This window comes from Hydrogenophaga sp. NH-16 (assembly GCF_004006415.1).
GTDB classification, from domain to species: Bacteria; Pseudomonadota; Gammaproteobacteria; order Burkholderiales; family Burkholderiaceae_C; genus Hydrogenophaga; species Hydrogenophaga pseudoflava.
In genome coordinates this window covers 2,569,678-2,627,348 of the sequence record NZ_CP029344.1, presented here as the reverse complement: position 1 = coordinate 2,627,348, position 57,671 = coordinate 2,569,678, and the positions used below count along the sequence as shown (strand labels likewise).

Genomic DNA, 57,671 nt, shown 5'->3' with positions numbered 1-57,671 from the left:
AACAACCGCTGGATCCTGGATGGCCACCGTACCAAGGCAGGCCAGGCCCTGCTGCCCGGAACGGGTTATCTGGAGCTGGCGGCCCAAGCGCTCCGGGGCAACGGCGAGACCGGCCCGTTCACCATCAGAGACCTGTATTTCTTCCGCCCGCTGGAAGTCAACGACGACCAGACACGCGAGGTGCGCGTCAAGCTGGCGCGCAGCGACGAGGGCTATGCCCTGGAAGTGCGCAGCGATGTGCAGTACGAAGGGCGCAAGGGCTTCCAGCTCAATGCGCAGGCCACGCTGGTGCCGGGCGCGCTGCCGGCCGCGGCGCGGGTGGACACCGCAGCGCTGCAGGCCCGGTGCGCCCGCCAGCGGGACGAAGCCGCAGATGGCCTGAGGTCGCCCCAGGAAGAACACCTGAACTTCGGGCCGCGCTGGCGCGTGCTGCGCTCCGTGGCCTATGGTGACAACGAGGGCATCGCACTGCTGCAGTTGCCGCCCGCGTTTGAAGGCGATCTGAGCGCCGGCTACCTGCTGCACCCAGCCCTGCTCGACCTGGCCACCGGCTGGGCCATGCACCTGATCGACGGCTACCGGGCCGATCACCTGTGGGTGCCGGTGTCGTACCAGTCGGTCCAGGTGCACCGCCCCCTGCCCGGCACGGTCTGGAGCTGGGTGCGCAACGCCCAGGCCAACCACGCCGACGCGCCCTTCGCCGTGTTCGACGTGACGCTGTGCGACGCCCAGGGCGAGGTCTGTGTCGAGGTGCGCGGCTTCTCCATCAAGCGGCTGCAGGAAGGCGGCTTCTCGGCCTCGAACAGCCGGCTTGATGCGCGCGAGGTGTTGTTCGAGAAGAGCGCCGGTGACAGCGCGCATAGCCGGCTGTCACCGGCGGAAGAGCAACTCCAGCACGCGATGTCGCAAGGCATCCTGCCGCACGAAGGCGCCGACGCCTTTGGCCGTGCGCTGGCCATGGGGCTGCCGCAGGTCATCGTTTCTTCCATGAGCCTGGACGCGCTGGTGAGCAAGGCCAGCGAGGTGGCGCAAGCCGATGTGGCATCTGGCCAGAAATTCCAGCGTCCCGACCTCGACAGCGACTACGTGGCACCCACCAACGATGTGGAACGCACGCTGGTCGGTTTCTGGGAAGAGCTCCTGGGCGTCGATCAGGTGGGTGTGCAGGACAGCTTCTTCGACCTGGGCGGGCATTCGCTGATCGCAGTGCGCCTGTTCGCCATGATCAAGAAGGCCTACCGGGTCGAGTTTCCGATTTCCGTGCTGTTCGAGGCCCCCACCATTGCCCTGTGCGCCGCCCTGATCCGCGAACGCATTGGCGATAGCGGTGGCACGGCAGACGCCCCGGCCGGCGAAGCCAGCGTGGCCACACCCGCCCGGCGCCGCTTCGTCCACCTGGTGCCAATGCACGACGGTGAAGGTGGTGAACAGACACCGTTCTTCCTGGTGGCGGGCATGTTCGGCAACGTGCTGAACCTGCGGCATCTGGCGCGCCTGCTCGGCACTGAACGGCCGTTCTACGGCCTGCAGGCGCGGGGTCTCTATGGCGACCAGGCACCGCACGAAACCTTTGAAGCAGCGGCGGCCGACTACATCGCCGAGATGCGCCAGGTGCAGCCGCACGGCCCCTACCTTCTGGGCGGCTTCTCGGGCGGTGGCATTTCCGCCTACGAGATCGCTCGCCAGCTGGAAGCGGCAGGTGAGCAGGTCCGCCTGCTCGTGCTGCTGGACACACCGCTGCCGGTACGGCCCCAGATCAACCGGCTGGACAAGGCCATCATCAAGCTGGCGGAGCTGCGCAAGAAGGGTTTGGGCTACCTGTGGACCTGGGCACGCGGGCGCCTGGACTGGGAACTCAACCGCCTGCGCAACAGGAATGCCGCGCCGATCCAGCCCCGCACGAACCAGCTGAACAACGAGGCGATCCAGGCGGCGTTCCTGGGTGCCCTGCCGCGTTACCGCCTGCAGGTCTGGAACGGCAACGCCGTGCTCTTCCGCCCGCCACTCGACCTGCACTGGAAGGTGACGGGTGGGCGCTGGGTCTCTGCCGAACGCGAATATGTGTACGCCGACAACGACTGGACGCGCTACCTGCCGTCGCTGCGCGTGCTGGAGGTGCCCGGCGACCACGACTCCATGGTGCTGGAACCCAATGTGCGCGTGCTGGCGGGTCTGATGCGTGACTGCATCGAGGCCGTCCGACAACCGGAGGCCAGCCCATGAGCCAGCCCACGAAGGCCCGCGTGCTGACAATCGTGCTCAACTACCGCACGCCCGAGCTGACGCTGCGGTCGGTGGAGGCCGCGTTGCGCGAGATGGAAGGGCTGGAAGGTGGCATCACCGTGGTGGACAACGATTCGGGTGACGGGTCGTTCGAGAAACTCACGCAGGCGGTCCGGGAGCGCGGCTGGAACCGCGTGCGGGTGATGCAGTCCGGTCGCAATGGCGGCTACGGCGCAGGCAACAACTTTGGCGTCCGCCAAGGCCTGCCCGACGGCTCATCGCCCGACTACATCTACATCCTGAACTCCGACGCTTTTCCCGAACCCGGCGCGATCCGCGTGCTCGCCGAGTATCTGGACGCCCATCCCCGGGTGGGCTTTGCCGGCAGCCGCCTGCACGGCGAAGACGGCGCCTACCACCAGACAGCGTTCCGCTTTCCGACCGTGTTCAGCGAGTTCGAGACCGCCGCGGCCACAGGCCCCATCTCGCGCCTGCTGCGCCGCTACATCGTGGCCCTGCCGGAGACCGACGAGGTGCAGGAAGTGGACTGGCTGGCCGGGGCCAGCCTCATGGTGCGCCACCGCGTCTTGGAGGAGACCGGCGGGTTCGACGAGCGCTTCTTCCTGTACTTCGAAGAAACCGACCTGAGCCTGCGGGCACACCGGGCCGGGTGGCAGTCTGTCTACCTTCCGGAGAGCCGCGTGATGCACATCGGCTCGGTCTCCACAGGCATGAAGTCCTGGAAGCGCATTCCCCCGTTCTGGTTCGATTCGCGGCTGTGGTACTTCACCAAGAACCATGGCGTCCTCTACGCGGCCCTGGCCACGCTGGCCCATGTGGCGGGCGCCCTGATTTTCAGATCCCGCCGACTTGTTCAGAAGAAGCGCTCCGACCAGCCCGAGCGCTTCCTCGGCGACCTGGTGTCGCACGCACTGCGCTGCGCGTGGCACCGCCGGCTGGTCGGCCGCCCCGAAGCCGCCTCCATCTGAATTTTCCGAACTGACCAATCCCGGAGTCCCCCATGAGCAGTTTTTCCTGTGTGGTGATGGGCAATGAGTCCCTGCTGATCGAATGTGCCGAACAACTCCTGCGGGCGGGTGACCGCATCGGCGCGGTGGTCACCCTCAACCCCGACATCCGGTCGTGGGCGGCGAATCACAGGCTGCGTGTGGAGGCCCCTGGCGAGGGACTCGCCGAGCGCCTGGCCGACCTGCAATTCGACTGGTTCTTCAGCATTGCCAACCTGTCGGTCATTCCCCAGCCGGTGCTGGCCAAGGCCACGCGCGGCGCCATCAACTTCCACGATGGCCCCCTGCCCCGCCACGCCGGCCTGAACGCACCGGTCTGGGCGATCCTGGCGCGGGAAAAGCAGCACGGCGTGACCTGGCACATGATCGAAGGCGGGATCGACGAAGGTGACATCGTCAAGCAGCGCCTCTTCGACATGGCGCCCAACGAAACGGCGCTCACGCTGAACACCCGCTGCTACGAAGCAGCCATCGAAAGCTTCTCCGAGTTGCTGGCGGATCTGCACGGTGCAGGCCCCCAACGCCGCCCCCAGGACCTGAGCCAGCGCTCCTACCACGCGCGCCTGGACCGACCCGCCGCAGCGGCCCGCATCGACCTGTCCCGGCCCGCCGAGGAGGTGGTGGCCCTGGTGGCGGCGCTGGACCACGGCAGCTACTGGAACCCGATCAGCTGTCCCAAGCTGGTGGTCGGCAACCGGGTGCTGCTGGTGGCCACGGCAGCGGTCGAGGCCAGCGCTGCAGCAGCCCCGGGCGAGGTGCTCGAAGCCACCATGGGCGGACTGGTGGTGGGCACGGGTTCGGTCCCGGTGCGCCTGGCCGGCCTGCGCGACACCCAGGGCGCCGCCGTGTGCCCGACGACCGTGGCACAGGCGGGCGATCGCCTGCCGCTGCCCGACGCCGCCAGCGCGGCGGCCCTCACCGATGCCATGGCACGCGTTGTCACAGGTGAAGCCGCCTGGCGCAAGTGCCTGCAGACGCCCGAAGGGGTCGATCTGCCGCTGGTGTCCGCATCGACCGCACCCAGCCTCTGGCACTCGTTGCCGCTGAACGTACCCGCCAGCCTCGGCGGCGACCGCCTGCTGGCCGCCGCGGCGGCCTGGGTGGCACGCGTCAGCGGCAAGAACCGCTTTGACCTTGCCTTCCAGGCCGCCGACATCCCGCAGGCGCCGGGCTTCCTCTCGACCTGGGTGCCGCTGCGCCTCGACGCCGCCGGGGACACCCCGTTCTTGGCATTCTCGGCCCAGTGCGCCGACGCCTTGGCGGCAGCCCGCAAGGCACCCGCCTTCGCGCTCGACCTGGTGGCCCGCGACCCGGCGATCAAGGCGCTCACCGTGCCCCAGGTCGGTCTGGCCACGGGCAACGGCGCGGCCGGCATCGATGGCACCGCCATAACAATCCAGGCCATGTCCCAGGGTGCCCTCACCCTGTGGTTCGACGAGACACGCCTGAGCGCCGAGACCGCGAACACCCTGTGCCAGCGCCTGCAGCGCGTGCTGGACGCGCTGGGTGACGCCTCGGCCCAGGACACGCTGCTGGGCCGGCTCCCTGTCATGAGCGAAACCGAACGCGAGCAGGTGCTCTACGGCTGGAACAACACCCGTTGCGACTATGAACGCCAGACCTGCGTGCACCAGTTCTTCGAGCAGCAGGTGCAGCGCACCCCCGACGCCACGGCGGTGGTGTTCGAAGGCGAGTCGCTGAGCTACGCGCAGCTCAACCGCCGGGCCAACCAGGTTGCCCACCGCCTCATCGCCATGGGCGTGTTGCCCGGCACCCTGGTCGGGCTGTACACCCCCCGCTCGCTCGACCTGCTGGTCGGCGCCCTGGCCATCCAGAAAGCGGGTGGTGGTTATGTGCCCCTGGACCCGGCCTACCCGCCCGACCGCATTGCCCTCTACATCGAGGACAGCGGCGCGCCAGTGATCGTTGCCCAGTCCACGCTGGTGGACAGCCTGCCCGCCCACCAGGCCCAGGTGCTGGTGATCGACCAGGACCCCGCCATCGCCAGCCAGCCCGACACCGACCCGGCCAGCGGCGTGAGCGTGTCCGACATCGCCTACATGATCTACACATCGGGCTCGACCGGCCGCCCCAAGGGCGTGATGGTCGAGCACCGCAACGTGGCCAACTTCTTCCGCGGCATGGACGACCGCATCCGGCACGACCCGCCGGGCGTGTGGCTGGCCGTCACCAGCCTGTCCTTCGACATCTCGGTGCTCGAACTGTTCTACACGCTGGCGCGCGGGTTCAAGCTGGTGCTCAGCAGCGACGAGAACCGGGCGCTGGTATCGTCCGGGCGCATCGCCAGCGGCCAGAAGATGGACTTCTCCATCTACTACTGGGGCAACGACGATGGCGCCGGCCCCAAGAAGTACGAGCTGCTGCTGGAAGGCGCCAAGTTTGCCGACACGCATGGCTTCTGCGCGGTCTGGACGCCTGAGCGCCACTTTCACGCCTTCGGTGGCCCCTACCCCAACCCCTCGGTGACCGGCGCCGCGGTGGCGGCCGTCACCAAGAATATCGGCGTGCGCGCCGGCAGCTGCGTGGTGCCGCTGCACCACCCTGCGCGCGTCGCCGAAGAGTGGGCCGTGATCGACAACCTGACCAATGGCCGCGCCGCGCTCGCGGTGGCCTCGGGCTGGCACCCGGACGACTTCGTGCTGCGCCCCGAGAACACACCGCCCGCCAACCGGCAGGCCCTGTTCGATGCCACCGAACAGATCCGGCGCCTGTGGCGGGGCGAGGCGGTGGACTTCCCCACCAAGGACGGCACCTTCGCGGTCAAGACGCAACCGCGCCCCGTCTCGAAGGAGCTGCCGATCTGGGTGACCACGGCGGGCAACCCCGAAACCTGGCGCGACGCCGGCCGGGTCGGCGCCAACGTGCTGACCCACCTGCTGGGCCAGACCATCGAGGAAGTCGCCGAGAAGATTGGGCTCTACCACGACGCGCTGCGTGAGGCCGGCCACGACCCGGCCAAGTTCACGGTAACGCTGATGCTGCACACCTATGTGGCCCGAGACCGCGAGCAGGCCCGCGAGACCGCGCGTGGCCCGATGAAGGACTACCTGCGCAGCGCCGCCGGCCTGATCAAGCAGTACGCCTGGGCCTTCCCCGCCTTCAAAAAACCAAAAGGCGTCACCAACCCGGCCGAGATCGACATCCGCACCCTCGACGCCGAGGAGCTCGAAGGCATTCTGGAGTTCGCATTCCAGCGCTACTTCGAAGATTCCGGCCTGTTCGGCACGGTGGAGGACTGTCTGGACCGGGTGGAGCAGCTCAAGCGCATTGGCGTGCACGAAATCGCCTGTCTGATCGACTACGGCATTCCGTCCGAAAAGGTCATGGAAGGCCTCTACCCGCTGGCGGAGGTGCTGCGCAGGTCCAACGAGGGCGCCGGCCCGGCACCTGACGACTTCTCCATCGCGGCCCAGATCGTGAGGCACAGCGTCACCCATCTGCAGTGCACGCCCAGCATGGCGCGCATGATCGCCATGAACGACGAGGCCCGCCTTGCGCTGGGAAAGGTCCAACACCTGATGATCGGCGGCGAGGCCCTGCCCGGTTCGCTGGTGGCCGAACTGTCCCAGCTCGGTGCGGCCACCATCGAGAACATGTACGGCCCCACCGAGACCACCATCTGGTCGTCCACGGAAACCGCGGGGCCTGGCGAGAACATCGTCAACATCGGTCGCCCGATTGCCAACACGCAGATGTACGTGCTGGACGAGCACCAGGAACCCGTGCCGGTGGGTGTGCCGGGCGAGCTGTACATCGGCGGCGACGGGGTGACCCGCGGCTACTGGCAGCGCCCCGACCTCACCGCCGAGCGCTTCCCGGCCGATCCGTTCGTGCGTCCGGAGTGCGCCGCCCCTGGTGGAGCCCGCATGTACCGCACGGGCGACCTGGCGCGCTGGCGCGCGGACGGGCGCATCGATTTCCTCGGGCGCGCCGACTTCCAGGTCAAGATCCGCGGCTACCGCATCGAGCTCGGTGAAATCGAGGCGGTGCTCGAATCGTGCGACGGTGTGCAGCAGGCCGTGGTGGTGGCGCGCGAAGACCAGCCGGGCGACGTGCGCCTGGTGGCCTACCTGCGCGCCGACGCAGGCGTGTCGACCGAGCAGCTGCACGAGTGGGCCGCCACCCGGCTGCCCGAGCACATGGTGCCCGCGCACTTCGTCATGGTCGACGAGTTCCCGCTCACGCCCAACCGCAAGGTGGACCGCAAGGCCCTGCCCGCGCCCTCGCAGGACACGCAGCGCGAGCGCACCGAGGCTTTTGTCGCCCCTGAGAACGAGGTCGAGCAGAAGATCGCGGCCATCTGGTCCCGCATCCTGGGCGTGCCGCAGATCGGGTCCAAGGACAGCTTCTTCGCCCTGGGCGGTCATTCGCTGCTGGCGGTTCAGGCCCACCGCGAGATCAAGCAGGCACTCAACACCACCCGCCTGAGCATCACCGACATCTTCCGCTTCCCGACCCTCTCGGCGCTGGCGCAGCACCTGGACGACAGGCCGCGGGAGACCGCCGAGACCACAGCCGAATCCACGGAACGTGCGCAGATGCGGGCCGACGCGATGACGCGCCGGCGCGCCATGCGCTCGGGCAAGCTGCCGCAGGACTGATGGGCCTTTCCCGCGACGCGTGCCTTACGCGAACTGTTCAGGAGTCGCTGGCAGCCAGATTAGGTCCGGATATCGGCGTGGCTTGCACCACGCCCGATGGAGATCCAAACGACTTGTACCCGGAAGAGCGGGCGGCCATATCGCGAGCGGTCTCAAGTCGGCAGCGCGAATTCGCAGCAGGTAGAACCGCGACACGAAAAGCTATGGTCAACATTGGGCTGGCACCGCAGCCCATCGGCTGTGGCGTCGATCGTGCCCCGGTCTGGGCCGCAGGTCTCGTGGGTTCGATTTCTCACACCAGACGAATCTGTATTGCAGCGGTAGGACGTCAGCATGAGGTTGGGGGGATAGGAATCGATGTGGAAGAGAACCTCCCCATTCCGATGGATATATGGAGCTCCGTCTGTACGGCGGAGGAGCAGACTTACCTTGTCAGCCAACCAGCAGATCGCCGCGGAACTATTGCCACCCATCACTTCACCGCCAAGGAAGCGTTTTACAAATGGCAATACCCCTTAACGAAAGAATTGTTGGACTTCCGGGATATACAGATAACCTTTGATTGGGACAGGGGCCGATTCTTGGTGCATCCTCAACGGAAGCTTCAATATTCAAAATGTCCACGCCCGGTGACAGGCGGCATGCTCACCACAGAAGAATGGATCATTGCGTGGGTTTTTGGACCACATCCCAATCCGATCAATACCTCCATCGGCGCTGCACGCTGGTCGACCCAACTCAATGCCAGTTGCACCAAGAACACCCATCCGGAATCATAAATGAAGCTCCAACGATTGACCCCCCTGATCAACTCCGGATTGAAACTTCTGCGGAGATCAACCGCCTTGGATCTCAAAAAGGTACGCTGCGAGGTGGTGTGTCCTGAAGAGGTGGAAGTTTGCCAGCCACTGGTGTACTTAGAAGGGCAACTGGAAAAGGCTACAGCCCCCATTCAAGGGTTTGACACGCTGGCAAACGAACTGGCGATACTTAAGACCACCGAAGTTCGACACGCGCCAACGCTTCGCTACACCGTTTTCAACTGCATCGTGCATGAAGCTGGCTTCGATGTAGTGGGAGGCACCTGGCGTAAAAAAAGTATTGATCGGATGGATTTTCTGACCCAGCCAATAACCGAGCTGCAGACGCTGAGTTATTGCATGACCAGCGTCAGCCACCGGTATTTTGGCCACTGGCTGCAGGACGCCTATACAAGCGCCCTGTTGGCTCCCCCCGAGGACGCACTCTTGCTCGACGTGCGCGCCGAAAGTGCTCATGCCGCGGACTACGTAAACGCGGCGGGGCTTAAGCCATTGAACACCGGCGTCTATTTCGCCCGCCAATTGCACTTCTACCAGGACTATGGTCAAGGCCCTTCAAAGCGCGCTCGGATCGGTGAACTGAGGGCTAGACTTGCGTCGGCAATATCAGACGACGATCGCTTTGCGAAAGGCGCCTCAGTATATTTTCGACGAGGAACCAGCGGTGTTGCACGTGTGATCGAAAATGAAGATGAACTCATGCGAGCCCTCGAATCGATAGGATTCGAAATTTTCCATCTCGAGGGCGCCAGCGTAGCCGATATCCAGCAACGCTTTCGTCATGCTCGCAGAGTGATTAGCATAGAGGGCAGTCAGCAATGCCACCTGACATTCGCCATGCCGCGGGGGTCGACTCTTATTTCCTTGATACCGGCCGATCGCTTCTCAGGAGTGCTGATCGGCTATGCCAGAGCAATCGGACTTAAATGGGGGTGCGTCGTAATTGATCGTGCAAATAATGGCTATCGCGTAAATATCGACGATGTTCTCAAGACGCTGGACATCATTGAGAGATAGAAACCAGTGCAGCACATTTCAGATCAATACAGCGAAGTGCCTACCAAAGACGCCAAGATGAGAACGACCGGTGGCCGCCTGCTGTTGTACGCCCCCGTGCCGCTATATCGGGGGGAAGATGGCTACCTGCTGGAGGACCAGGCCTGCAATGGGCTGCGCCTCTGGGCCGAAAACTTCGAGCAGGTCACGGTGATGCACCCGCTCGAGCCCGGCACCCCTCCGCCTAGCTGGATCCCGGTGCGTTCGTCGGCGATCGACCTGGAGCGTGTGCACCTCGTCGCGCTGCCGTCGGCCTACCGCCCCGACCGCTTCTTCCGCTTCCTCCCTTCGGTGCGCCGCCAGATCGCCCAGCTGATCGACGAAGCGGACTACCTGTCGTTCTCGATTGGCGGGCTCTTCGGCGACTGGGGCTCGGTGGCCGCTCTGGAAGCCCACCGCAAGGGTCGGCGTTTTGCCGTCTGGACCGACCGGGTGGAGTCCGAAGTGGTGCGGCACGAAGCCCGTGCGGCCCGCACCCGCCGGGCGCGGCTGAAAGCATCGCTGTACCACCGGCCCATGGCCGCACTGGAGCGGGCCATCATCCGGCGCTCGGCCCTGGGGCTGTTCCATGGTGCCGAAACCTACGCCACCTACGCGCCCTACGCCTCACAGGCTGAAATCGTCCACGACATCCACCTCCGCGAGGAGGACCGCATCCCGCCAGATGCCCTCCGCAACAAGCTGCAGGGAGTCATGGAAGGCCCGCTGAACATCTGCTATCTCGGCCGTGCCGACGTGATGAAGGGTGCCGACGACTGGATCCGGGTGATGGCGTCGCTGAAGGACGCCGGTGTCGATTTCCGCGCGACCTGGTGGGGGGACGGCGAACGTCTGCCCGAGATGAAGGCGCAGGTGGAGCGCCTGGGACTGACCGGGCAGGTCGCGCTGCCCGGCTTCATCAGGGACCGCGCGGCCATCCTGAAGGTTCTGCGCGAGGCCCAGGTGTTCGTGTTCTGCCACAAGACGCCGGAGTCGCCGAGAAACCTGATCGAGGCGCTGGTTTCAGGCACACCACTGGTCGGCTACGACAGCCCGTTCCCGAAAGACCTGATCTCTGCCCACGGCGGCGGACTGCTGACCCCCAAGGATGACATCGGCGCTTTGGTGTCCAGTCTGGCCGGCCTGGCACGGGATCGCCAGCGGCTGGCGGATCTGATTGGCCGGGCGGCGCAGGATGGTCACCCCTTCAACGACGTCGCCGTCTTCAGGCACCGCAGCGAGGTGATTCGTGCCCACCTCTGATGTTCAGTACGCGCATCTGCGCGAACTGCTGTGCAAGCGTGTGACGGACTATGGCGAACACGCGGCCTACGTTTTCCTGGGGCACGGTCTGGAAGCCAGCCACACGCTGAGCTATACCGCGCTGGGCCAGTCGGCCGAAGCCATCGCGAAGCGTCTGCGCGCGCGCATCGGGTCAGGTGATCGGGTGTTGCTCGCATTCGACAACCACCTGGACGCTGTGCAGCTGTTCTGGGGCTGCATCCTGGCCGGCGCCATCCCCGTCCCGGCGCCTGCACCAGACAACAGGAACGCACGGAACAGCGAATCGCGCTTGCTGGGCATTGCCAACGATGCAGATGTGGCGCTGGCCATGACCGATGAGGAGCACATCGAAACCGGTCGCACCCAGATCCCCGGGCGCACTTGGTGCACGCTGGACACCCTTCTGAACGAACCGCTGCAGACCGACGCGGTGGCGCCGTCACCCGAAGGCCTGGACGAGAGCCCGGTGGCGTATCTGCAGTACACCTCCGGGTCCACGAGCGCCCCGCGGGGCGTCGAGATCACCCACGACAACGTGCTGGCCCAGTGCAGCTCGTTGGTGAGCAGTGTGGACACGTCCCGGATGAAGGCACTGGTCTGGCTGCCCTGGTTCCACGACTACGGCCTGGTGCACGGAGTGCTCCAGCCGCTGTACTCGGGTGGCACCTCGTTCCTGATGTCCACCGTGCAGTTTCTGCTGCACCCCTTGAAGTGGCTGGAGGCCATTGCCCGGCATGGCGTCACCCACAGCGGTGCACCCAACTTCGCCTACGCCGCCTGCGTGCAGGCACTGGCCCGCGCACCGCAATGGAACGCCCGTCTGGACAGCTGGCGATACGCCACCTCCGGCGCGGAACCGGTGCGTGCCACCACGCTGGACGCGTTCTCGCAGGCCTTCACGCCTTTCGGGTTCCACCGTGCGGCACTGGCGCCTTCCTACGGACTGGCGGAAGCGGTGCTCGCAGTCACCGTGAAGAATGCCGCCACACCGCTGCAACAGATCACGCTGGATGCGCAGGCCATCGAACGCCACGAAGTGCGCACAGCCGCGCCGCAGGCGACGGGCACCAGAACGCTGGTGGGTTGCGGCTCGGCGCTGCCGGGTTTCCAGCTGCGCATCGTCGATCCCGACACCAGGACGCCCTGCGCCCCCGACCGGATCGGCGAGATCTGGGTGGCCGGACCGAGCGTGGGCCAGGGCTACTGGGGACAGCCCGACGTCTCCGCCGAGCACTTTGGCGGAACCCTTGCCCCCGAAGTTGCCGACCCCACGCGCTACCTGCGCACCGGCGACCTGGGTTTCCTGCACGGCGGCGAGCTGTTCGTCGCCGGCCGGCGCAAGGACCTGATCATCGCGAACGGCCGCAACCTCTACCCCCAGGACCTGGAGCAAACCGCCGAGTCGGCGCACCCCGGCATCCGGGGCGGTGGCGTCATCGCCATTTCGGTGGACAAGGGAGACCGGGAAGCGGTCGTGATGCTGGTCGAGTGCAGCCGGCGCCCCTCGCCGGACGTGGTGCGGCAGCTGGTCGATGCCGTCCACAAGCGGGTGGCCGCGGAGCACCAGGTCGATCTGCACGACATCGTTCCCCTGCGCACCGGCACCCTGCCCCGGACCTCCAGCGGCAAGCCACAGCGCAACGCGGCCCGGCGCCTCTACTTGGAGGGGCGGCTGGAGCCCCTGCGCCTGTCGGTCCAATCCTCCACAAACACGGCGACGGACCACACCGCCAATGCCGCGCTGCTGGACTGCCTGACCCTGCTTTGGTCCGAGATCCTCGGGCACGAGGTGATCGACCACGACGCGAACTTCTTCGATCTGGGGGGCGATTCGTTGCTGGCCACACAGCTGGTCTCGCGTCTGCGCACGAGGCTTGGCCTCGACCTGCCCATCAGCGCGGTGTTCGAGACGCCCACGGTGCGCGGACTCGCCGAGCGGCTGATGCAGTTGTCGCCCACGCCGGACAGCGTTGTGGCGAGCCCATCGGTGCCGGCCGCGGCCACACCTTCAGCGGCGCGCGGCCCTGGCAGCCGGCTGGGCCTGTCGTTCTCCCAGGAGCGCATGTGGTTCATGCACGAACTGGCGCCACAGAGCAGCGCATACAACATCCCGCTGGCCATGCGGCTGAAGGGGCCGCTGGAGGTGGCGGCCCTGCAGAAGGCCATGGATCGCGTGGTCGAACGCCACGAAGTCCTCCGCACACGCTTTGTCAAGACCGCTGACGGCGTGTTTGCCGAGGTGGTGCCGCCACCGGCCGTGCCCCTTCAGCAGGTGCGGCTGGCCACCGAGGGACGCGGTGTGCCCGACGGGGTACTGCGCCGCCATCTGGCCGATGTCACCTGCCAGCCCTTTGTGCTGGACCAGTGCCCGCTGGTCCGCGCACAGCTCATCCACCTGGCCGAACAGGACGCGGTTCTGCTGATCGTGATGCACCACATCGTCAGCGACCAGTGGTCGTTCGCGGAGCTGGGGCGCGAGCTGGCGGCGCACTACAGCGCCCTGGTGTCCGGGTCCGAAGCCTGCCTGCCCGAGCTCCCGATCCAGTACGCGGACTACGCGGTCTGGCACCGGGACTGGTTTGAAACCGAGCGGCGAAGCAGCGAGCTGGCGTACTGGTCAAAACGCCTGGAGGGCCTGGAGCCACTGCCGCTGAACAACGACCTGCAACGCCCCCTGGAGCAGAGCTTCCGCGGTGCGGCGTTGCGCTTTCCACTGGAGCACGAGCACATCGCCGGCCTGCGCGCGCTCGGCGCGGCGCACGGGGCCAGCCTGTCCATGGTGCTGATCGCGGCACTCAATGTGTTGCTGCACCGGCACACGGGCAAGACCGACATCGGCATCGGCGTGCCCATTGCCAACCGGCACCATCTGGCCTCCGAGAACCTCATCGGCACCTTCGTCAACACCCTGGTGTTCCGGACCGATCTGGACGGCAACCCGGACTTCCTCACGGTGCTCTCGCGCGTGCGCACCGTCTCCCTGGAGGCCTTTTCGCACCAGGACATGCCCTTCGAGGTGCTGGTCCGCGAACTCGCGGCCCGGCCGGACAGCAGCCGCCAGCCGCTGTTCAACGTGCTCTTCAACATGGTGAACACGCAGGCCCGGGACTGCCACTTCGAAGGCCTGACCTGGTCGCGGCTGGACTTCGACCGTGCGTCGACCCAGTTCGACCTGAGTGTGGTGGTCGACGTGATGTACGACCAGGCCTTCACGATCGAGTACGCCACCGATCTGTTCGTGCCGGAGACGGTGCAGCGCATGGGCGAGCACCTGCTGCAGATCCTGCGCATCGCCATCCAGGCGCCGGACTCCCGCGTGGCCACACTCCCGCTGCTGGGCGAGGCCGAACGCGAGCACCTGAACCAGTGGTTGCATGGCCCCGTCGAGGCACCCGTCGCCGCATCGGCGCATGCCTGGGTGACCCGGGGGCTGCTGCAGTCGGCCCAGCGGCCCGCGCTGGTCCACGGCGCTGCGCGGCTGACCCACCACGAACTGGACGAGGCTTCGAACCGGCTGGCGAGGCTGCTGCGCCAGCGCGGCGTTGCGCGGGGTTGCCGTGTGGGCGTCTGCCTGCCCCGCAACCACGAACTGGTGATCGTGCTGCTGGCCATCCTCAAATCAGGCGCGGCCTACGTGCCCTTGGACCCCGACTACCCCCGGCAGAGGCTGAGCGACCAGATGCTGGACGCCGAGCTGGCGCTGCTGGTGAGCCACAGTTCGGTGGTGCTGGATGAGGACCAGCCCCCCCGCCTGCTGGTCGATAGGGACCGCGCGCAGATCGACGCGGCCGCACCGCACCGGCTGCCGGACGATGCCCTGCTCGATGCCCGCCCGGAAGACCCGGCCTACCTGATCTACACCTCCGGCTCCACCGGTCGGCCCAAGGGGGTCGCCGTGCCACACCGGGCCATGGTGAACCTGCTGGAGAGCATGGCGCGCGCGCCCGGCTGCACCGTGCACGACCGGTTGCTGGCGGTGACCACCCCCAGCTTCGACATCGCCGTCCTGGAGCTGTTTCTCCCCTTGGGCACGGGCGGCACCGTGGTGGTGGCCAGCCAGGCCGACGCCACCGATGGCCGGGCGCTGGCCGAGCTGTTGGCGCGAGAGGACATCACCGTGCTGCAGGCCACACCGTCGCGCTGGCACCTGCTGCTCGACGCAGGCTGGGCTGGCAACCCGCGGCTCAAGGCGCTGGTGGGCGGCGAGCCCCTGACGCCCGATCTTGCCAGCCAGCTGCTCGCCCGCTGCGGCGAGGTCTGGAACATGTACGGCCCTACCGAAACCACGGTGTGGTCCAGCTGCTGGCGGGTGTCTCCGGGCGCCGTCCAGGCCATCGACCTGGGCCGCCCGGTGCTCAACACCTCGATCCAGGTGCTCGACCCGCACCTGCAACCCTGCCCCATCGGCGTACCGGGTGAGATCTACATCGGCGGCACCGGCGTGGCCATCGGCTATCACCGGCAGGCGGCACTGACCGCCGAGCGCTTCATCGACCAGCCCGATGCACCGGACCCGCTCACCACCCGCATCTACCGCACGGGGGACCGCGGGCGCTGGCGCTGCGACGGGTCGCTGGAGCACGGAGGCCGGCTCGACGATCAGATCAAACTGCGCGGGTTCCGGGTGGAGCTTGGGGAAATCGAGTCCCGGCTGCTCTGCCACGAGGCCATCGCGCGTGCGGTGGTCATGCTGCGCGAGGACTCGCCAGGTCAGCCCCGGCTGGTCGCCTACGTGGTCCCCAGAGGGCCTCTGCCTTCTCGCGACGAGCTGCGCGAGCACCTGCGCCGCTGGCTGCCGGACCACATGGTGCCCGGCCTGTTTGTCGCACTGGACAGCATCCCGGTGCTGCCCAACGGCAAGACCAACCGCCGTGCGCTGCCAGCGCCCTCCGTCAATCCTTCGGGAGGGCGCACCTCGCTGACCCCGCCCCGCAACCCCACCGAAACGGTCATCCTGTCCATCTGGCAAGCCGCCCTGCAGACCGAAACGATCGGCATCCACGACAACTTCTTCGACCTCGGCGGGCACTCGATCCTGGCCGTGGGGGTGGTCAGCCGCATCGAGTCGGCGCTGCAACGACCCTGCGCGCTGGCCCTGCTGTTCAAGCATCCCACGGTGGCGGAGCTGGCCGAGGCGCTGTCGCAGACCTCGCCCGGGGACCACAAGGACATCCCGGTGGCGGTGCTGCAACCCCTTGGTCAGGGTCCTGGCCTCTTCCTGCTTGCAGGCGCGGAGATGTACAGGCGGCTGGCGCAGCTGCTTGATCCGGGCATGCCGGTGTACGGCGTGTTCTCACAGACCGAAATCGACCTGCTGGAACAGCCGATGGAGTTGGCGCCTCCCGCGGTGACCGTGGAGACGCTGGCCCGGGAATACAAGGATCTGATCCGAGGCATCCAGCCGCACGGCCCCTATTTCCTCGGTGGCTTTTCGATCGGCGGCTTGCTGGCGTTCGAGGTGGCACGACAGCTGCAGACAGAAGGCGAAACCATCGGCCTGATCGCCTTGCTCGACTCCAGATTGCCCGGACATGGCTTCAGGCACCTGGTGGCGGGGGTGGTCAGGCGCCTGCGCCTGCTCCGGCGCGGGGGGCTGGGGCACGTCCTGCACGTCTACCGTGTGTTCCGGCACCAGACCGAACACCGACACGAACCCGGCAGTCGGCGCATCCAGGTCTATGCCAAGGCCATGCGCGACCACGAGGCCACACCCTGTGACCTGCCCGCCGTCTTCCTGCAAGCCGGTGACGACCTGTCCACGGCGCCGGCCTATGGCTGGCGCTCGCTGCTGCCACGGTTGACCATCGAACGCGTGCCTGGAAAACACATGGACATCCTGGAGCCACCCCATGTGGAGGTGCTGGCCGCAGCGATGCGCCCGCACCTCGCCGACGCCAGACGCATGGGCACTTCCCCGGTCCAGACCGGTCATACTGCGTCGCCCTCTTCAACCCGTGCCTCCACCACATGATGCTGAAACACTCGTTGAAATACCTGCTGGCCTTCGCACTCACCGCCTGCGGATGGCACAAGTCGCTCGACCCGGTCGAACTCTCGGCCCTGTACACGCAGCCGTTGTCGCCGCCTGACAAGCCGCTGCGCGTCTTCCACATCGGCCACAGCCTGGTCAACAAGGACATCCCCATGATGCTGGAGCAGCTGGCCGGCGCAGGCCACGACCACCGCTCGCAGCTGGGATGGGGCGCCTCGCTGAGGTCGCACTGGGAACCTGACGTTCCGGTCAACGGCTTCGAGATCGAGAACGCGCACCCCCGCTACCAGGACGCGCACCAGGCCGTCAACAGCGGCCAGTTCGACGTACTGGTCCTGACGGAGTCGGTGGAGATCAAAGACGCGATCAAGCACCACGACAGCCCGCAGTACATCCGCCAGTGGGCACGGGCAGCGCGGGCAGCCAATCCCAAGATCCGGGTATACCTCTACGAGCTCTGGCACGAGCTGAACGACCCCAAAGGCTGGCTGGAACGGCTGGACGAGGACCTGAGCCTCTACTGGGAGGGTGTGCTCCTGGCAAGGGGCCTGGCGCACGGCGACACCGGCGGTCCGGTGTACGTCATTCCCGCCGGCCAGGTGATGGCCCGTCTGGTGCGGGAGGTGGAAGCCCGCGGTGGCGTCGACCGGCTGCGATCGCGCGAAGACCTGTTCTACATCAGCGACGAGGGCAAACGCGACATGATTCATCTCAGTGCGCTGGGCAACTACCTCGTCGCCCTCACCCACTACGCGGTCCTCTATCACCGCCCGCCTCCGGCAGAGTCGCAGACCATCCGGCTGGTCGACGGGACGCAGCTGCCCCCCATCTCGCCGGAACTGGCCCGACTGATGAGCGAGGTGATCTGGTCGGTGGTGACCAGCTACCCCAAGACCGGCGTGGCACAGCGCGGCAGCTGATGCGGGTCGCCCGCTCGTCGTAACCCGATACATTTGTTCCATGGCACTCTCGAAGAGACCCCATCGATCCATCCTCAAGCGCCGCGGAAGCATCTCCACGGCGGTGCAGGCCGTGGTGGACGTGGTGGCCGTGATGACCCTGTCCCTGCTGCTGATCCAGAAACACATCGGCACCGTCACCACGCCCTATTCCGTGCTGCTGCTCCTTCTGGCCATGGTGATGGTGTTCGCCTACAACCAGTTCGGCGTCTACCGCAGCAACAGCAGTTTCACGCGCAAGGCCCTGACCCTTTTCAAGGCCTGGTCGCTGACATTCGGCTTCCTGCTGGTGGTCGGTTTTGTGACCAAGCAGACCGATGTGTTTTCCCGCCTGCTGCTGGGGCAGCTGTTCATCGCGGGCTATCTGCTGCAGGTTTTTCTGCAGTACCTCAGCCGCGAGATCCAGATCCGGGTCATGGTCCACGCTCTGCCTGCCGAGAACGTGCTGATCGTCGGAACGGGCAAGCTCGCGAGCTATCTGCAGAACAAGATTTCGGGCAACCCGTGGCTGAACCAGAAGGTGGTGGGCTGTCTGGAGCTGCCCTCGGCCGCGCAGGGCAGCGAGGCCAGGGCGGGCGCCACCCTGTACGAAAGCTCGGACTTCGCATCGCTCAAGGAGCTCAACATCATCGGACCGCTCGACCAGATGCTGTCCATCATCGAGCGCCACGACGTGCGCACGGTGTATTTCGCCATCCCCCTGGGCGAGTCCGACCTGATCGAGAACCTGTATTTCCAGCTGCTGGACCGCCATGTGTCGGTGCACTGGGTGCCGGACATCTTCTCGCTGCTGCTGGTCAATCACAGCGTCCGGGAAATCGCGGGCCTGCCCGTGCTGACGCTGTCCGAAACGCCGCTGACGGGCACCAGGCTCCTGCTCAAGGCACTGGAAGACCGCATCCTGGGGCTGCTGATCCTGGTGATCATTTCGCCGGTCCTGCTGATCATCGCCGCGGCCATCAAGCTCGACAGCCAGGGCCCCGTGTTCTTCCGGCAGGCGCGCATGGGATGGAGCGGGCGGGTGTTCCACATCTGGAAGTTCCGCAGCATGTACGTGCACCAGCCCGAGGCCGGCGTGATTCGCCAGGCCACCCGCAACGACCCCCGGGTGACCCGCGTGGGGGCCTTCCTCCGCAAGACCAGTCTGGACGAGCTTCCGCAGGTCTTCAATGTCCTCATGGGCGAGATGTCGCTGGTGGGACCCAGACCACACGCCGTACAGCACGACGAGCTGTACTCCAAGGGCATCAACGCCTACTTTGCCCGCCACAACATCAAACCAGGCATCACGGGACTGGCCCAGGTGCGGGGCCTTCGAGGCGAGACCACCGACATCGAGCGCATGCAGGCGCGCATCGAGGCGGACATCGAGTACATCAACAACTGGTCCCTGTGGCTCGACTTTTCCATCCTGCTGCGCACCCTGGGTGCACTGACGGGCAAGAATGCGTACTGAACTCGCCAGGCCGGTGGAAGGGGCGCAGACCTTCTGGAACTACGAACCCAGCCAGCCGCGCCCGCGCATCGTCTTGGCCCGTTGGCGGGCCCGCCGGACGCGGCAGAAGCCCCCCGTCTGGAAGCCCCTGGTTCCTGTGAGTGGAACCGGCCGCTGGCTCATGTATTTCCTCTACGCGCCCCAGGGCCAGCTGTCGACCCAGCACCGGTTCACACTCAAACGCCTCGCAGCCGAGGATGCCTCGGTGATGATCGTTTGCGCCTGCCCGCCGAATCACCCGCTGCTTGATGAGCTGAAACGGCACTGCCACGCCCTGTACTGGAAAGGCACCGATGGCTTTGACTTCTCAGCCTACGCCATCTGCCTGAGCGAGCTGGCACAACGGGCTCCGGACTCCGACGTGCTGATGTTCAACGACTCCGTGCTCGGCCCCTTCTGCGCCCTCACCCCGTTTGTCGAGCAGTCCCCCTGGCGCGTCGCGGGCCTGAGCGCCAACGCGCTCGAAGAGAACCACCTGCAGTCCTTTGCCCTGATCGCCCGGCAGGTCGACTCGGAGTTGCTGAAAGTGATCGCGCCGGTGATCTCCAGCGAGTGGAGCTACAACTCCTCCGAGGCGGTCATCCTGCTGCAGGAAACCCTGCTGGCCCGGGTGGCCAGCCCTCACGTGAGCGTGGGCGCCTATTGGTACACCGATGGCTCTCGCCACCTGGACCTGTGCCTGAACTGCCCCGAGCAGATGATCGATGCCGGATTTCCCTTGCTCAAACGGTCCCTGTTCGGCAAGTTCGTGGGCCGCTTTCAGAGCGTTGCGTCCATGCAAGCCCTGCTGCACCGGCTCGATCACCCCGCCGTGATGGGGTTTTCTCCCAGAAAAGCCTGAGCGCTCACGCGGGCCTTCGCCAGCTCGGTCCGCTACGCAACCCCGCCGCCGCAGGGATCCTGGCTCACACGGTCCAGTCCCGGGTGCAAGCCGCTCATGCGCCAGGCCAGGCGGGCTTCGGAGAATCGCCCATGCCGGTCCTGTGCATGCTGGGCATTCATGTTGAACCTCTGCAGGCGGAAGGCATCCGCACCGGGTGCGTTGCTGCCCCAGCGGGTGGTGACCGCCGCCCGGTAGCCGGCCTCACGGGCCAGCGCCACACACCGCGAATCAAAAGACCCGTTGGGATAGCAGAAGGTGGTCACCGGCGTGCCGAGCACGGCTTCCAGCTTCTGGCGGGAGCCGGCGATCTCGGCGCGCAGTTCGTCGTCCGTGCACTGCGGCAGCAGCGCGTGGGAGTGGGAGTGGCTACCAATCTCGTGACCGCGGGCCACGAGGTCTCTCATCTGCTCGACACTCATGAACCCATCCCAGCCGGGCCGCTGGGCGGGGGGCAGCACGCCGCTGGCGCGCCGCATCCAGTCCTCACGCTGCGCGGGGCTCCAGCGCTTCGTGTGCTCCAGCGCGGCTTCAACGGTGAGGTGGCCCGCCACACCGCCCAGCCCCCCGCCAGGGTGCAGTTCGACGAACAACGCAAGCGCCGCGCCGCGGTCCGTGGATCCTGACCGAACGCCCTCTCCTGACAGTTGGTTCACCAGCCAGGCGACCGAGACCGCCATGGTGTCGTGCCACAGCGGCGTCGAATCCTCAAGAACCTGGCTGGGAACATAGAAGCTGGCGGTCACGCCATGCTTCTCCAGCACGGGCAGCGCGTTCTCGTAGTTGTCGAGCTGGCCATCGTCGAAGGTGATCGCCAGCAGCGGCCGACTGGCGCTGCGACCTTGTTCCCACAGCCCGAGGGTGGCATCAAGCGACTGGCACTGGAAATGGCGGGTGAGAAACCGGAGGTGGTCGTCCAGTTCGTCCGGGGTGACGGCGAGGCCCGGCAACGGGTAGAGCCGTCGCTGCGATTCCGTCAGCACGCGGTGGAAGGTGACGATGGAGAGCCGCTGCCCGAGCCGACGAGAAGGCGCGGTCGCTCGGACCACCGAAAGGGCCTGGCCGCAGGTGTCCCGGACCAGGGCCTTGAGGGTCGAGGCTGCGCTCATGACAACTCGCTGCGCGCGGTCATGCGCCGGCCCCGGCGAGTGGCGCGAAGATCTCACGCAGCTGTTGCGCCGACCGGTCGACATCGTGCCGCTCCAGCGCCCGCGCCCGCGCCCCTTCGCCCATGGCTTGGAGCTGCGGGGCCTCCGTTTCGAGGCAGCGGCGCATGGCCTGCGCCAGCTCCAGGGCGTTGCCGGGCGCCACAACCCAGCCGTCCTGACCATCGCGCACCAGCTCGGGAATGCCGGACACGCGTGTGGCGATCACCGGCCTCGCGCAGGCCATGGCCTCCATCAGCACGACCGGCAAGCCCTCGGCAAAACTGCTGAGCACCAGCGCGCGCGAGGTCTCGATCTCCTTGCGCACATCGGCACCCGAAATCCAGCCGGTGATGCGCACGAGGTCCGCGACGCCACGCAGCTGGCAGTGCTGTTCGATGGCGGACCGGAGCTCGCCGTCGCCCGCCAGCACCAGCTCGGCATCCACGCCCTGGCGGCGCAGCTCGCCCAGCGCGTCGATCAGCACGAACTGCCCTTTCTCCGAGCTCAGCCGCCCCACGCAGACAAAGCGCCGCACCGCGTTGAACGGCTGCGCGGGAGGCGCACGGTAGCCCTCGTCCAGTCCGCAGTGCACCACCGAGATCTTCTTCCAGTGAGAGGGCTCCACCCAGCGGCACAGCTGGCTGCGCCCGTACTCGCTGACCGCGACCACATGCGCCGCACGACGCACTTTCTCGGGAATGCCGATGAACTGCGCGGCGTCCGTCTCCACCGTGCCGTGCGCGGTGAAGCTGAAGCTGCCACCGTTGATCTGCGCCGCAAGCATGGCCACCGCGGCCGGGTTCGAACCGAAGTGCGCGTGCAAGTGCGGCACTTTCTCCTCGTGCATCCAGTTCCCGACGATGCAGGCCTCGACCAGATAGGCCACATGGTGCAGCAGACTGCGCTCCGCGCGGCGGGACAGTCGCCAGGCTGAGCGCGCTGCACCGAAGAAGGTGCGCGGACGTCGCACCATGGCACGCACCACGTGGGCAAGCGTGGAGACGGCGCCCGCTCCCAGCACATAGCGCGTGCGGCGCAGTTCCTCGGCGTCCGCCGAGTCGGGACTTCCGTCCGACGGACCCCGGATCGCAAACCGCAGCACCTCGACGCCCTGGCGCTCCAGCGCTGCGATTTCCCTCCGGATGAAACTGTGGCTGACCTTCGGATACTCGCTGATGAGGTAGGCCACCCTCATGGCGCGGCCTCCACGGACAGGCCGTGCCGCCGCGCCCACGCGGCCAGCGCGTACAGGCACCAGATCCGCGTCCAGTAAAGCCCCGGGGCGCCCGCCTGGTAGGCGCGCCAGAGATCGGCCACCACGGTCGGCGCCAGCCCCACACTGGCCATCAGGTCGCGGTCGGTGAGCACCGCGCCCACTTCCGATCCCAGCGCGCCGAGCAGCCAGTGGTCGTAGGGAAGCTCGAAGCCCGATTTGGGCCGGTCAAACAGGGCTGGGTCCAGCCCCTGAAGCCCCGCGCTGCGCAGCATGGCCTTGGAGCGCACGGGGTGGAAACGGACATCGTCCGGCAAGGCTGCCACCGCTTCGAGCAGCTGCTGATCGACCAAGGGCAGGCGGGTCTCGATGGAGGCGGCCATGCTCGTCGAGTCGGCGTCGCGCAGCAGGCGCTCGCCCAGGAACAGGCGCTGCTCCAGCGCAGCGATGGACGACAGATCGCTGCGGCCCTCCACCTCCGCGCGCAGCGCCGCCACCACGTCGGCGGACAAGCCCATATAGCCCGCGTCCAGCCCCTGCGCCGCCGTGCCCAGCAGGCTGCGGTGGGTGTCGGGCAGAAACAGTGCGTAGGCACATTGGTAGAGCGCCAGCAGGTCGTCCCCCGCCTCGACCATGGTCGGCAGCTTGGCCCAGCGGGTCTGGGGCCGGAAAGCCCCACCATCGGGCGCCTTCCAGCGCGCAAACGCCCGCGCCCCGGCGTTGCGCAGACCGTCCGGAACGAAACCGAGCCGGCGGGACCAGGCCGCCATCGCAGGAAGGTCGCGGAACGAGGTGTAGCCGCCGAACAGCTCATCGCCCCCGCTGCCCACCAGGGCCACCTTGAAACCGGCCTGTGCGACCGCCTGCGACATGAAAAACGAGTTCAGTCCGTCAAAACTCGGCTGGTCCAGGCTGCCCATGGCTTCGTCCAGCCGATCGACAAACCCCTCCTGCCGCAGGACGATCTCGTGGTGCTGCGTGCCGATCGCCTTGGAAACGGCGCGGGCGATCTCTCCTTCGTTGCGTTCCTGCTCGGAAAACGCCAGCGTGAACGAGTGGACCGGGTCGCGGGAAACGCGCTTGGCCACATTGGCAATGGCGGAGGAGTCCACCCCGCCCGAGAGAAAGACCCCAAGTGGTACGTCGGACGCGAGGTGGCGGCGCACGCTGTCTTCGAGCGCCATGGCCACGTCCTGGTCGGTCGATTCGCCATTGCGCGGCAGTGCGGCCTGCGTCCAGTAGCGCTTGCGCCGCAGCTCGCGCCCATCCTGGGCATACACCCTCATCTCGCCCGGCCACAGCGACTCGATGCCATCGACGATGGTTTCTGGCGCCACCGTGAACCCGTTCCAGACCATGCTGGCCACGGCAGACCGGCGCAGGCGGGGCTTGCGCAGCAGCCCGGAACGCAGCAGCGCGCGCACCTCGGACGCGAACGCGAAGGTCCAGTCGCCCGAGGCGTCAGGATTCCTCATGAAGTACAGCGGCTTGATGCCCAGCGCGTCGCGCGCCAGCAACAGCTCGCTGCGGCGCGGGTCCCACACGGCCAGCGCGAACATGCCGCGAAGCTCCTGCACCGCGTCGAACCCATGCATGCTGATGAGCCGCAGCATGGCCGCGGTGTCCCCACTGGACCAGAGGGTCTGGCCCTGGGCGCCGAGCGCCCTGCGGATGTCGATGTAGTTGTAGATCTCGCCGTTGAGCACGGTGACGTCGCCGCGCTCGGGGTCCGTCATGGGCTGCGAGGCTGCCGACGTGAGGTCGAGAATCGACAGCCGCCTGTGCCCGAGCATGGCGCCCCAGCCACGGGCGTCCGCCGGCCCCATCCAGATACCATCGCCATCCGGCCCCCGGTGCGCCATGGCATCCGTCATGCGTTGCAGCGCGAGGCGGTTCGCCTCACCGACGCGCCCAACGATTCCCGCCAGGCCACACATCAGGCACCCCCCGTCAGTTCGCGCACCGCGCGGGCCTTGCCGACCAGCAGCGACCGGTGCTGATAGGCACGCAGAAAGCGCCGGAACTCCGGGTTGTCGTAGCGCGGCTTGCGCTGCAGGGCCGCCTTCAGCCAGCCCCACAACATGGCGGCGCTGCCCAGCACGTAGGGTTTCTGGTTGACGCGCGACAACGCGCTCGCCGCCATGAACAGGAAGCCGGTCCCCATGAAGTACTGGCCGTAGCCGTGGCGCATGCGGCCGATGTAGATGCTGTCCTGGCTGGAGCCCATGGGTCGCAGGTGCACGAAGCGCAGTTCGGGGTCGTCCCAGCTGCAGGCGATCCAGCCCTTCATGCGGCACTGGTGGCAGTCGATGCCATCCCACATCACCTCGCGCACGAAGCCGCCGATCGCCTCGAAGCAGCTGACCCGGTAGAACTTGGTCATGCCCAGCGACGTTTCATCGCCATGGCGCTCTGGAATGAGCTGCCCGCCTTCCTCCACGTAGGCCTTGCCGCTGCAGGTCGCGATACGGGGCTCATCGGACATGCGCTGCATCAGGATCTCGAAGTACCTGGGTGGCAGACGCAGGTCCAGATCCAGCTTGCAGACAAACTCGTAGTCCTGCGGATGGATCGCTGCGTATCCGGAATAGAAGGCGTCCACGACGCCCGGGCCTACCGCGCGATGACCTCGGTCCTGGCGGGTGACGATCTGGATCCAGTCGTGGCGGGCAGCGTACTCGGCCAGGATCTGCGGGGTGGCATCGGTGGACCCGTCGTCCACGATGACCCACTTTGCGGGCCGCACCGACTGGCCGACCACGGTGTCCAGCGTCTCGCGCATGTACTTCGCCTCGTTGCGGCACGGCGAGATCAAAACATAACGCTGCGTCATAGGTCGCTTGCTTCTAGGGTGCGGGTTCCCGCGACTGAGTCGGGAGTATTCAGCTGGGCACTGGAACGGATGGTACACGCAACAATTTGTACCTGTTCCGGCGCAAGCGCTTGCCACGCGGCAACCAGGAATGAGACCCTGGTATTGGGGGCCAACCGCTCAACGGGCAAGATGCAGTGGCTACCGGGTGAAGAACGGCCCCACCCAGTCGGGCGGTAGCAGCTTGTATGAATTGCCGAACTGGTTGATGTTGGGCACGCCACCATCAGCCCGCGTATTGCCACGCGATGACATGCGGCGCCCCATCAGGATGAACTCGGTGTTCGTTTTCGGACCACGGTGGAACACGTTGTTCTCCAGCACGAGGTCTTCCAGACCCTGGCGGCTGTCAGGACCGTTGTTCTCAGGCGCCGCAGCACCGGTGAACGAGTTGTTGTCCGTGGGGTCGCCCAGACGATTGTTGGCAATGACGATCTGCCTCGATGCCCAGGTTGAACCCGAAATGCCATAGTTGTCGTTGTAGGCGCCCAGTCCTCCAGAGTGGACCTTCAACGCATGGCGGATGCCGTCGGATGAGCGTCCCCGCAGCGCGTTGTGCGCGATGAAGCCCTTGTTCATGCCGTAGATGCGCAGGGTGTGTTGTTGGGCCGTGCCCATGTCGTTGCCCATGATGACGAATTGGCTTCCAACACCAACCATGTTCATGTGTGGTAGTGAGGTGCTTCCCTTCAGCTGGTTCTCCACCACGAACAGCTCGCGTGGCTGGAAATACTGGTCCGGAGCCAACTTGTGGTGTTGAACGATGTAGTCCAGCGCACCAGCGAGGCTCACTTGGGCGACCATGAAATCACCCGTCGGCACATCAAAAGTATTCCGGTACAGCAACAGACGAGACATCGTCCCGAACTGTTCGAAGCTCAGAAGAATGTGGAGATCCATCACGGAGATGTCCTGAGGGAACGCCGCCGAAGGAGGTCTTATCGACCCAACCAGCACGCGACTCACCCGCGGCTTCGCACCGGTACCGAACGCCCCCAACTGCACGTTCTGGCTGCCATGTGCGATCTCGATGGAGCCAAACGTCTCACCTCGGCGAAGCAACACCCGGCGACCGTTGAGCGCAGCTAAGTTGGGCACCATCACCACGCGCGACGCTCCGTCCGGGCATTCAGAGAAGTTGCCTGCCATCGACACGCAGATCGTTTTCGTTCCCGCGTAGACCACATTGGGGTCGAGCACCTCCACGTTGACCGAGCGCTCCGAGTAGCCACCTGCCAGATCCGTTGCACGAACACGTACCTGGTAGGTGCCAGGCTGATCAAACACGTGCGCCGCCAGCGGGCCACCCGCCTGTACATTCTTTGGCAGACCCGATATCGGCCACGTCTGGCCCCGCTCGTCACCAAAATTGAACGAATAACGCACTTGGTGAAACGGGTGTTGCCCCGCCAGACTGGAGGTGGTGCCCGTAGCGTCAAACTGCACCGCCAGCGGCGCCGGACCGCTCAGCCGCGTGGCCTCCAGACTGGCCTCGACCGTGCGGGACGGCTGACCTGCTGCCGAGACCGGCGCTGCCGTCGCAAACATCTGGCAGGCATGGGGGCTCGAGGCACGCAAGGACATGCCCATGCAATTTGCGGGACTGCTGCCCGACGCGTCGCGCTTCCCTTCGGTGGAACGATAGACCACCTGCGTGAGCGACCCGACCCCTGTCGACAACGACCTCAACCTGCCGAGAGACTCTCGCGCCCTGGCCTCAGAAAACGCCAGATCAAGGCTTCCGGAAACATCTGCGGCTCGTTCGGGGAAGCCGCCCCCCGGCTGTGCTGGACCGCAGCCGGTGAGCACCTGCACACTGGCAAGCGTCGCCAGCAACGTGGAGAGACATGAACTGGCGTAGGTCTTCATTTGTTCCTTCTTCCTTCTGACGACGCATGATGGATCGGCTCGGTAAGTCGACACCACCAAAACCTGTTCACCCCGCCAAAAACCGGCTCTGGAACGCCCAAGCGCTTGAGCACATGTCCTCCAGCGACCTCGTGGCCCGCCAATTCAGTTCCTGTTCTGCAGAACGGGTATCGGCATATGAGCAGGCCACATCCCCTTGTCGCCGGCCAGTGATTTCGAAAGGAATGGAGCGGCCGGATTGCGCCTCGAAAGAACGAATCATTTCCAGGACACTGTATCCTCGACCCGTTCCCAGATTAAATGCGCGCCAGCCGCTGCGCGACGACAGGTAATTCAGAGCGGCCACATGACCTTCGGCCAGATCCATGACGTGGATATAGTCCCGGACCCCCGTTCCGTCAGGTGTCGGATAGTCGCCACCAAAAACCTTCAACCGCTCCAACTCTCCCGATGCCACCTGGACCACATAAGGCATCAGGTTGTTTGGAATCCCTCTCGGGCGGTCGCCAATCAATCCGCTCGAGTGGGCGCCTACAGGATTGAAATATCTAAGACATACGACCCCGAGGGATGGGCGAGATGCGCTGACATCCCGCAGCATGTCCTCGATGTGCAACTTGCTGCGCCCGTAAGCATTGACGACATGCTGGGGATGCGCTTCGTCTACCGGAAGATACTGCGGATCACCGTAGATGGTGGCGCTGCTACTGAACACCAGATGGGAAACTGATTCAGCCTCCATTGCCTGAAGCAAACCCAACGCCCCGCAGATATTGTTCTGATAGTATTTCAGCGGCACCTGAACCGATTCACCAACAGACTTAAATCCTGCAAGATGAATGACCGAGTCAACTTTGTTTTCTCGAATGATGTCTCGCACCAGCCCCACATCACCCACATCTCCGCAATAGAACGCTGGAGATGCCCCGGCAATTTCAGAAACCCTGTCCACCACACTCCGATGGCTATTGGTCAGATTATCGAGAATGGCCACACGATGGCCTGCGGACATCAACACCACAGCCACATGACTGCCAATGTACCCACACCCACCGGTTAATAACACATTCATGACGATTCACATCCATCCAATACACACAACAAAACAAGCCATGCAAGCGGCCAACCCGTAAACGAGATCTCCAGTCAACCTACCCCACCACCATGGGCATCATGTCAGGCGACGGGTTGCGGAGAAATGCGTCCAGCGTCTCAATAGGAAGGGCGGGCGCAAACAGGTGCCCCTGAAACTGATCGCACCCGAGGTAGGCGAGAAAATCCCGCGCCTCCTGCGTTTCCACCCCTTCGGCCACCACCTGCAGGCTCAGACTTTGTGCCAGCGCAATGATGGCGCGGGAGATCGCGGCGTCGTTGGGATCGGTGAGCACATCGGCCACAAAGCCCTTGTCGATTTTCAGCTGATCCAGCGGCAACCGCTTCAGACACGACAGCGAGGAGTAGCCCACCCCGAAGTCATCCAGCGACAGGGTGACCCCCAGTTCTTTGAGCATGCCCATCTTCTGGATGGTGATTTCCATGCGGTCGGCGAGCAGGCTTTCGGTCAGTTCCAGCTTCAGCCGGTGCGGGCGAATGCCTGTGCGCTGGATAGCGGCCATGACCATGTCCACAAAGTTTGGATGCCGAAACTGGTAGACGCTCACGTTCACGGCAATGCTGAGATGGGCGGTTTGCTCACGTGAGGCCCATGCGGCAAGTTGCTCACAGGCGGTTTCCAGCACCCACATACCCAGCGGCAGAATGAGCCCGGTGTCTTCGGCAACCGGAATGAAATCGGCGGGCTTGACCAGTCCTTTTTCGGGATGTTGCCAGCGCACCAGCGCCTCCACCCCCGTGATGGCACCCTGCCGATCAACCTGCGGCTGGTAGTGCACCACAAACTGCTTTTCACGCAGGCCCACGCGCAGCGCGGCTCCTACCGCCGCGTTGGCGCTTACCGAGGCCTGCATGTCCGGGTCGAAATAACACAAGGTGTTGCGTCCCAACCCCTTGGCCTGGTACATGGCGAGGTCGGCCTGCTTCAGCAGTTCGCTCACGTCGCTCTGGTCGCCATTGAACGACGTAGCCCCGATGCTGGGCGTCGCAAAGTGCTGGTGCCCGGCGATCTGGAATGGCTCCCGCAACACATTCAGCACTTTTTCCGCCAGGGTGCGCAGCTTGCTGGCGGCGGCGGCGGCGTCCGTGCTCAGGTCATCGACCATCACCACAAACTCATCGCCCCCCAGACGCGCCACGGTATCGGTCTTGCGCACGCTCTTGGTCAGGCGCTGGGCCACCTGCTGCAGCAACTGGTCCCCGACATGGTGACCCAGCGTGTCATTAAGGATCTTGAAGTTGTCGAGGTCGATGAACATGAGCGCACCGAACTGACCGGAGCGTGCGCTCTGCGACAGCGCCTTCTGCAGCCGGTCCAGCAGCAGCTGGCGATTGGGCAGGTCCGTCAGAGGGTCGTAAAACGCAAGGTGCCGGATCATGTCTTCGGCGTTCTTGCGCTGTGTGATGTCCCGCCCCACCGCCACCCAGTGCGTCACCTCCTCAGCGCTGGCCTGGACCGACACGACCTCCAGTTCAATCCAGAATGAAGCCCCATTCTTGCGGCGAATCATCAGCTCGGTGCGTGCCTGGCGGGTTTCCCTCAGCCCGCGCGCTTTTTCCAGCAGTTTGAACATCGCAGGATCGAGTTCGAGCAGGATGCGCGGGGTCTGTCCCAGGACCTCGTCTCGGCTGTAGCCCGTTTGTTTCTCGAAAGCGTCGTTGACAAACACGATCCGCGGCTCGCCTTCGGGGCCGGAGCCTGCCTCGGCGATCGCGACAATGTCGTTCAAACGGGCCACACTGGTCTCCAGCAGCATCAGCTGCTCCTGCGAACGCCTGCGCTCTGTGACGTCACGGAAGTAGACGGCCAGTCCTTCGGCAAACGGATACGCGCGCACCTCTAGCCATTTGCCCAGTGTTGGGAAAAAATCCTCCAGCTCGACGCGCCGGTTGGTCTTCAACGCTACGCCGAGCTGTGTTCGCAGCCGCTGCGCCAATCCGTCGCTGAAATCGTGCCAGACCTCCCTGCCCAGCAATTCGGCCGTGGTTTTCTGGAGAAGCCGCTCACTTTCCTGATTCAGATAGGTGAAGCAGCACTGGCGATCAAGTGTCACAAAGGCCTCGGTGATGCTCGCCAGCGTGGTGGTCAGCCGCATGGCCAGACGCAGTGTTTCCTGCTGCGCCTGCTTCTGAGCGGAGATGTCCTGCACAGCCCCCTGGATGCGAACGATGCGCCCTTGTGCGTCACGCACGGCATTGCCAACCGTGCGAACCCATTTCGGACTCGCACCAGGCACCTGCACCTGGATTTCTTCGTCGAATGCTTCACCCATCTGGGCGCAGCGCTCCAGCCGTTGGCGAATACCGGTGCGCCATTCGGGCGTGTAGCGCAGCACCATTGCGGCCAGGTCTTCGACCGTCTCCCCAGGCCCCAACCCCAGAATGCTGCCGTACTCGTCAGAGTGTTGAATGTGCCCGGTATTGATGTCCACCGACCAGCTGCCCACGCCCGCTGTGTGCTCGGTCAGGTTCAACCGGCTCTCGCTTTCGTGCAGCGCTTTGCCTAGCCGCTCTTCCCTGCCCTGGGTCAGGTGTGCCGACTGCTGCTGCTGATAGACCAGTTCCTGCAACTGCCCCACGTGAATTGCCAGGGCTTGCAAGGCCGGAAGCATGGCTTTCACCTGTTCGGCGTTTCGCGGCTCGCCGTCCAACAACGCCAGCCAAGTGTCGCTGTACGCCTCACTGGCCGGGAGCGGAAGCACCAGGCAGAAGCGGGTTCGCAGCGAAGCGACCAGTGGATGGTGTGCCCAGGCCGCAACCGCCGTCAGGTCGTGGCACGTCCCAGCCAGTTCGGGGTCGGCCATCACTTCGGCGCACAGTTCTGCGGCCATGGCCTGACCGTTTGAGGGCAACCCGCTGGCGGCCACCAAGAGCGGACCATCAGGATGAGACCTCACCAGCAGCGCTGTTGACACCTGGCCGATGTGGGTCGTCAGCTGGGTGATCTGGGTCCATTCCACACTGGACGCCACCGGGCTTGGGTGTGCTGTCAAGGGTGCTGCTTCATCGTGTGGGTCTGCACGGTGTCCTTGTTGCATGGGGCGCCAGCTTTCATCGGTTGGTGGATCAAGCATACCGCCTCGCACACGGTCGCCTCGGATCTGCAATCGGCCTGAAAGGCAGGCCAGCTGTGGACTAGTTGGCAAGCCCCCTGTTTTGGGGAAGGAAAGACGTAACAGGACGGTTGCAACTTGTAGCTTCCGTATTAACATTGACCCACGTCAGAAACCCCCACCGAATGATTCAGCATTGGGAACGGGCCCGACGACAGAAAGGGTAAAAGTGAGCGCACTGGCAGAACTCCGGCAACACCGTGATGTGAACAGCCTGAGGTCCGCATTGCATGAGCTGTGCGGCCAGTTTGGCCGCATCACGCGACTGGACATCCTTACAGCCATGCATGAAGGCACCAAGCAAGCCATTTGCTTCATGCGAATGGAGCGCCCTGAGCAGGAACAGACGCTCATGAAGACGCTGGGGGTCGGCCGCTTCGGTGGCGAGGTGGTGTTTGTACTGGACCTCAATGTCCCCGTGACAGCGGAAGAAGACGGCCCGTCGTCTCAGTGGGCAGAGTCGAATTTCTTCTAGACACAGCCGCCATTCTCCTCTTACTCGCATACTGCTCCGCACCCGCAGTCTTAGCGCTTAGGTTCTCTTTTCAGGAAAAAAAGCCGCCCCAAGGGTGCAGGCCACCCTTTCTCGGCAGTATTGGCTCCAGTTCCAGACCCTCAACGGGCTCGCGAAGCCTCCTTTGTGCTCGCTCGCAACCCTGCCCTTCCAGCAAGGGTTTTTACCTGTGCCCACCCCCGAGAACATGCAAGATACTGCATGTTAAGGCAATATCTTGCACCGAATGCGAACTTTGCTGGATCCACACGATTCATTCCTAGATATTTCATGCCTAAAGTACGGGTAACTCTGGATCGTCATCAGAAAAGCCCGCACCTACAGTGAGTTTGTTCGACATCACAGGAGACATTTCATGACCACCCGCCGCCTTGTTCTCACCCGTTCCGCCGCCGTGATCGGCGCCGCCTCGTCCGGTCTGCTGCTGCCCTCCATCGTGCGCGCCCAGTCCGACAAGGTTCGGGTGGGCTTCATGCTGCCCTACACCGGCACTTTCGCGCAGTTGGGTGTGGCGATCGAGAATGGTTTCCGCATGGCCATCAACGAGCAAGGTGGCAAGCTGGGTGGCCGCGAGATCGAGTTCTTCAAAGTAGACGACGAGTCCAACCCAGCCAAGGGCATCGAAAACGCACAGCGCCTGGTGCAGCGCGACAAGGTCGACGTGCTGGTCGGCACGGTGCACTCCGGTGTGCAGATGGGTATCCACAAGGTGGCTCGTGAATCGGGCGTGCTCAACCTGATCCCCAACGCCGGCGTGCACATCGCCACCCGCGCCCAGTGTGCTCCCAACGTGTTCCGCACCTCGTTCAGCAACTCCCAGCCCACGCTGGCGCTGGGCAAGGCCATGGTCGACCGCGGCCACAAGAAAGCGGTCTGGATCACCTGGAACTACGCCGCTGGCGATGAGGCCTTCGAGGGCTTTGAGCAGAGCTACACCGCCGCAGGCGGAACGATTGTGAAGAAGCTGGGACTGCCCTTCCCCAACGTCGAATTCCAGGCTCTGCTGACCGAAATCGCCTCGCTCAAGCCCGACGCAGTCGCCTGCTTCTTCGCGGGCGGTGGCGCGGCCAAGTTCCTCAAGGACTACGCCGCCGCCGGGCTGAACAAGAGCATCCAGCTCTATGGTTCGGGTTTCCTGACCGAAGGCGTGCTGGACGCCGCTGGTGACGCAGCCAACGGCGTACTGACAACCATGCACTACAGCGACTCGCTGGACACCCCGGCCAACAAGAAATTCCGCCTGGAGTACGCCAAGACCTTCAAGCTGCAGCCCGACGTGTATGCCGTGCAGGGCTACGACACCGGCCTGCTGATGGTCAAGGGCGCCAACGCGGTCAAGGGTGACCTGGCCAACAAGAAAGCGCTGTACGCCGCCATGGAAGGCGCAACCATCGACAGCCCGCGCGGCAAGTGGACCATGAGCAAGTCCCACAACCCGGTGCAGGACATGTACCTGCGCAAGGTCGAGAACAAGGAAAACAAGGTGATCGGCATCGCGCAGAAGGCTGTGGCCGATTCCGGCGCTGGCTGCAAACTGAGCTAACCCCCCGCGCTGCCTTCGGCATCACCCCCCAGGGGGCGATGCCAGCCGCCCGGCAAAGCCGGTTCGGCGGCATCCTTGACCTCTTGGGTCTGCCATGGACTTTGCCAATTTCCTGATCCAGTTGCTCAACAGCCTGCAGTACGGGCTGCTGCTGTTCATGCTGGCCGCCGGCCTGACGCTGATCTTCGGCATCATGGGCGTGGTCAATCTCGCGCACGGCAGCTTCTACATGCTGGGTGCCTACCTCGCGTGGGCGTTGACGGCCCAGTTCCAGAGCCTGACCCTGGCCATCATCGTGGGCAGCCTGCTTGCCGTGGCCTTCGGCTGGCTGCTCGAATGGCTGCTGTTTCGCCACTTCTACCACCGCGACCACCTGGACCAGGTGCTGCTGACCTTCGGCCTGATTTATATCTTTGAAGAGCTGCGTTCCATCCTCTGGGGTGACGACGTGCACTCGGTCGCCGTCCCCGAGGCGGTGAGCCAGTCGATCCAGCTGACCGAGAACCTGTCCTACCCGGTCTACCGGCTGGTGGTGTCCGCCGTCTGCGTCGCGCTGGCGCTGGGCCTGTACGGCCTGATCAGCAAGACGCGCCTGGGCATGAAGATCCGCGCCGGCGCCTTCAACCGCGAAATGGCCGAAGCCCTGGGCATCAACATCCGGCTGATCCACGGCGTGGTGTTCGCGCTCGGCGTGGCACTGGCCGCCATCGCCGGCATGGTGGCGGCCCCGATCTCCAGCGTCTACCCCGGCATGGGCAGCTCGGTGCTGATCATGTGCTTCGTGGTGGTGGTCATCGGCGGCATCGGCTCGGTGCGCGGCGCCATGGTCGCAGCCCTGCTGGTCGGCCTGGTCGACACCTTTGGCAAGGTGCTGCTGCCGCAGATCGCCGGCATGGCCGTCTACATGCTCATGGCCGCCGTTCTGCTCTACAAACCTGAAGGGCTGTTCAAACAATGAGCACGGCCAAAGCCCAACTCGAACGCCTGCCCAAGTCTGTGCAGGTGGTGCTGGTCGTCGGCGCGCTCGCGCTCGCGGCCTTCCCGCTGGTGCCGATGGAAAGCACCGATTTCTACCTGCAGATGCTCACGCAGATGATGATCCTGGCCATCTTCGCGATGAGCCTGGACCTGCTGCAGGGCGTGACCGGCCTGGTCTCGCTGGGCCACGCGGCCTACTTCGGACTGGCTGGCTACGCTCTGGCCTTCATCACGCCACAGGACGCGCCCATCGCGCTGTGGTGGAGCCTGCCGCTGGCCGCCGCCGGTGCCGGCCTGGCCGCGCTGGTGATCGGCTTCTTCGTGGTCCGCACCCACGGCATCTACTTCATCATGGTGACCATGGCCTTCGCGCAGATGGTCTTCTACCTGTTCTTCGACAACAAGGCGCTGGGCGGCTCCGACGGCATCTACGTCAACTTCCGGCCCGACGCCACGGCCGTCGGCCTTGATCTGGACAACAAGACCCACTTCTATTACTTCACCCTCGTGGTGCTGATCGCGGTCTACCTGTTCTTGCGCCGCGTGCTGTTCTCTCCGTTTGGCCGCGTGCTCGCCGGCATCCGCGTCAACGAACACCGCCTGCGCGCAGTGGGCTATAGCAGCTTCGGCTACAAGCTCGCGGCCTTCACGCTGGCCGGCACGCTGGCTGGCGTGGCGGGCTACCTTTGGGCTGCGCAGACCGGCTTCGTGAACCCCGAGCTCATGGGGTTTCACATGAGCGCACACGCGATCATGATGGTCATCCTCGGCGGCATGGGCAACTTCGCGGGCGCCATCGTCGGCGCCTTCACCTTCGAGTACGTGCTGCACCTGGCCAAGGATCTGACCAAACACTGGCAGCTGCTCATGGGCGGCTTCATCGTGCTGGTGGTCATCGTCGCGCCGCGCGGCCTGCTGGGCCTGGCCGACAAGTTCCTGAGCCGCAACAAGGAGGCCGACCAATGAGTGACGTCGCCCTGCTCGCGGCCGACAAGCTGACCAAACGCTTCGGCGGTCTGGCCGCCGTCAACGAGGTCTCGGTCAAGCTCTACCGCGACCACCTGCACGCGGTCATCGGCCCCAACGGCGCCGGCAAGTCCACGCTGACCAACCTGCTCTCGGGCGACCTGCAGCCCACCTCCGGCCAGATCCTGTTCGGTGGCAAGGAGACCGCGGGAAACACGCCCGAATCGATCTCGCGCCTGGGCCTGGGCCGCAGCTACCAGAAGACCAACATCTTCCTTCCCTTCACCGTGTGGGACAACGTGCGCCTGGCCGCGCAATCGCGCGAGCGGCACGCGCCCTGGAACCCGCTGCACTGGCTGCAGTCAGCCACCAAAATGACAGCGGTCAACCAGCGCTGCGAACGCGCCATCGAGCTCGCAGGCCTGACCCACCGCTCCCAGACCGTCGCCGCCACCATCAGCCACGGTGAGCAGCGGCAGCTGGAAATCGCGATGACCCTGGCCACCGAACCCACCGTGCTGCTGCTGGACGAGCCTTTGGCCGGCATGGGCCAGGCCGAGGCTGAGCGCATGGTCGAGCTGCTGCTCAAGCTCAAGAAGGACCACGCGATGATGCTGGTCGAACACGACATGGACGCCGTCTTCGCACTTGCCGACCAGCTCACCGTGATGGTCAACGGCCAGGTGATCGCCAGCGGCACGCCGGCTGAAGTTCGCGCCGACCCGCAGGTGCAGGCCGCCTACCTGGGGGACGAACACTGATGACCACCCCGCTCATTCAAACCACCGGCCTGAACACGCACTACGGCCAGAGCCACATCCTGCGCGGCATCGATTTCACCGTCGGCCAAGGCCAGACCATCGGCCTGATGGGCCGCAACGGCATGGGCAAGACCACCCTGCTCAAGTCCATCATGGGCATCGTCAAGCCCAGCGGTGGCGGCGTGCTCATCAAGGGCAAGCCCATGACCGGCGCCAGCCCCTACGAGGTGGCGCGCCAGGGCATCGCCTACGTGCCAGAAGGCCGCGGCATCTTCGGCAACCTGAGCGTGAAAGAGAACCTGGTGATGGCCGCGCGCCCGGGCACCCGGGGTCAGCGCGACTGGACCTACGAGCGCGTGCTGGAGACCTTTCCGCGCCTGGCCGAGCGGCTGGGCCATGGCGGGCAGCAACTCAGCGGCGGCGAGCAGCAGATGCTGACCATTGGCCGGGCGCTGATGACCAACCCCGACGTGCTGATCCTGGACGAGGCCACCGAAGGCCTGGCGCCGCTGATCGCGCGCGAGATCTGGCGCATCTGCGGCCTGATCCGAGAAAGCGGCATCAGCAGCATCATCGTGGACAAGGCTTGGAAGCAGGTCACGCAGATCACCGACCGCAACGTCATCCTCGTCAAGGGCGAGGTGGTGTTCGAAGGCTCGTCGGACGAGCTGCTCTCCAGGCCCGAACTGCTCGAACAGTACCTGGGCGTCTGAGCCCGCTCACAGCAACGGACGCAGTTCCCGGGCCGCGTCCAGCAGCAGCGGCAGCAGGTCCTGGCGCATCACCTCGGGCACCAGGCGCTCGGGCGAAGCCACCACGTTAAGCGCCGCCACGGTCTGGCCTTTCATGTTGCGCAGCGGCACGGCCAGCGCGTGCACGCCCAGCTCGTGCTCCTCGCTGGCCACGGCGTAGTCGTCGGCCCTGACCTGCGCCACGATGGCGCGCAGGGCCTTGTGATCGACCGTGGTCCTGGGCGTCAGGCGCGCCAGTTCGCGGCCCTTGAGCCAGGCGCTGAATTCGGTCTTGTTCATGGCCGCCAGCAGCACTCGCCCGGTGGACGTGGCGTGCACCGGCAGCCGCGCGCCCAGGTGCAGGCCGTAGGCCATCAGCCGCTGCCCGCCCACGGACGCGCTGCGCGCCACGATCACCACTTCCTCACCGTCCAGCACCACGGCCGAGAAGGATTCGCGCGTCTGCGCCGCCAGCCGGTTGAGCGTGGGCTGCAGCAGCCGCGGCAGCCGGGCCGACGCCAGGTAGCTGCCCGAGAAGCGCAGCACCTTGGCCGAGAGCCAATAGTGCGTGCCGTCGGTGTCCAGATAACCCAGATAAGCCAGCGTCAGCAGGTGGCGCCGGGCGGCTGCCCGCGTCAGGCCGGCGCGCTCGGCCGCCTGGGTGGCGTTCAGGCGCTGGCGCTCGGTGTCGAAGCTCTCCAGCACCGCCATGCCTTTGGCCATGCCTTCGATGAAATCCGCCTTGGCGATTTCCATGCGGGGTCTCCTGCGAAGTGTTGCGCGATCATCGCACACGATGGCCAATCAACGCGCAAACTCGTCTGACGGCTATAGCGATTCTGGAGTGGGCGACCTACAGTGCCTGTCACCCGTTCCACCCTTCCCAGGAGACAAACCATGCGCACCCAAGTCGCGATCATCGGCGGCGGCCCCTCCGGCCTCATGCTGTCCCAGCTGCTGCACCTCAAGGGCATCGACACCATCGTGCTCGAACGCCAGAGCCGCGAATACGTGCTCTCGCGCATCCGCGCCGGCGTGCTGGAGCACGGCTTTGCCAAGCTCATGCGCGAAGCCCAGTGCGGCGAACGCATGGACCGCGAAGGCGAGATTCACGACGGCTTCTACATCTCCGACAACGGCAACATGCGCCGCGTCGACCTGCACAAGCACAGCGGCGGCAGCTCGGTGGTGGTGTACGGCCAGACCGAACTGACGCGCGACCTGTACGAGGCCCGCGACAAGATGAACGGCGTGGTGATCCACAACGCCGAAGACGTGCAGCCGCACGACCTCAAGAGCGACCAACCCTACGTCACCTACCGCCAGGGCGACGAGGTGGTGCGCATCGACTGCGACTACGTGATCGGCGCCGACGGCTTCCACGGTGTGAGCCGCAAGTCCATCCCGCGCGATGTGCTCAAGGAGTACGAGAAAGTCTACCCCTTCGGCTGGCTGGGCGTGCTCTCGCGCACCAAGCCGGTGTCGCCCGAGCTGATCTACGCCAAGCACGAGCGTGGTTTTGCCCTGTGCTCGCTGCGCTCGCAGGTGCTATCGCGCTACTACATCCAAGTGCCGCTGACCGACACGGTGGAAGACTGGAGCGACGACAAGTTCTGGGAAGAGCTCAAGCGCCGCCTGCCGGCCGACGTGGCCGAGCGCCTGATCACCGGACCGTCGATCGAGAAGTCCATCGCCCCGCTGCGTTCGTTCGTGGCAGAGCCGATGCGCTACGGCAACCTGTTCCTGGCCGGCGACGCGGCGCACATCGTGCCGCCCACCGGTGCACGGGGCCTGAACAGCGCCGCGTCCGATATTTATTACCTGTACCACGCACTGGTCGCGCACTACAAGGAGGGGGACGACACCGGCCTGGACAACTACTCGGCCAAGGCCCTGGCCCGGGTCTGGAAGGCGCAGCGCTTCTCGTGGTGGATGACCACCATGCTGCACACCTTCCCGGACAGCCTGCCCTACGACCAGAAGCTGTCCCAGACCGAGCTGGAGTACCTGTTCTCGTCCGAGCGCGCACAGGGCTCGCTGGCGGAAAACTACGTCGGCCTGCCGTTCTGAACGGCCCCGGTCACAGCTGTCGCCCGGACGCTGGCCGGGCGTCAGCGTTCCGGGTTAAAAACGGGCCATGGCTGCCAAGACCCCCTCTTCACCCACCACGCCCAAACCTGCCGCCGCGCTCAAGCCCCTGCGCGGCGTGCGCGTGCTCAGCCTCGCGCTGAACCTGCCCGGCCCGGCCGCGCTCATGCGCCTCAAGGCCATGGGCGCCACCTGCCTCAAGGCCGAACCGCCCGGCCCCAAGGGTGCCAGCGGCGACCCGATGGGCCAGTACAACCCGACCGCCTACGCCACGATGCACGGTGGCATCAAGGTGCTCACCGTCGACCTCAAGGCCGACAAGGGGCAACAACAGCTGCACAAGGCACTGGCGCGCACCGACGTGCTGCTGACCTCGTTCCGCCCGTCGGCGCTGCTCAAGCTCGGCCTGGGCTGGAAGGCACTGCACAAGGCCTACCCGGCGCTGTCGGTCGTGGCCATCGTCGGCGCGCCCGGCGCACGCGCCGAAGAGCCGGGTCACGACCTCACCTATCTGGCCGACGCCGGCCTGGTGACCGGCCTGGACCTGCCCGCCACGCTGTTCGCCGACATGGGGGGCGCGCTCATGGCCAGCGAGGCGACGCTGAAGGCCGTGCTGGCTCAGAAAACCAGCGGCAAAGGCGTGTTCCAGGAAGTCGCGCTCAGCGATGCTGCGGCTTGGCTGGCCCTGCCCCGCAGCTGGGGCCTGACGCAACCCAAGGGCGCCGTCGGAGGCGCGCACGCGGGCTACCGGGTCTACCCCTGCAAGGACGGCCGGGTCGCCGTGGCGGCGCTGGAGCCGCATTTCGCAGCCTCACTGTGCGCGGCAGCCGGCGTGTCCATGGACGGCATGGCCACCCTGTTCAAGCCCGCCACACACCAGGCCATTGCCAGCTTCCTTGCCGGCCGGACGCGCAGGCAGCTGGATGCGCTGGCGGTTGCCCGCGACATCCCGCTGCACACGCTCGCCCGCTGAGGGGCCAACGCTTCAGTTCGCCAGCGAGAACTCCACCGCGGCCAACGCGTGCAAGGCCGTGGTGTCGAAGGTCGGGATCGGGCTGTCTGCGGGACGGATGATCAGTGGCAGCTCGGTGCAGCCCAGCACCACACCTTGAGCGCCGCGGGACTGCAGGTCGGCGATGCAGTCGGTGAACCACTGGCGCGAGACCTCGTGCAGCTCGCCGCAGCACAGCTCCTCGAAGATGATGCGGTGGATCTCCTGGCGCTGCACCTCGTCGGGCAGCACGCAGCGGATGCCGCGCTGCGCCAGCCGCTCGACGTAGAACGCCCGCTCCATGGTGAAGCGCGTGCCCATCAGGCCCACGGTATCCAGGCCCTGCGCAAGGATTGCGTCGGCCGTCACGTCGGCGATGTGGATCAGCGGCACCTCGGTCGCGGCCTGCACCTGCGGCGCCAGCTGGTGCATGGTGTTGGTGCCGATCAGCAGGCACTCGGCGCCGGTATCGGAAAGGCGCCGCGCCGCGTCGCACAGGATGCCGGCCATGCCGTCCCAGTCGCCCACGCGCTGGCGCTGGGCGATGTCCTGGAAATCCAGGCTGACCAGGTTCATGCGGGCGCTGCTCAGGCCGCCGCGCCGGCGCGCCACCTCGCGGTTGATGATCTGGTAGTACAGGGTGGTCGATTCCCAGCTCATGCCGCCGATCAGGCCAATGGTTTTCATGATTTCTCCTTGTAAAGCGATCTGGGAAGTGTCCCATCGCCCCTGGGAAAAACGCTTGCCTTTTGCACCTAGAAGAAGGCAATATTGAGCAAACATCTGCTCAAAAAATCCATGAAAAGAAAACTGGATGCCACAGACCGGCAGATCCTCGCCATCCTGCAACGCAACGCCGAAACCCCGCTGGCCGAGGTCGCCGCCGCCGTGCACCTCTCGTCCACGCCGTGCTGGCGGCGCATCCAGCGCCTGCGCGAACAGGGGTTCATCACGCGCCAGGTGGCACTGGTCGACGCCGCGAAGATCAACCTGGGCGTGACCGTCTTTGTCTCGGTGCGCACCAGCCAGCACAACCAGGCCTGGTTCGAACGCTTCCGCGACGTGGTGCGCGACATCCCCGAAGTGATGGAGCTCTACCGCATGAGCGGCGACGTGGACTATCTGATGAAGATCGTGGTGCCCGACATCGCCGCCTACGACCGGGTCTACCAGCGCCTGATCCGCTCGGTCGACCTGTCGGACGTGAGCAGCAGCTTTGCGATGGAGGAACTCAAGAACACCACCGCCCTGCCGCTGGACTACGCCGACTGAGGGCGCTCGGGCTTGTCGCCCAGCCCGCGAACCCACTCGCGCCAGATCGCCACCAGCAGCGCCATCAGCACCGGACCGACGAACAGGCCCACCATGCCCATGGTCGAGACCCCGCCCACCAGGCCGAAGAAGGTCGGCAGGAACGGCAGCTTCACCGGCCCGCCCACCAGGCGCGGGCGCAGCGTCTTGTCGACGATGAACAGCTCGACCGAGCCCCAGGCGAACAGTGCCAGCCCGGCCACCGCATCGCCCGAGCCGACGAGATAGAGCGACACCAGTGTGAACGAGAGCGGCGCGCCGCCCGGGATCATGGCCATGAACCCGGTGATCACCCCCAGCAGCACCGGCGACGGCACGCCTGCAATCCAGTACGCCACACCCAGCACCACCCCTTCGCCAATGGCGATCAGACCCATGCCCGTGACGGTGGCGCTCACCGTGGCCGGCACCACGCGCGAGAAGCGCTGCCAGCGCTCGGGCAGCAGGTGCTCGCCCACCCGGTCGAGCTGGTCTGTGATGTGAGCGCCGTCCTTGTAGACGAAGAACAGCGTGATCAGCATGAACAGCACTAGGAGCAGCAGACCCGCCAGGTTGCCTGCCGCCGCCAGCACGGTGCGCGAGATGTTGCCCACATGCTGCCCCGACAGCATCTGGATCCAGGCGCCCAGGGCATGCGGTTCGCCCAGGTGTTCGCGCCACAGCGCCGCCAGCTGGGCGCCGACCAGCGGCAGCGCCTCGATCCAGGCCGGCACGGCGGCGCCGTGGCGGTTGGCCTCGATGGCCCAGCGCACGAAATCGCTCGCTTCGCGGATGGCAAAGTGGATCGCCACCGACAGCGGCACCACCAGCACCACGAGCACCACGAGGATCGCCAGACTGGCGGCCAGCGTGGTCCTGCCGGAGCAGCGGGACACCAGCCGACGGTAGAGCGGCCAGGTGGCGAACCCGATGATCAGGGCCGCCAGCCCCGGAACAAGAAAACCGTGAAAGAAATAGATGCCGGCGGCAAGGATGAGCAGCAGCAGACCGCGGGTGATGAGGGAGGCGCTGAAGACGGGAGGCATCTGGCCATTCTGGCACGGGGGCACGAACTCACTGGCGCTGTCGGGCACCCGTTCTGCGGCCGGAACCTGCACGCCGCTGGATCGGACACAGACACCTTCGGGTAAGCCCAACTCCGCACCGTGAAGTCTCCTCGAATTCCTGAGCCAGTCAGAAGTAGAGGTTGGGGAACAGTTTGACACGGTACTCGACCGGTGGGATCAATGTTCGGCATCGCGGCGCAGCGCTCCATTTGCGGCATCAGCCAGTGCCGGTGCTTCGTATCTGAACAGTATTTGGGTTAGGGTGCGCCCCGCCGCCACAGCGCCATGCCGCCCGCCAGCACCAGCAGCGCCAGTCCGCTGGCGCGGTCGAGGTGGCGCAAGGCGCGCGGACTGCCGAAGCGCCGCGCTCCGCCCGCACCCGCCAGTGCAAAGGCCAGCAGCACCGCGCCATCGATGCCTGCGAACACGGCGGCCAGCAGGGCGTACTGCGGCAATTGCGGGGCGCCGGGGTCGATGAAGGACGGCAGCAGGGCTGAAAAGAACAGGTAGCCCTTGGGGTTGGTCACGGCGACGGTGAAGCTGCGGCGGAACACGGCGGCGGGGCGTTCGCGGTGCGCCGGTGGCGCCGCCGTGGCATGCGCCTGGCCCGAGGCCATGGGGGTGTCGGGCGACCGCAGCAGGCGCCAGCCCAGCCAGGCCAGGTAGGCCACGCCGGTCCAGCGCAGCAGCTCAAAGGCGGCGGCGGAGGTGGCGAGCAGGCTGCCCAGTCCGGCGGCCACGGCGGCGATGAGCACCGCGTCCGACAGCACCGCACCGCCCAAACCGGGCAGGGCCGCCCCCACCCCGTGGCGCGCGCCGTGGTTCAGCGCCAGCAGGGTGGTGGGGCCGGGTGTGGCCACCGTGACGAGGGCAAGAGTCGAAAACAGGAGCATGGAGTCGTTCATGGGCGTGGCTTCTCGGGGAGGGAAGGAGGCTGCAGGCGCAGCACCAAGGTGAACAGGCCGCCCACGAACAGCGCCAGGCTCAGGCCGCTGCGCCACAGGTTGGCCCGGTTCCAGGCGCCGCGCACTCCAGCCCAGTCGGCCGGCAGGGTGGCCGGGGTCCACGACTCGGTGAGGTGGTTCAGGGGCAGGTTGACCTGGCGGGTGAACAGCACGATGCCCAGCGCATAGGCGGCCACGGTCAGCGCCAGGCACCACCACCACCCGCGGCGCCGCTCGGCCCAGGCCAGGGCCAGCGCGAGCAGACCCAGCGGCACCGGACCGAAGAAGCAGGCCAAGAAGCCGGCGTGGCGCACGTTCCGGTTGAAGGCCGACTGCACCAGGGCGTAGGTCGGGCCGTCGAGCTCCAGCGTCGCGAGGTTGACGTTGGCGCTGTAGGTCGCGAAGAAGCCGGCCATCAGGCCCAGCAGCAGCACGGTCAGCAGCTGGGCGGTCAGCGAGAGTCGGTCGTTGAGGTGTGAGGGCATGGCGGGCTCCGGAGTCGGGGTGCCCTCACTGTGGCGGCGCCAGGCCGCCGGTGCCTTAACCCGGGTTCAGCCGTCGGCGGATGCGCGACAAGGCCACGTCGGTGACGCCAAGCCAGGACGCCAGGTGGCGCAAGGGAATGCGAGCCAGCCAGTCCGGGTGCTCGGCCAGCAGGGCCAGGTAGCGTCCGGTGGCGGTGAGCTGCAGAAAGGCGTGTTCGCGCGCCATCTTGTCCTGCAGCAGGGCGGCGAGCACGCGGTGCTCCAGGGCCTGCCAGGGTGCGAATCCCGCGAGGGCGGTGGACCAGGCAGACCAGGGCAGGGCCCAGACCCGACTGGGCTCCAGCGCTTCGACCCAGAAGTGCACCGGCTGGTCTCGCAGGCTGGGCGTGATCGGCCAGACCAGGGCGCCGTCGAGGTAGAAGTTCTTGTTGGCGGCCTGGCCGTCGCGGTCGAGGTAGTACAGCCGCATCGCGCCGCGCTCCAGCCACCAGAGGTGTTGCCAGCGCTCGCCTTCGTGCAGCAGGGCCTGGCCCTTGGACATGCTCAGGGGTTGGGCGCCTTGGCACAGCGCGGCGGCGGGCGGGGGCAGGGGGCCGAGCGTGCGCGTGAGGTGGTCCAGCAGGGCGTGGGTCATGGCTGCATCGCTTCCTGCAAGGTGTCCAGTTCGAGCAGCAGGCGGGTGCGCTCCTCGCGGGCCACCACCCGCCAGTCCTGGCTGGTCAGTGCGCCTTCCATCGCCCAGAGCAGGTTGAGACTGGCGTTCTGCCCGGCGGTCTTGACCTTCAGATACGCGCGCACCGAGCCGAGCCGTTCCAGGTCGGCTCGGCTGTGGATGCCGGCGGCGGCGAGCATGGCGAGGCTTTTGGGGCCAAGGCCGGGTAGTTCACGGGGTGTGGGCATGGCTGCGCGGAAAAAGGCTTGATGGGACAATACCGGGTTTCCGAGCGGCCGGGGCAGGCCGCCGCAGCGTGTTTCACGTGAAACATCGCCAGGAACCATCGGCCGGACTGGGCCGCTCCCTTACGCGCTCTATATATATGTTGTACCCCCAGGAATTCGATGTGATCGTCGTTGGCGGTGGCCATGCCGGCACCGAGGCCGCGCTCGCGGCCGCGCGCATGGGCTGCGCCACGCTGCTGCTCACCCACAACATCGAGACGCTGGGCCAGATGAGCTGCAACCCCAGCATCGGCGGCATCGGCAAGGGCCACCTGGTCAAGGAGGTGGACGCGCTGGGCGGGGCGATGGCGCTGGCCACGGACGAGGGCGGCATCCAGTTCCGCATCCTCAACAGCAGCAAGGGTCCGGCCGTGCGCGCCACCCGTGCCCAGGCCGACCGCATTCTTTACAAGGCGGCCATCCGCCGCATGCTGGAGAACCAGCCCAACCTCTGGCTGTTCCAGCAGGCGGTGGACGACCTGATGGTGGAGGGCGATCGTGTGGTCGGCGCTGTGACGCAGGTCGGCATCCGCTTCCGCAGCCGCACGGTGGTGCTGACCGCGGGCACCTTCCTGGACGGCAAGATCCACGTCGGCCTGAACAACTACGCGGCCGGCCGGGCGGGCGATCCGCCCGCCGTGTCGCTGAGCGCGCGGCTCAAGGAGCTGAACCTGCCGCAGGGCCGTCTGAAAACCGGCACACCGCCGCGCATCGACGGTCGGACCATCGACTGGTCCAAGTGCACCGAGCAGCCCGGCGACGGCGTGCCCGGCGGCATGAGTCCGGATCTGCCGGTGCCGGTGTTCAGCTTCATGGGTTCGACGGCCATGCACCCGCGCCAGATTCCCTGCTGGATCACGCACACCAACGCCCGCACGCACGAGATCATCCGCTCCGGTTTCGACCGCAGCCCCATGTTCACCGGCAAGATCGAGGGCGTGGGCCCACGCTATTGCCCCAGCGTGGAAGACAAGATCAACCGCTTCGCCGACAAGGACAGCCACCAGATCTTCCTGGAGCCCGAGGGCCTGACCACGCACGAGGTCTACCCCAACGGCATCAGCACCAGCCTGCCGTTCGACATCCAGTACGCGCTGGTGCGCAGCATGCCGGGGCTGGAAAACGCCCACATCCTGCGCCCGGGCTACGCCATCGAGTACGACTACTTCGATCCGCGCTCGCTCAAGAACAGCTTCGAGACCAAGCAGATCCAGGGCCTGTTCTTCGCCGGCCAGATCAACGGCACCACCGGCTACGAAGAGGCCGCGGCCCAGGGCCTGTTCGCCGGGCTGAACGCCGCGCTGCAGTGCCAGGGCAAGGACGCCTGGCTGCCGCGCCGCGACGAGGCCTACCTCGGCGTGCTGGTGGACGACCTGGTGACCCAGGGCGTGACCGAGCCCTACCGCATGTTCACCAGCCGGGCCGAGTTCCGCCTGCAGCTGCGCGAGGACAACGCCGACATGCGCCTGACCGAACAGGGCAGGGCCATGGGTCTGGTGGATGACGCCCGCTGGGATGCCTTCAGCCGCAAGCGCGACGCTGTTTCACGTGAAACCGAGCGCCTGAAATCCACCTGGGTGAACCCGCGCATCCTCGAGGCCGCCGAGTCCGAGCGGGTGCTGGGCAAGGCCATCGAGCGCGAATACAACCTGTTCGATCTGTTGCGCCGGCCGGGTGTGTCGTACCCGGTCCTGATGGGCATGGGCGAAGGGCGTTGGGCGCCGGTGGCCAAGCCGGACGATCAGGATGCGCGGCCTGTGGCTTCACGTGAAACACTGGGCGAGCTGCACGACGCGGTGGTGGAGCAGGTGGAGATCGCGGCCAAGTACTCGGGCTACATCGACCGGCAGAAGGACGAGGTCGAGCGTGCTGCCCACTACGAGCACCTGAAGCTGCCACCGGATCTGGACTACGCACAGGTCACGGCGCTGTCGTTCGAGGCGCGGCAGAAGCTGGCCAAGCACCGGCCGGAGACGCTGGGCCAGGCCTCGCGCATCTCGGGCATCACGCCGGCCAGCATTTCGCTGCTGATGATTCACCTGAAGAAGGGTGGGTTCAAGGGTTTTGCCCGCACCACGGAAGAGCAGGGCGCATGAGTGCGGCCGCCTTGAAACCGGCGCTGGAAGCCGGGTTGCGCGAGCTTGGCCTGACCCTGTCCGACGCGCAGGTGGACCAGCTGCTGGCCTACCAGGACCTGATCGCCAAGTGGAACAAGGTCTACAACCTGACAGCGGTGCGCGACCCGCAGGAGATGCTGACGCACCACCTGCTGGACAGTCTGGCCGCCGTCGCGCCGCTGCTGCGGCAGACGGGCGGTGAGTCTGTGAAGTTGCTGGATGTGGGGTCGGGTGGTGGGCTGCCGGGCGTGGTGATCGCCATCACCTGCCCGCAGATCCAGGTGCACTGTGTGGACACGGTGCTCAAGAAGGCAACCTTCATCCAGCAGGTGGCGGCGTCGCTCAAGCTGCCGAACCTGCGTGGCATTCATGCGCGGGTGGAGTCGCTGAAGGCGGAGGAGGGTGGTGGCTACGACGTGGTCTGCTCGCGTGCGTTTGCCTCGCTGGTGGATTTCACGACCTGGTCGCGTTCGGCGCTGAAGCCGGGGGCGGTGTGGATGGCGATGAAGGGCAGGCACCCGGCGGACGAGTTGTCAGCCTTGCCTGCGGATGTGTCGGTGTTTCACGTGGAACAGTTGAAGGTGCCAGGTCTGGATGCGGAGCGGTGCATCGTTTGGCTTCGGCCTGCTGCTTTGGCTTGAGTGCTGTTCCTCGTGGAGACCTCGCGCCAGGCCATTGGCGACATGCGCGTTCTCCGGCCCACCTCGCGGGCGAACATCCGGGTCCGCTGAACCCCTCTCGTCAACCCTGGGCCTGTTCGCCGCCGCGTGGGCAACCGCGAATGGGGCCTGCGCCCGCGCACATCGCCAACGGTCTGTGAGAGGTGATGTGGGCGCACCACCGATGGCTCGCCCTGTTTCGCTGGAGGGGCTGTGGCGTGTGGATGGGCGGCGGGACGATTCGCGGTTGCCAATGAGGAGGCGAACCAGCACGGCGTTGACGAGGCTACGCAAGCGTTCAGACCCGCCAGACCGCGAGCTGGACCAGAGCTCGGCCACGCGACGCAGCCCCCTCAGAACAACGGTTGAGCGAAACAAGCGGCACTCAAACCACAAAGCCAGCCGAAAGAAAACACCCCTCACGTAAACTCGACCGCTCCACCCCAGAGAAAGCCCCCCATGTTCGGCATCGCTGACTACGGCGCCTTCGTCGCCGCCATCGTCCTGTTCCTCGCCATCCCCGGCCCGGGCAACCTCGCCCTTATCACCTCCACCGGCAAAGGCGGCATCCGGGGCGGCATGGCGGCCACCTTCGGCGTCATCGCCGGCGACCAGGTCCTGATGTGGCTGGCCGTGGCCGGCGTGGCCGCGCTGCTCGCCGCCTACCCCACGGCCTTCAGCTTCGTGCAATGGGCCGGCGCCGCCTACCTCGCCTGGCTGGGCTGGAAAATGCTCACTGCCAAACCCGGCGACGCGCCCGTGCTCAACATCCGCCCCAGCCAGTTCTTCCAGCAGGCCGTCACCATCACCCTGCTCAACCCCAAGGCCATCGTCTTCTACATGGCCTTCTTCCCGCTCTTCGTCGACCCAGCGCGCCACCAGGGCCTGATCACCTTCGGCGCCATGGCCGCGACTATCGCCGTCCTGACCTTCCTCTACGGCCTGACGGTTGTGCTGCTGACCCACTTCCTGGCCGAGCGCATGCGCGCCAACCCGCGCATCACCCAGACGCTGAACAAGCTCGCCGGCGTCTTCCTCATCGGCTTCGGCGTCAAGCTGGCCATCTCCAAGTGATGTCGACGATGGCAGATCCGCCACGGCGTTTGCTGGCGCTATGCGGCAGCCTGCGTCAACAGTCCCGCAGCCTCACCTTGCTGGAGGCGTTCGGGCACCGGGTGCCCGCATGGGCCACCTTCCAGATCCACCGTGGACTCGGCGACTTGCCGCTGTTCAACCCCGACGACGAAGCCTCCCCGGCCGCGGAAGTCCGGCGGCTGTGGGCGGCGGTCGATCAGGCCGATGCCCTGATCATTGCCAGCCCCGAATACGCGCACGGCGTGACCGGGACCATCAAGAACACCCTGGACTGGTTGGTCGGTCATCCCCCGTTTGCGGGCAAACCCGTCGCCGTGCTCAACCCGTCTCACCGGGCCGAACATGCCGATCTGGCCCTGAAGGAAACCCTGCGCACCATGGCGGCCCGGCTGGTCGACGGCGGCTGTCTTCGCATCCCCGCGACCGCATCGGAACTCGGTGCGGCGCCTCTGGCGCACACCCTCCCGTTTTCCACCCTGATCGATGACGTCTGGGGCGCGTTGAGGACGGCGCTGGTTGACACGTCCCCACGCGACGAACAGGCGCCGGCATCGCCCGGCCAACCCCACCCGCAGCCACAGGCCGTGGCGGAGAACTGCTGATGGCAAAAATTTTCTGTGTCGCCAACCAGAAGGGCGGTGTCGGCAAGACCACCACCACCGTCAACCTCGCGGCTGGTCTGGCCAAGGTGGGGCAGCGCGTGCTGATGGTCGACCTCGATCCGCAGGGCAACGCCACCATGGGTTCGGGCGTGGACAAGCGCAGCATGGCGCTGTCGGTCTATGACGTGCTGCTGGAGTCGGCCTCGGTGGCGGAGGCGGCCATCCATTCCGAAAAATGCGGCTACCACGTGCTGGGCGCCAACCGCGAACTGGCCGGTGCCGAGGTCGAACTGGTCGAACTGGAGCGCCGCGACCAGCGCCTGAAGGCCGCGCTGGCCGCGGTGGATGCCGACTACGACTTCGTGCTCATCGACTGCCCGCCGTCGCTGTCCATGCTCACGCTCAACGGCCTGTGCTCGGCGCACGGCGTCATCGTGCCCATGCAGTGCGAGTACTTCGCGCTCGAAGGCCTGACCGATCTGGTCAACACCATCAAGCAGGTCCACGCCAACCTCAACCCCGACCTGCAGATCATCGGCCTGCTGCGCGTCATGTACGACCCGCGCATCACGCTGCAGCAGCAGGTGAGCGACCAGCTCAAGGCCCACTTCGGCGACAAGGTGTTCGACACCGTGATCCCGCGCAACGTGCGCCTGGCCGAGGCGCCCAGCTACGGCCTGCCCGGCGTGGTGTTCGACCCGTCGGCCCGCGGCAGCCAGGCCTTCATCACCTTTGCCAACGAGATGGTCGAGCGCATCCGCAAGATGTGATGTGAGCGCCGGCTTTCGCTGAACCCCATATGAAACAAGAGAATGTCCTGATCCTGCCCGGTTGGCAGAACAGCGGCCCCGAACACTGGCAGAGCCGCTGGGAGGCCCTGCACGGCTACCGCCGCGTGGACCAGCACGACTGGATGACGCCCAGACGCGGCGACTGGATCGCCCGGCTGGAAGACGTGATCCTGGGCTGTGATGGCCCGGTGGTGCTGGTGGCGCACAGCCTGGGCTGCATCCTCACGGCCGCCTGGGCGGAAGTTTCGCGCAGCACCGACCGCGTGCAAGGTGCGCTGCTGGTCGCGCCCGGCGACCCGGAGCGCGACGAGCTGCGTCCCCTGCTGCCCAGCTGGGCGCCCATCGTGCGCCAGCGCCTGCCGTTCCCCAGCATCCTGGTCGGCAGCCGCGACGACCCCTATTGCAGCTTCAACAAGGCGCAGTCCCTGGCCGGGAGCTGGGGCTCGCGTTTCATCGACTACGGCGAGTGCGGCCACATCAACGCGGAGTCCGGGTTGGGAGACTGGCCGGAGGGGCGTGAGCTGCTGAGCGAACTGACAGAAAAGAAAGACAACTGAGATGGTCACCAAAAAACCCAAGGGCCTCGGCCGCGGACTCGAAGCCCTGCTCGGACCCAAGGTCGCCGACGCGCCCGCTGCGGCCCCCGCCGCTGAAGGCACGCCCAGCCGCCTGGCGCTGGACCAGCTGGTCGCCGGCGTCTACCAGCCGCGCACGCGCATGGACGAGGGCGCGCTCTACGAGCTGGCCGAGTCGATCAAGGCGCAGGGCATCATGCAGCCCATCCTGGTGCGCCGGCTGGCCGACGGTCCGAACGCCGGCAAGTACGAAATCATCGCGGGCGAGCGGCGCTTCCGCGCCTCGAAGCTGGCGGGTCTGGCCGAGGTGCCGGTGCTGGTGCGCGACGTGCCCAACGAGTCCGCCGCGGCGATGGCGCTGATCGAGAACATCCAGCGCGAGGACCTGAACCCGCTGGAAGAGGCGCAGGGCCTGCAGCGGCTGGTGAAGGAATTCGGCCTGACGCACGAACAGGCCGCGCAGGCTGTGGGGCGCTCGCGCTCGGCCGCGTCCAACCTGTTGCGCCTGTTGCAGCTGGCCGAGCCGGTGCAGACCATGCTGATGGCCGGCGACATCGACATGGGCCATGCGCGCGCGCTGCTGTCGCTGGAGAAGGCGGCGCAGATCACGGCGGGCAACCAGATCGCGGCGAAGAAGCTGTCGGTGCGCGAGGCCGAGAACCTGGTCAAGAAGATCGGCGCCGAGTTCAACCTGGTGCCGCAGCAGCCCAAGAAGGAAAAGTCGCGCGACATCCGCCGGGTCGAGGAAGAGCTGTCCGACCTGCTGACCGCCGAGGTCGAGGTGCGCATCAAGAAGCGCGTCAAGCGCCACGGCCGCGTCGAGGAGATGGGCGAACTGGCGATCCAGTTCGGCTCGCTGGACGAGCTCAACGGTCTGATCGACAGGCTGCGCAACGAGCGCTGACTCCGGCAGGTTTCGTTTTTGTGGCGTCCTTACCACCCATGGAACATGAGGCTCCTGGGGCTGGAAAACGCCGCATTCAGGGCATGTGGCTACACTCGTGACCCTCGATTCAGAGGCATGCCGCGAGACCACACGCCTTGTGGCCCGCCGCTGGCGAGGACGACCTCGTCGGCGTTTCTCTCCCACGGGACGACCCGCAGTCTGGTACGCCTGTACCAGGGAGCCGCTCCATGACTTGGTTCTTTCTGGTTGTTGCCGGCCTTTTTGAAATTGGCTGGGCAATTGGATTGAAGTACACCGAAGGATTCACGCGATTCTGGCCAACGGCAGGAACGATCGGCGCGATGGTTGTCAGCGTCGCATTGCTCGGCCTTGCGATGCGCACCCTGCCTGTCGGCACCGCCTATGCGGTGTGGACGGGCATCGGGGCCGTGGGCACGGTCGTTTTGGGAATGCTCCTCTTCAACGAACCAGCCACCTTCGGCAGGCTGGCATGCGTGGGCCTCATCCTCGCGGGCATCGTGGGGCTGAAGCTGACGACGTAGAGCGTCGTGCACCGAGAGGCCACGGCTGCGACGGGCCTTCCCCCCTGGAAAAAGAAACGCCCCAGTCGTTGACTGGGGCGGACCTGTCGGCTCTCACCGGAGAGCCTCTATCTGGTTGCGTCGCGCGGAGGAGGGGAGATCAGTTCCCCACCTTCAGCTGGCCGCCCTTGCCCAGACCGCCCTTGACTTCCTGTGCCTTGTAGTTGCGCAGGGCGATGACCATCTGGTTGTAGGAGTCGGTGAACGCGGCCACCGTGGCCTTGCCGGCCGGCGAGCGCGAGAAGCCGCCGAGCGAACCGGCCGCGCTGGGGCCGAACGCGCTCAGGGCCGCGCCGTAGTTGGTGGCGGTGGCGTTGCCTTCGGAGATCGCGATCTGCACGCCCGAGCGGATGTCGAACATGGTCAGCGTCACGACCGAGGCCTTGCTTTCCAGACCACCGGCGATGGCGGCCAGGTTGCGGTTGCGGCCACCCAGCAGGCCACCCAGCGCGCCGACCACCTGGCCGGTCGACTCGTTGTCGATGATGATCGCGGGTTCGAGGTAGTAGTCGGCCGCGACGCGCTGGCCCTTCTGCTGCTGCGAACCGGCGCGGAACTCACCCGAGTTGCGCTGCTTGTCGGTGATGGCGGAGATCTTGCTCTCGGTCTTGTTGTTGCCGATCGAGGTGATCACGAAGCAGTTGGACTGGGCCACAGCCAGGCGGATCAGCGGCTCGATGGTGGTGACCTGGGTGGCGGCACCGAAGCTGCCCCACCATTCTTTGCCGCGGCCGTCGTCGACCGCCAGGGTGCCCAGCGGCGAAGCGCAGCGCTCCAGCGATTCGTTGGCGCCGACGCTGGTGCCGCCGGCGGCGGCGCCGGTGGCGGCGGTCGGGCTGGAGCCGGTGGTCACGCGGCCGCCGCCCGCGCCGCCGCAGGCGGTGAGCGTCAGGCCCAGGGCCAGGGCGATCGCAACGCGGGAGGGGGTGGTGTTCAGTTTCATGGATACCTTCCTGGTGTCAGTCAAAAAACATGGCTGGCCGCTTTGGATGAGCCGGCCCGCCGGGGGGGTCAATAGTAGTGCCAGCGGCCGTCGCGCCAGTAGGTGCGGTAGGCGTAGCCGCTGTACCAGCCCGCCACCCAGCCGTTCTTGCGCACGGTTTCACGCCATTCGTAGTCTGTCTGCGCCTGCTCCTTGGCCTTGCGCGCCTGGGTGAGCAGCTTCTTGGCTTCCTTGTCGCCCTTGTCGGCGGCCATCATCAGCCAGCGCTCGGCTTCAACGGGATCGGAGCCCATTTCTTCCAGGCCGAACAGGTAGAAGCGACCCAGGGCCTGGGCGGCCTTGAAGTCGCCGCGCTCGCCGGCATCTCGCATCCACTTGATGGCCAGGTAGCTGTCCTTCTTCACGCCATCGCCGCGGAAGAAGCGCAGACCCAGGTCGTAGGCCGCGCGGGGGTCCTTGGCGGCCATGGCCTCCAGCGCCAGCAGCTTGGGGTTCTGGGCCGGGTCGGGCTGGGCGGCCAGCTCGGCTTCGAAGGTCGCGGTGTTGCGCGGCCGGTCGGAGCAGCCGCTGGCGTCGCAGATGCGGATGGTGTCCTGGGCGAAGGCCGCCGAAGACACCAGCAGCAGGGAAAGGCAGAGTTGTTTCATGGGACCGCATGCAGGGGTGTGACAGAAGAAAAAAGTGTACAGCGCCATTTTCTTGCTGCACAGCGGTCCGACCCTCGGGCTCCGGACCGCTGGCTCCCCTGCGTGGAGGAGGTGCCGGGCTCAGAGCGCGAAGATCTTGCCCGGGTTGAGGATGTTGTCCGGGTCCAGCGCGCGCTTGAGCGTGCGCATCATGGTGATGGCGCCGTCGCCGGCCTCGCGGCGCAGGAAGTCCATCTTGTGCAGGCCCACGCCGTGTTCGCCGGTGCAGGTGCCTTCCAGGTCGAGCGCGCGCGCCACCAGCTTGTGGTTCAGCGCTTCGGCGGTGTGGTGCTCCTCGGGCTTGGCCGGGTCGATCAGGTAGCCGAAGTGGAAGTTGCCGTCGCCCACGTGGCCGACCAGGAAGTAGGGGATGCCGCTGGCGTCGGCCTCGGCCACCGAGTCGAGCAGGCAGTCGGCCAGGCGGCTGATCGGCACGCAGGTGTCGGTGCTGATGGCGCGGCAGCCGGGCCTGCTCTGGATGGCGGCGAAGTAGGCGTTGTGCCGCGCGGTCCACAGGCGGGTGCGCTCCTCGGGCGTGGTCGCCCATTCGAAGGCGTTGCCGCCGAACTCGCCGGCGATCTCCTGCACCGTCTCGGCCTGCTCCTTCACGCTCGCGGGCGAGCCGTGGAATTCCATCAGCAGCATGTGTTCTTCGCGCAGGCCCAGCTTGCTGTGCGCGTTCACCATGCGCACGGTGTTGGCGTCGATCAGCTCGCAGCGCGCGATCGGCACGCCCAGCTGGATCACCTGGATCACGGTGCGCACCGCCGCTTCAATGGTGGGAAACGAGCAGGTTGCGGCCGAGATCGCCTCGGGCAGCGGGTAGAGCTTGAGGGTGACCTCGGTGATGACGCCCAGCGTGCCTTCGCTGCCCACCATCAGGCGCGTGAGGTCGTAGCCGGCGCTGCTCTTCTTGGCGCGCGTGCCGGTGCGGATCACCTCGCCCTGCGCGGTGACGACTTCGAGCGCCAGCACGTTCTCGCGCATGGTGCCGTAGCGCACGGCGTTCGTGCCGCTGGCACGGGTGGCGGTCATGCCGCCGATCGAGGCGTCCGCGCCCGGGTCGATGGGGAAGAACAGGCCTTCGCTTTTCACCGCGTTGTTCACGCCCATGCGGGTGATGCCCGGCTGCACGGTGACGGTGAGGTCTTCGGCGTTGATGGACAGCACCTGGTCCATGCGGCTGACGTCGATGCTGATGCCGCCCTGCACGGCCAGCAGGTGGCCTTCGAGCGAGGAACCGACGCCAAAGGGAATGACCGGCACCTTGTATTGCGCGGCCAGTTTCACCGCGTCGGCCACGTCCTGCGTGGACTCGGCGAACACCACGGCCGAGGGCGGCGGCACTTCGAAGATCGACTCGTCGCGGCCGTGCTGCTCGCGCACCGCCTGGGCGGTGGAGCAGCGGGCGCCAAAGCGCGACTGCAGGGCCTGGATGAGTGCGTGGGGCACCTCGCGCAGCGAAAGCTCGGGCGCGAGGTGGGAGGCGGTGGTGGGGGCGTTCATGGCGGTCTCCTGGTCGGTGCGGGCCTGTCGCGCCCGTGATCAGCCGGCAGTGTAGACCGGGCGTCCCGCCGCGAACAGCGCGCACGGGACTGCCCCCACCCGGGACATCACATCTTCATGGCCCGGCTGAACTCGGTGGCGTTGATCGTGCCGTCCTTGTCGGTGTCGGCGCTGTCGAACTTGGCGGCCAGCGCCGGCAGGGTGGTGGCTTCGTCTTTGCTGAGCTTGCCGTCGGCGTTCTTGTCGGCCTTGGTGAAGGCGGCCGTGATCTCGGTGTCGGTGGCGGCGGGCTTGGCCGGGGCGGCGGTGCTCTGCGCGTAGGCGCTGCCGGCCACCCCCAGGGTGACGCCGGCGATCAGCAGCAGGCTGCGGGCTTCGAACGAGGTGAGACGGACAAATCGTCGGGACATGGGTCGCTCCTTGAATGTTGAAGGGACGCCCATTGCACCGTCGATGACCCCACGGGGCCAGTGTTTTTGCCGCCTGTTTCCGCACGCATGCTCTGCTTGCCTCAGACACATTTGTGAGCCTTCGCTTACAGCACCATGCCCCCGTCGCCGGCTTTCACGGACAATGGTCCGGTGCGGCGCGCAACAGGTGCGCCGCGGCAGCAGGAGACCTCCATGGGCAACCGCCTATCCCAAATTGCAACCCGCACCGGCGACGCCGGCACCACCGGTCTGGGCGACAACGCCCGCGTGTCCAAGAACAGCCTGCGCGTGCACGCGATGGGCGACGTGGACGAACTCAACTCCCACATCGGCCTGCTGCTGTGCGAAGACATGCCGGCCGACGTGCGCACGCTGCTGGTCGAGATCCAGCACCAGCTGTTCAACCTCGGCGGCGAGCTGTCCATTCCCGGCTACGAGCTGCTCAAGCCCGAGGCCGTGCTGGCGCTGGACGAGGCCCTGGCCACTTATAACGAACAGCTGCCGCGCCTGCAGGAGTTCATCCTGCCCGCCGGCAACCGCGCCGCCAGCCAGGCGCATGTCTGCCGCACCGTGGCGCGCCGCGCCGAGCGGCACCTGGTGGCGCTGGGCAACGAAGAGGCCATCAAGGAGGCGCCGCGCCAGTACCTCAACCGCCTGTCCGACCTGATGTTCGTGCTCGCGCGCGTGCTCAACCGCATGAACGGCGGCGACGACGTGTACTGGAAAAGCGAGCGGCTGCAGCAGGGCGGCCAGGAGTGAAACCGCTGCTGCTCATGGCACTGGCGCTGGTGCTCGCGGCGCCCGGGGTGGTTGCGGCCGCCGCCAGCCGCGTCGGCCTGGTCTGCGAGGCGGTCTACGCGCCGGCGCGGGAGATCTGGGTGCGCCGGGTCGAGATCAGCTACGACGACCAGCGTGTGAGTGCGGTCGGCATCGACGGCGTGCCGGTGCACAGCTTTGCGGTCAATGGCACGGTCATCCTCACCGCGCTGGACAACGAGCGCATCCAGATCGACGTGGCGCGGCTGTCCTGGCAGAGCGACTTCCGCGGCCTGGCCCAGTCGCAAGGCCGCTGCGAACGGGCGGTGTGAACCGCCGCCGGCCGGCGGTCAGGTATCGATGTGCAGCCCGACCGTGTCGGGCCGCTGGCCGCTGTTCAGCCGGATGCGCAGCGAGAGGTCGGTGCGCGAGTCGGCGTGCTCCACCGCCTGCTCGGCCGTGAGTTCGCCCTGGGTGTACAGGTCGTAGAGCGACTGGTCGAAGGTGCGCATGCCCAGCTCGTTGCTCTTGGCCATCACATCCTTGATGTCGTCCACCTGCCCCTTCTGGATCAGGTCGGAGACATAGGGCGACAGCAGCATCACTTCCACCGCGGGCACCAGCTTGCCCTGCACGCCGCGGATCAGGCGCTGGCCCACCACGCCCTTGAGGTTGAGTGACAGGTCCATCAGCACCTGCCGGTGGGCCGCCTCGGGGAAGAAGTTGAGGATGCGCTGGATCGCCTGGTTGGCGTTGTTGGCGTGCAGCGTGGACAGGCACAGGTGGCCGGTCTCGGCGTAGGCCAGCGCGTGCTGCATGGTGTTGAGGTCGCGGATCTCGCCGATCATGATCACGTCCGGCGCCTCGCGCATGGCGTGCCGCAGGGCCTCGTCGAAGGACTTGGTGTCCAGACCGACTTCGCGCTGGTCGACGATGGACTTGCCATGGCTGTGCTCGAACTCCATCGGGTCTTCGACGGTCAGGATGTGGCCGGCCGCATTCTGGTTGCGGTGGTCGATCAGCGATGCCAGCGTGGTCGACTTGCCCGATCCTGCGGC

General features: G+C 66.2%; 48 protein-coding genes (2 of these 48 only partly in view). 29 read left to right on the top strand and 19 right to left on the bottom strand.

Annotation, left to right across the window (positions count from 1 at the left end; genetic code table 11):
• The 10 genes in view from DD542_RS12740 to DD542_RS12695 are tightly spaced (at most 57 nt apart) and all read left to right on the top strand, a layout consistent with a single transcriptional unit that may run on beyond the window.
• Window positions 1–2,223, top strand: partial view of a type I polyketide synthase gene (locus DD542_RS12740; RefSeq protein ID WP_206610670.1) — the 3' end only. It extends 4,227 nt beyond the left edge of the window; the window shows 2,223 of its 6,450 coding nt (coding positions 4,228–6,450); its start codon lies beyond the left edge, outside the window; it ends in the stop codon at window positions 2,221–2,223.
• Entirely contained in the window at window positions 2,220–3,212 is a 993-nt protein-coding gene (locus DD542_RS12735) for a glycosyltransferase family 2 protein (protein WP_127805929.1), read from the top strand. The genes DD542_RS12740 and DD542_RS12735 overlap by 4 nt, the downstream gene beginning before the upstream one ends.
• Window positions 3,213–3,244: 32 nt before the next feature.
• On the top strand, window positions 3,245–7,873 hold the full coding sequence (locus DD542_RS12730; protein WP_127805928.1) for a MupA/Atu3671 family FMN-dependent luciferase-like monooxygenase: 4,629 nt from the start codon (window positions 3,245–3,247) through the stop codon (window positions 7,871–7,873).
• On the top strand, window positions 7,873–8,652 hold the full coding sequence (locus DD542_RS23995; RefSeq protein ID WP_127805927.1) for a 4'-phosphopantetheinyl transferase superfamily protein: 780 nt from the start codon (window positions 7,873–7,875) through the stop codon (window positions 8,650–8,652). Before DD542_RS12730 ends, DD542_RS23995 begins: the two co-directional genes overlap by 1 nt.
• Window positions 8,653–9,711: a glycosyltransferase family 61 protein gene (locus DD542_RS12720; protein WP_127805926.1), complete on the top strand. Its 1,059-nt coding sequence runs from the start codon at window positions 8,653–8,655 to the stop codon at window positions 9,709–9,711.
• A gap of 57 nt (window positions 9,712–9,768) precedes the next feature.
• Entirely contained in the window at window positions 9,769–10,992 is a 1,224-nt protein-coding gene (locus tag DD542_RS12715) for a glycosyltransferase (protein WP_127805925.1), read from the top strand.
• The gene (locus tag DD542_RS12710; protein ID WP_127805924.1) at window positions 10,979–16,984 is read left to right on the top strand and encodes a non-ribosomal peptide synthetase; all 6,006 of its coding nucleotides are present in this window, start codon (window positions 10,979–10,981) and stop codon (window positions 16,982–16,984) included. Before DD542_RS12715 ends, DD542_RS12710 begins: the two co-directional genes overlap by 14 nt.
• On the top strand, window positions 16,981–17,925 hold the full coding sequence (locus tag DD542_RS12705; RefSeq protein WP_127805923.1) for a hypothetical protein: 945 nt from the start codon (window positions 16,981–16,983) through the stop codon (window positions 17,923–17,925). Before DD542_RS12710 ends, DD542_RS12705 begins: the two co-directional genes overlap by 4 nt.
• Window positions 17,926–17,965: 40 nt before the next feature.
• A complete protein-coding gene (locus tag DD542_RS12700; protein WP_079365098.1) occupies window positions 17,966–19,420 on the top strand; it encodes an undecaprenyl-phosphate glucose phosphotransferase in 1,455 nt (484 codons plus the stop codon).
• A complete protein-coding gene (locus tag DD542_RS12695) occupies window positions 19,410–20,300 on the top strand; it encodes a hypothetical protein (protein ID WP_127805922.1) in 891 nt (296 codons plus the stop codon). Before DD542_RS12700 ends, DD542_RS12695 begins: the two co-directional genes overlap by 11 nt.
• A 32-nt stretch (window positions 20,301–20,332) precedes the next feature.
• Here DD542_RS12695 and DD542_RS12690 read toward each other — a convergent pair whose 3' ends face one another.
• The 7 genes from DD542_RS12690 to DD542_RS12660 all read right to left on the bottom strand — a co-directional run bounded on the left by DD542_RS12690 (window position 20,333) and on the right by DD542_RS12660 (window position 31,385).
• Entirely contained in the window at window positions 20,333–21,448 is a 1,116-nt protein-coding gene (locus tag DD542_RS12690) for a polysaccharide deacetylase family protein (protein ID WP_164868392.1), read from the bottom strand.
• A 19-nt stretch (window positions 21,449–21,467) separates the two neighbouring features.
• A complete protein-coding gene (locus tag DD542_RS12685; protein WP_127805920.1) occupies window positions 21,468–22,682 on the bottom strand; it encodes a glycosyltransferase in 1,215 nt (404 codons plus the stop codon).
• A complete protein-coding gene (gene asnB, locus DD542_RS12680; protein WP_127805919.1) occupies window positions 22,679–24,637 on the bottom strand; it encodes an asparagine synthase (glutamine-hydrolyzing) in 1,959 nt (652 codons plus the stop codon). Before asnB ends, DD542_RS12685 begins: the two co-directional genes overlap by 4 nt.
• The gene (locus tag DD542_RS12675) at window positions 24,637–25,533 is read right to left on the bottom strand and encodes a glycosyltransferase family A protein (RefSeq protein WP_127805918.1); all 897 of its coding nucleotides are present in this window, start codon (window positions 25,531–25,533) and stop codon (window positions 24,637–24,639) included. Before DD542_RS12675 ends, asnB begins: the two co-directional genes overlap by 1 nt.
• Before the next feature lie 180 nt (window positions 25,534–25,713).
• Window positions 25,714–27,441, bottom strand: a complete 1,728-nt coding sequence (locus DD542_RS12670; protein WP_127805917.1) for a PKD domain-containing protein — start codon at window positions 27,439–27,441, stop codon at window positions 25,714–25,716.
• A gap of 67 nt (window positions 27,442–27,508) precedes the next feature.
• Window positions 27,509–28,513 (bottom strand): UDP-glucose 4-epimerase GalE, encoded by a 1,005-nt coding sequence (gene galE / locus DD542_RS12665; RefSeq protein WP_127805916.1) that lies wholly within the window; start codon window positions 28,511–28,513, stop codon window positions 27,509–27,511.
• A gap of 79 nt (window positions 28,514–28,592) precedes the next feature.
• Window positions 28,593–31,385 (bottom strand): EAL domain-containing protein, encoded by a 2,793-nt coding sequence (locus DD542_RS12660; RefSeq protein ID WP_206610669.1) that lies wholly within the window; start codon window positions 31,383–31,385, stop codon window positions 28,593–28,595.
• Window positions 31,386–31,836: 451 nt separating this feature from the next.
• On the opposite strand from DD542_RS12660, the gene DD542_RS12655 reads away from it, so the two are divergent.
• The 6 genes from DD542_RS12655 (at window position 31,837) to DD542_RS12630 (ending at window position 37,142) form a co-directional block, all read left to right on the top strand.
• Window positions 31,837–32,142, top strand: coding sequence for an RNA-binding protein (locus tag DD542_RS12655; protein WP_066161007.1), 306 nt, complete (start codon window positions 31,837–31,839; stop codon window positions 32,140–32,142).
• A 394-nt stretch (window positions 32,143–32,536) separates the two neighbouring features.
• Complete coding sequence (locus DD542_RS12650; RefSeq protein ID WP_066161004.1) at window positions 32,537–33,724, top strand: ABC transporter substrate-binding protein; 1,188 nt, start codon at window positions 32,537–32,539, stop codon at window positions 33,722–33,724.
• A gap of 94 nt (window positions 33,725–33,818) precedes the next feature.
• Window positions 33,819–34,682 carry a branched-chain amino acid ABC transporter permease gene (locus DD542_RS12645; protein ID WP_079365091.1) on the top strand — a complete coding sequence of 288 codons (864 nt, stop codon included), beginning with the start codon at window positions 33,819–33,821 and terminating at the stop codon, window positions 34,680–34,682.
• Window positions 34,679–35,668, top strand: coding sequence for a branched-chain amino acid ABC transporter permease (locus DD542_RS12640; protein WP_127805914.1), 990 nt, complete (start codon window positions 34,679–34,681; stop codon window positions 35,666–35,668). Before DD542_RS12645 ends, DD542_RS12640 begins: the two co-directional genes overlap by 4 nt.
• A complete protein-coding gene (locus DD542_RS12635) occupies window positions 35,665–36,429 on the top strand; it encodes an ABC transporter ATP-binding protein (RefSeq protein ID WP_127805913.1) in 765 nt (254 codons plus the stop codon). The genes DD542_RS12640 and DD542_RS12635 overlap by 4 nt, the downstream gene beginning before the upstream one ends.
• Window positions 36,429–37,142 carry an ABC transporter ATP-binding protein gene (locus DD542_RS12630; RefSeq protein WP_127805912.1) on the top strand — a complete coding sequence of 238 codons (714 nt, stop codon included), beginning with the start codon at window positions 36,429–36,431 and terminating at the stop codon, window positions 37,140–37,142. The genes DD542_RS12635 and DD542_RS12630 overlap by 1 nt, the downstream gene beginning before the upstream one ends.
• Window positions 37,143–37,148: 6 nt before the next feature.
• On the opposite strand, the gene DD542_RS12625 is transcribed toward DD542_RS12630, so the two are convergent.
• The gene (locus tag DD542_RS12625) at window positions 37,149–37,916 is read right to left on the bottom strand and encodes an IclR family transcriptional regulator C-terminal domain-containing protein (RefSeq protein ID WP_066160990.1); all 768 of its coding nucleotides are present in this window, start codon (window positions 37,914–37,916) and stop codon (window positions 37,149–37,151) included.
• A 141-nt stretch (window positions 37,917–38,057) separates the two neighbouring features.
• Between DD542_RS12625 and pobA the strand changes: the two genes are divergently transcribed.
• Entirely contained in the window at window positions 38,058–39,230 is a 1,173-nt protein-coding gene (pobA, locus tag DD542_RS12620) for a 4-hydroxybenzoate 3-monooxygenase (protein ID WP_127805911.1), read from the top strand.
• A gap of 67 nt (window positions 39,231–39,297) precedes the next feature.
• Entirely contained in the window at window positions 39,298–40,221 is a 924-nt protein-coding gene (locus tag DD542_RS12615; protein ID WP_127805910.1) for a CoA transferase, read from the top strand.
• A gap of 12 nt (window positions 40,222–40,233) precedes the next feature.
• Here DD542_RS12615 and DD542_RS12610 read toward each other — a convergent pair whose 3' ends face one another.
• Entirely contained in the window at window positions 40,234–40,926 is a 693-nt protein-coding gene (locus tag DD542_RS12610; protein ID WP_079365084.1) for an aspartate/glutamate racemase family protein, read from the bottom strand.
• Window positions 40,927–41,049: 123 nt separating this feature from the next.
• Between DD542_RS12610 and DD542_RS12605 the strand changes: the two genes are divergently transcribed.
• Window positions 41,050–41,511, top strand: a complete 462-nt coding sequence (locus tag DD542_RS12605; RefSeq protein ID WP_164868471.1) for an Lrp/AsnC family transcriptional regulator — start codon at window positions 41,050–41,052, stop codon at window positions 41,509–41,511.
• Here DD542_RS12605 and DD542_RS12600 read toward each other — a convergent pair.
• The 5 genes from DD542_RS12600 to DD542_RS12580 form a co-directional block, all read right to left on the bottom strand.
• Window positions 41,499–42,575, bottom strand: a complete 1,077-nt coding sequence (locus DD542_RS12600) for an AI-2E family transporter (RefSeq protein ID WP_127805908.1) — start codon at window positions 42,573–42,575, stop codon at window positions 41,499–41,501. The two genes, DD542_RS12605 and DD542_RS12600, sit on opposite strands and share 13 nt — an antisense overlap.
• A 278-nt stretch (window positions 42,576–42,853) precedes the next feature.
• The gene (locus tag DD542_RS12595; protein WP_066152173.1) at window positions 42,854–43,501 is read right to left on the bottom strand and encodes a LysE family translocator; all 648 of its coding nucleotides are present in this window, start codon (window positions 43,499–43,501) and stop codon (window positions 42,854–42,856) included.
• Window positions 43,498–44,025: a DUF1772 domain-containing protein gene (locus DD542_RS12590; RefSeq protein ID WP_127805907.1), complete on the bottom strand. Its 528-nt coding sequence runs from the start codon at window positions 44,023–44,025 to the stop codon at window positions 43,498–43,500. The genes DD542_RS12595 and DD542_RS12590 overlap by 4 nt, the downstream gene beginning before the upstream one ends.
• Window positions 44,026–44,080: 55 nt before the next feature.
• Window positions 44,081–44,659 carry a Crp/Fnr family transcriptional regulator gene (locus tag DD542_RS12585; protein ID WP_127805906.1) on the bottom strand — a complete coding sequence of 193 codons (579 nt, stop codon included), beginning with the start codon at window positions 44,657–44,659 and terminating at the stop codon, window positions 44,081–44,083.
• The gene (locus DD542_RS12580) at window positions 44,656–44,925 is read right to left on the bottom strand and encodes a TfoX/Sxy family protein (RefSeq protein WP_127805905.1); all 270 of its coding nucleotides are present in this window, start codon (window positions 44,923–44,925) and stop codon (window positions 44,656–44,658) included. The genes DD542_RS12585 and DD542_RS12580 overlap by 4 nt, the downstream gene beginning before the upstream one ends.
• Window positions 44,926–45,062: 137 nt before the next feature.
• On the opposite strand from DD542_RS12580, the gene mnmG reads away from it, so the two are divergent.
• The 8 genes from mnmG (at window position 45,063) to sugE (ending at window position 52,252) form a co-directional block, all read left to right on the top strand.
• On the top strand, window positions 45,063–47,060 hold the full coding sequence (gene mnmG, locus DD542_RS12575; protein ID WP_127805904.1) for a tRNA uridine-5-carboxymethylaminomethyl(34) synthesis enzyme MnmG: 1,998 nt from the start codon (window positions 45,063–45,065) through the stop codon (window positions 47,058–47,060).
• Complete coding sequence (gene rsmG / locus DD542_RS12570; RefSeq protein WP_079366387.1) at window positions 47,057–47,722, top strand: 16S rRNA (guanine(527)-N(7))-methyltransferase RsmG; 666 nt, start codon at window positions 47,057–47,059, stop codon at window positions 47,720–47,722. Before mnmG ends, rsmG begins: the two co-directional genes overlap by 4 nt.
• A gap of 477 nt (window positions 47,723–48,199) precedes the next feature.
• Window positions 48,200–48,814, top strand: coding sequence for a LysE family transporter (locus DD542_RS12565; RefSeq protein ID WP_127805903.1), 615 nt, complete (start codon window positions 48,200–48,202; stop codon window positions 48,812–48,814).
• Window positions 48,814–49,437, top strand: coding sequence for an NADPH-dependent FMN reductase (locus DD542_RS12560; protein WP_241559543.1), 624 nt, complete (start codon window positions 48,814–48,816; stop codon window positions 49,435–49,437). The genes DD542_RS12565 and DD542_RS12560 overlap by 1 nt, the downstream gene beginning before the upstream one ends.
• Window positions 49,437–50,207, top strand: a complete 771-nt coding sequence (locus DD542_RS12555) for an AAA family ATPase (protein ID WP_079366389.1) — start codon at window positions 49,437–49,439, stop codon at window positions 50,205–50,207. Before DD542_RS12560 ends, DD542_RS12555 begins: the two co-directional genes overlap by 1 nt.
• A 29-nt stretch (window positions 50,208–50,236) precedes the next feature.
• Window positions 50,237–50,785 carry an alpha/beta hydrolase gene (locus tag DD542_RS12550; RefSeq protein ID WP_127805902.1) on the top strand — a complete coding sequence of 183 codons (549 nt, stop codon included), beginning with the start codon at window positions 50,237–50,239 and terminating at the stop codon, window positions 50,783–50,785.
• Window position 50,786: 1 nt separating this feature from the next.
• On the top strand, window positions 50,787–51,707 hold the full coding sequence (locus tag DD542_RS12545; protein WP_127805901.1) for a ParB/RepB/Spo0J family partition protein: 921 nt from the start codon (window positions 50,787–50,789) through the stop codon (window positions 51,705–51,707).
• 230 nt (window positions 51,708–51,937) lie between these two features.
• Entirely contained in the window at window positions 51,938–52,252 is a 315-nt protein-coding gene (sugE, locus tag DD542_RS12540; protein WP_066152204.1) for a quaternary ammonium compound efflux SMR transporter SugE, read from the top strand.
• Between the two features lie 139 nt (window positions 52,253–52,391).
• Here the strand turns inward: sugE and DD542_RS23595 are convergent, their stop codons facing one another.
• The 4 genes from DD542_RS23595 to DD542_RS12525 all read right to left on the bottom strand — a co-directional run bounded on the left by DD542_RS23595 (window position 52,392) and on the right by DD542_RS12525 (window position 55,836).
• Window positions 52,392–53,234, bottom strand: coding sequence for a hypothetical protein (locus DD542_RS23595; RefSeq protein ID WP_066152209.1), 843 nt, complete (start codon window positions 53,232–53,234; stop codon window positions 52,392–52,394).
• Between the two features lie 68 nt (window positions 53,235–53,302).
• Window positions 53,303–53,881, bottom strand: coding sequence for an SEL1-like repeat protein (locus tag DD542_RS12535; RefSeq protein ID WP_066152566.1), 579 nt, complete (start codon window positions 53,879–53,881; stop codon window positions 53,303–53,305).
• Between the two features lie 120 nt (window positions 53,882–54,001).
• Window positions 54,002–55,426, bottom strand: coding sequence for an FAD-linked oxidase C-terminal domain-containing protein (locus DD542_RS12530; RefSeq protein WP_127805900.1), 1,425 nt, complete (start codon window positions 55,424–55,426; stop codon window positions 54,002–54,004).
• 107 nt (window positions 55,427–55,533) lie between these two features.
• Window positions 55,534–55,836: an EF-hand domain-containing protein gene (locus DD542_RS12525; protein WP_206610668.1), complete on the bottom strand. Its 303-nt coding sequence runs from the start codon at window positions 55,834–55,836 to the stop codon at window positions 55,534–55,536.
• Between the two features lie 213 nt (window positions 55,837–56,049).
• On the opposite strand from DD542_RS12525, the gene DD542_RS12520 reads away from it, so the two are divergent.
• Together DD542_RS12520 and DD542_RS12515 are read left to right on the top strand one after the other, a co-directional pair.
• The gene (locus DD542_RS12520) at window positions 56,050–56,616 is read left to right on the top strand and encodes a cob(I)yrinic acid a,c-diamide adenosyltransferase (RefSeq protein WP_079366393.1); all 567 of its coding nucleotides are present in this window, start codon (window positions 56,050–56,052) and stop codon (window positions 56,614–56,616) included.
• A complete protein-coding gene (locus DD542_RS12515; RefSeq protein WP_066152221.1) occupies window positions 56,613–56,945 on the top strand; it encodes a hypothetical protein in 333 nt (110 codons plus the stop codon). Before DD542_RS12520 ends, DD542_RS12515 begins: the two co-directional genes overlap by 4 nt.
• An 18-nt stretch (window positions 56,946–56,963) precedes the next feature.
• On the opposite strand, the gene DD542_RS12510 is transcribed toward DD542_RS12515, so the two are convergent.
• Window positions 56,964–57,671 carry the 3' portion of a PilT/PilU family type 4a pilus ATPase gene (locus DD542_RS12510; protein WP_127805899.1) on the bottom strand. It continues 417 nt past the right edge of the window, so the window shows 708 of its 1,125 coding nt (coding positions 418–1,125); its start codon lies beyond the right edge, outside the window — the gene reads right to left on this strand; it ends in the stop codon at window positions 56,964–56,966.

Coding starts and splice junctions, on each gene's coding strand:
- DD542_RS12735 (WP_127805929.1), top strand. CDS start 2,220: ATGAGCCAGCCCACGAAGGCCCGCGTGCTGACAATCGTGCTCAACTAC.
- DD542_RS12730 (WP_127805928.1), top strand. CDS start 3,245: ATGAGCAGTTTTTCCTGTGTGGTGATGGGCAATGAGTCCCTGCTGATC.
- DD542_RS23995 (WP_127805927.1), top strand. CDS start 7,873: ATGGGCCTTTCCCGCGACGCGTGCCTTACGCGAACTGTTCAGGAGTCG.
- DD542_RS12720 (WP_127805926.1), top strand. CDS start 8,653: ATGAAGCTCCAACGATTGACCCCCCTGATCAACTCCGGATTGAAACTT.
- DD542_RS12715 (WP_127805925.1), top strand. CDS start 9,769: ATGAGAACGACCGGTGGCCGCCTGCTGTTGTACGCCCCCGTGCCGCTA.
- DD542_RS12705 (WP_127805923.1), top strand. CDS start 16,981: ATGATGCTGAAACACTCGTTGAAATACCTGCTGGCCTTCGCACTCACC.
- DD542_RS12700 (WP_079365098.1), top strand. CDS start 17,966: ATGGCACTCTCGAAGAGACCCCATCGATCCATCCTCAAGCGCCGCGGA.
- DD542_RS12695 (WP_127805922.1), top strand. CDS start 19,410: ATGCGTACTGAACTCGCCAGGCCGGTGGAAGGGGCGCAGACCTTCTGG.
- DD542_RS12690 (WP_164868392.1), bottom strand. CDS start 21,448: ATGAGCGCAGCCTCGACCCTCAAGGCCCTGGTCCGGGACACCTGCGGC.
- DD542_RS12685 (WP_127805920.1), bottom strand. CDS start 22,682: ATGAGGGTGGCCTACCTCATCAGCGAGTATCCGAAGGTCAGCCACAGT.
- asnB (WP_127805919.1), bottom strand. CDS start 24,637: ATGTGTGGCCTGGCGGGAATCGTTGGGCGCGTCGGTGAGGCGAACCGC.
- DD542_RS12675 (WP_127805918.1), bottom strand. CDS start 25,533: ATGACGCAGCGTTATGTTTTGATCTCGCCGTGCCGCAACGAGGCGAAG.
- DD542_RS12670 (WP_127805917.1), bottom strand. CDS start 27,441: ATGAAGACCTACGCCAGTTCATGTCTCTCCACGTTGCTGGCGACGCTT.
- galE (WP_127805916.1), bottom strand. CDS start 28,513: ATGAATGTGTTATTAACCGGTGGGTGTGGGTACATTGGCAGTCATGTG.
- DD542_RS12660 (WP_206610669.1), bottom strand. CDS start 31,385: ATGGCCGCAGAACTGTGCGCCGAAGTGATGGCCGACCCCGAACTGGCT.
- DD542_RS12650 (WP_066161004.1), top strand. CDS start 32,537: ATGACCACCCGCCGCCTTGTTCTCACCCGTTCCGCCGCCGTGATCGGC.
- DD542_RS12645 (WP_079365091.1), top strand. CDS start 33,819: ATGGACTTTGCCAATTTCCTGATCCAGTTGCTCAACAGCCTGCAGTAC.
- DD542_RS12640 (WP_127805914.1), top strand. CDS start 34,679: ATGAGCACGGCCAAAGCCCAACTCGAACGCCTGCCCAAGTCTGTGCAG.
- DD542_RS12635 (WP_127805913.1), top strand. CDS start 35,665: ATGAGTGACGTCGCCCTGCTCGCGGCCGACAAGCTGACCAAACGCTTC.
- DD542_RS12630 (WP_127805912.1), top strand. CDS start 36,429: ATGACCACCCCGCTCATTCAAACCACCGGCCTGAACACGCACTACGGC.
- DD542_RS12625 (WP_066160990.1), bottom strand. CDS start 37,916: ATGGAAATCGCCAAGGCGGATTTCATCGAAGGCATGGCCAAAGGCATG.
- pobA (WP_127805911.1), top strand. CDS start 38,058: ATGCGCACCCAAGTCGCGATCATCGGCGGCGGCCCCTCCGGCCTCATG.
- DD542_RS12615 (WP_127805910.1), top strand. CDS start 39,298: ATGGCTGCCAAGACCCCCTCTTCACCCACCACGCCCAAACCTGCCGCC.
- DD542_RS12610 (WP_079365084.1), bottom strand. CDS start 40,926: ATGAAAACCATTGGCCTGATCGGCGGCATGAGCTGGGAATCGACCACC.
- DD542_RS12600 (WP_127805908.1), bottom strand. CDS start 42,575: ATGCCTCCCGTCTTCAGCGCCTCCCTCATCACCCGCGGTCTGCTGCTG.
- DD542_RS12595 (WP_066152173.1), bottom strand. CDS start 43,501: ATGAACGACTCCATGCTCCTGTTTTCGACTCTTGCCCTCGTCACGGTG.
- DD542_RS12590 (WP_127805907.1), bottom strand. CDS start 44,025: ATGCCCTCACACCTCAACGACCGACTCTCGCTGACCGCCCAGCTGCTG.
- DD542_RS12585 (WP_127805906.1), bottom strand. CDS start 44,659: ATGACCCACGCCCTGCTGGACCACCTCACGCGCACGCTCGGCCCCCTG.
- DD542_RS12580 (WP_127805905.1), bottom strand. CDS start 44,925: ATGCCCACACCCCGTGAACTACCCGGCCTTGGCCCCAAAAGCCTCGCC.
- mnmG (WP_127805904.1), top strand. CDS start 45,063: ATGTTGTACCCCCAGGAATTCGATGTGATCGTCGTTGGCGGTGGCCAT.
- rsmG (WP_079366387.1), top strand. CDS start 47,057: ATGAGTGCGGCCGCCTTGAAACCGGCGCTGGAAGCCGGGTTGCGCGAG.
- DD542_RS12565 (WP_127805903.1), top strand. CDS start 48,200: ATGTTCGGCATCGCTGACTACGGCGCCTTCGTCGCCGCCATCGTCCTG.
- DD542_RS12560 (WP_241559543.1), top strand. CDS start 48,814: ATGTCGACGATGGCAGATCCGCCACGGCGTTTGCTGGCGCTATGCGGC.
- DD542_RS12555 (WP_079366389.1), top strand. CDS start 49,437: ATGGCAAAAATTTTCTGTGTCGCCAACCAGAAGGGCGGTGTCGGCAAG.
- DD542_RS12550 (WP_127805902.1), top strand. CDS start 50,237: ATGAAACAAGAGAATGTCCTGATCCTGCCCGGTTGGCAGAACAGCGGC.
- DD542_RS12545 (WP_127805901.1), top strand. CDS start 50,787: ATGGTCACCAAAAAACCCAAGGGCCTCGGCCGCGGACTCGAAGCCCTG.
- sugE (WP_066152204.1), top strand. CDS start 51,938: ATGACTTGGTTCTTTCTGGTTGTTGCCGGCCTTTTTGAAATTGGCTGG.
- DD542_RS23595 (WP_066152209.1), bottom strand. CDS start 53,234: ATGAAACTGAACACCACCCCCTCCCGCGTTGCGATCGCCCTGGCCCTG.
- DD542_RS12535 (WP_066152566.1), bottom strand. CDS start 53,881: ATGAAACAACTCTGCCTTTCCCTGCTGCTGGTGTCTTCGGCGGCCTTC.
- DD542_RS12530 (WP_127805900.1), bottom strand. CDS start 55,426: ATGAACGCCCCCACCACCGCCTCCCACCTCGCGCCCGAGCTTTCGCTG.
- DD542_RS12525 (WP_206610668.1), bottom strand. CDS start 55,836: ATGTCCCGACGATTTGTCCGTCTCACCTCGTTCGAAGCCCGCAGCCTG.
- DD542_RS12520 (WP_079366393.1), top strand. CDS start 56,050: ATGGGCAACCGCCTATCCCAAATTGCAACCCGCACCGGCGACGCCGGC.